The 56,992-nt window shown below is 48.9% G+C and carries 48 protein-coding genes and 2 other annotated features; of the genes, 8 read left to right on the forward strand and 40 right to left on the reverse strand.

All coding sequences use genetic code 11. The features are described 5' to 3' along the window. Positions 1 to 131: 131 nt before the first annotated feature. From alaS to ezrA, 29 genes are all read right to left on the reverse strand, one after another. Positions 132 to 2,786 (reverse strand): alanine--tRNA ligase, encoded by a 2,655-nt coding sequence (gene alaS, locus FD32_RS05355; RefSeq protein ID WP_047769734.1) that lies wholly within the window; start codon positions 2,784 to 2,786, stop codon positions 132 to 134. A 257-nt stretch (positions 2,787 to 3,043) separates the two neighbouring features. Beyond that, positions 3,044 to 4,417 carry a DEAD/DEAH box helicase gene (locus tag FD32_RS05360; protein WP_056962131.1) on the reverse strand — a complete coding sequence of 458 codons (1,374 nt, stop codon included), beginning with the start codon at positions 4,415 to 4,417 and terminating at the stop codon, positions 3,044 to 3,046. A 13-nt stretch (positions 4,418 to 4,430) separates the two neighbouring features. Continuing rightward, positions 4,431 to 5,381: a DHH family phosphoesterase gene (locus FD32_RS05365; RefSeq protein ID WP_047769738.1), complete on the reverse strand. Its 951-nt coding sequence runs from the start codon at positions 5,379 to 5,381 to the stop codon at positions 4,431 to 4,433. 163 nt (positions 5,382 to 5,544) lie between these two features. Then, entirely contained in the window at positions 5,545 to 6,444 is a 900-nt protein-coding gene (gene gnd, locus FD32_RS05370; protein ID WP_047769740.1) for a phosphogluconate dehydrogenase (NAD(+)-dependent, decarboxylating), read from the reverse strand. A gap of 145 nt (positions 6,445 to 6,589) precedes the next feature. Next, complete coding sequence (gene yajC, locus FD32_RS05375; RefSeq protein WP_047769742.1) at positions 6,590 to 7,042, reverse strand: preprotein translocase subunit YajC; 453 nt, start codon at positions 7,040 to 7,042, stop codon at positions 6,590 to 6,592. Positions 7,043 to 7,092: 50 nt separating this feature from the next. Continuing rightward, positions 7,093 to 8,169 (reverse strand): tRNA-guanine transglycosylase, encoded by a 1,077-nt coding sequence (locus FD32_RS05380; protein ID WP_053003076.1) that lies wholly within the window; start codon positions 8,167 to 8,169, stop codon positions 7,093 to 7,095. Positions 8,170 to 8,171: 2 nt separating this feature from the next. Beyond that, a complete protein-coding gene (ruvB, locus tag FD32_RS05385; RefSeq protein ID WP_082126080.1) occupies positions 8,172 to 9,197 on the reverse strand; it encodes a Holliday junction branch migration DNA helicase RuvB in 1,026 nt (341 codons plus the stop codon). A 12-nt stretch (positions 9,198 to 9,209) separates the two neighbouring features. Next, entirely contained in the window at positions 9,210 to 9,806 is a 597-nt protein-coding gene (ruvA, locus tag FD32_RS05390) for a Holliday junction branch migration protein RuvA (protein ID WP_047769746.1), read from the reverse strand. Positions 9,807 to 9,825: 19 nt separating this feature from the next. After that, positions 9,826 to 11,856 (reverse strand): DNA mismatch repair endonuclease MutL, encoded by a 2,031-nt coding sequence (mutL, locus tag FD32_RS05395; RefSeq protein ID WP_047769748.1) that lies wholly within the window; start codon positions 11,854 to 11,856, stop codon positions 9,826 to 9,828. A gap of 10 nt (positions 11,857 to 11,866) precedes the next feature. Continuing rightward, positions 11,867 to 14,464: a DNA mismatch repair protein MutS gene (gene mutS, locus FD32_RS05400; protein WP_420323857.1), complete on the reverse strand. Its 2,598-nt coding sequence runs from the start codon at positions 14,462 to 14,464 to the stop codon at positions 11,867 to 11,869. A 199-nt stretch (positions 14,465 to 14,663) separates the two neighbouring features. After that, complete coding sequence (gene rny, locus FD32_RS05410; protein WP_235803775.1) at positions 14,664 to 16,187, reverse strand: ribonuclease Y; 1,524 nt, start codon at positions 16,185 to 16,187, stop codon at positions 14,664 to 14,666. Positions 16,188 to 16,582: 395 nt separating this feature from the next. Continuing rightward, positions 16,583 to 17,653, reverse strand: coding sequence for a recombinase RecA (recA, locus tag FD32_RS05415; RefSeq protein WP_047769753.1), 1,071 nt, complete (start codon positions 17,651 to 17,653; stop codon positions 16,583 to 16,585). Positions 17,654 to 17,743: 90 nt separating this feature from the next. After that, positions 17,744 to 18,991: a competence/damage-inducible protein A gene (locus tag FD32_RS05420; RefSeq protein ID WP_047769756.1), complete on the reverse strand. Its 1,248-nt coding sequence runs from the start codon at positions 18,989 to 18,991 to the stop codon at positions 17,744 to 17,746. A gap of 121 nt (positions 18,992 to 19,112) precedes the next feature. Beyond that, a complete protein-coding gene (pgsA, locus tag FD32_RS05425) occupies positions 19,113 to 19,697 on the reverse strand; it encodes a CDP-diacylglycerol--glycerol-3-phosphate 3-phosphatidyltransferase (RefSeq protein WP_047769758.1) in 585 nt (194 codons plus the stop codon). An 18-nt stretch (positions 19,698 to 19,715) separates the two neighbouring features. Further along, positions 19,716 to 20,807 carry a helix-turn-helix domain-containing protein gene (locus FD32_RS05430; RefSeq protein ID WP_047769760.1) on the reverse strand — a complete coding sequence of 364 codons (1,092 nt, stop codon included), beginning with the start codon at positions 20,805 to 20,807 and terminating at the stop codon, positions 19,716 to 19,718. A gap of 85 nt (positions 20,808 to 20,892) precedes the next feature. Beyond that, entirely contained in the window at positions 20,893 to 22,191 is a 1,299-nt protein-coding gene (gene yfmH, locus FD32_RS05435) for an EF-P 5-aminopentanol modification-associated protein YfmH (protein ID WP_047769762.1), read from the reverse strand. Between the two features lie 5 nt (positions 22,192 to 22,196). Continuing rightward, positions 22,197 to 23,444: an EF-P 5-aminopentanol modification-associated protein YfmF gene (gene yfmF / locus FD32_RS05440; RefSeq protein WP_047769764.1), complete on the reverse strand. Its 1,248-nt coding sequence runs from the start codon at positions 23,442 to 23,444 to the stop codon at positions 22,197 to 22,199. 142 nt (positions 23,445 to 23,586) lie between these two features. Continuing rightward, positions 23,587 to 24,441, reverse strand: a complete 855-nt coding sequence (locus FD32_RS05445) for an amino acid ABC transporter substrate-binding protein (protein WP_047769766.1) — start codon at positions 24,439 to 24,441, stop codon at positions 23,587 to 23,589. A 21-nt stretch (positions 24,442 to 24,462) separates the two neighbouring features. Next, positions 24,463 to 25,140, reverse strand: a complete 678-nt coding sequence (locus FD32_RS05450; protein ID WP_047769768.1) for an amino acid ABC transporter ATP-binding protein — start codon at positions 25,138 to 25,140, stop codon at positions 24,463 to 24,465. A gap of 12 nt (positions 25,141 to 25,152) precedes the next feature. Next, positions 25,153 to 25,800 (reverse strand): amino acid ABC transporter permease, encoded by a 648-nt coding sequence (locus FD32_RS05455; RefSeq protein WP_047769770.1) that lies wholly within the window; start codon positions 25,798 to 25,800, stop codon positions 25,153 to 25,155. A 75-nt stretch (positions 25,801 to 25,875) separates the two neighbouring features. Next, positions 25,876 to 26,225 (reverse strand) — a binding site (T-box leader). Between the two features lie 52 nt (positions 26,226 to 26,277). Next, entirely contained in the window at positions 26,278 to 26,814 is a 537-nt protein-coding gene (gene mreD / locus FD32_RS05460) for a rod shape-determining protein MreD (protein ID WP_056962133.1), read from the reverse strand. 6 nt (positions 26,815 to 26,820) lie between these two features. Beyond that, entirely contained in the window at positions 26,821 to 27,678 is an 858-nt protein-coding gene (mreC, locus tag FD32_RS05465; protein ID WP_047769774.1) for a rod shape-determining protein MreC, read from the reverse strand. Between the two features lie 146 nt (positions 27,679 to 27,824). Then, positions 27,825 to 28,829 (reverse strand): rod shape-determining protein, encoded by a 1,005-nt coding sequence (locus tag FD32_RS05470; RefSeq protein WP_047769776.1) that lies wholly within the window; start codon positions 28,827 to 28,829, stop codon positions 27,825 to 27,827. Positions 28,830 to 28,981: 152 nt separating this feature from the next. Continuing rightward, positions 28,982 to 29,608, reverse strand: coding sequence for a JAB domain-containing protein (locus FD32_RS05475; RefSeq protein WP_047769778.1), 627 nt, complete (start codon positions 29,606 to 29,608; stop codon positions 28,982 to 28,984). Between the two features lie 48 nt (positions 29,609 to 29,656). Beyond that, complete coding sequence (locus tag FD32_RS05480) at positions 29,657 to 30,973, reverse strand: bifunctional folylpolyglutamate synthase/dihydrofolate synthase (protein ID WP_047769780.1); 1,317 nt, start codon at positions 30,971 to 30,973, stop codon at positions 29,657 to 29,659. Between the two features lie 79 nt (positions 30,974 to 31,052). Then, the gene (locus FD32_RS05485) at positions 31,053 to 33,710 is read right to left on the reverse strand and encodes a valine--tRNA ligase (protein ID WP_152666540.1); all 2,658 of its coding nucleotides are present in this window, start codon (positions 33,708 to 33,710) and stop codon (positions 31,053 to 31,055) included. A 76-nt stretch (positions 33,711 to 33,786) separates the two neighbouring features. Next, positions 33,787 to 34,002, reverse strand: a binding site (T-box leader). Positions 34,003 to 34,046: 44 nt separating this feature from the next. Next, the gene (thiI, locus tag FD32_RS05490; RefSeq protein ID WP_056962134.1) at positions 34,047 to 35,267 is read right to left on the reverse strand and encodes a tRNA uracil 4-sulfurtransferase ThiI; all 1,221 of its coding nucleotides are present in this window, start codon (positions 35,265 to 35,267) and stop codon (positions 34,047 to 34,049) included. Between the two features lie 18 nt (positions 35,268 to 35,285). After that, the gene (locus FD32_RS05495) at positions 35,286 to 36,434 is read right to left on the reverse strand and encodes a cysteine desulfurase family protein (protein ID WP_047769784.1); all 1,149 of its coding nucleotides are present in this window, start codon (positions 36,432 to 36,434) and stop codon (positions 35,286 to 35,288) included. Between the two features lie 140 nt (positions 36,435 to 36,574). Beyond that, entirely contained in the window at positions 36,575 to 38,269 is a 1,695-nt protein-coding gene (ezrA, locus tag FD32_RS05500) for a septation ring formation regulator EzrA (protein ID WP_235803774.1), read from the reverse strand. A 125-nt stretch (positions 38,270 to 38,394) separates the two neighbouring features. Here ezrA and FD32_RS05505 point away from each other — a divergent pair, with 125 nt between their 5' ends. Then, positions 38,395 to 38,850, forward strand: a complete 456-nt coding sequence (locus FD32_RS05505; protein WP_047769787.1) for a GAF domain-containing protein — start codon at positions 38,395 to 38,397, stop codon at positions 38,848 to 38,850. A 197-nt stretch (positions 38,851 to 39,047) separates the two neighbouring features. Then, on the forward strand, positions 39,048 to 39,653 hold the full coding sequence (rpsD, locus tag FD32_RS05510) for a 30S ribosomal protein S4 (RefSeq protein ID WP_047769789.1): 606 nt from the start codon (positions 39,048 to 39,050) through the stop codon (positions 39,651 to 39,653). A gap of 162 nt (positions 39,654 to 39,815) precedes the next feature. On the opposite strand, the gene FD32_RS05515 is transcribed toward rpsD, so the two are convergent. The 4 genes from FD32_RS05515 to yaaA form a co-directional block, all read right to left on the reverse strand. Beyond that, the gene (locus tag FD32_RS05515) at positions 39,816 to 41,231 is read right to left on the reverse strand and encodes an NAD(P)(+) transhydrogenase (Re/Si-specific) subunit beta (protein ID WP_047769791.1); all 1,416 of its coding nucleotides are present in this window, start codon (positions 41,229 to 41,231) and stop codon (positions 39,816 to 39,818) included. After that, complete coding sequence (locus FD32_RS05520; protein ID WP_047769794.1) at positions 41,231 to 41,563, reverse strand: NAD(P) transhydrogenase subunit alpha part 2; 333 nt, start codon at positions 41,561 to 41,563, stop codon at positions 41,231 to 41,233. Before FD32_RS05520 ends, FD32_RS05515 begins: the two co-directional genes overlap by 1 nt. A gap of 17 nt (positions 41,564 to 41,580) precedes the next feature. Beyond that, complete coding sequence (locus FD32_RS05525; protein WP_047769796.1) at positions 41,581 to 42,786, reverse strand: NAD(P) transhydrogenase subunit alpha; 1,206 nt, start codon at positions 42,784 to 42,786, stop codon at positions 41,581 to 41,583. A gap of 163 nt (positions 42,787 to 42,949) precedes the next feature. Then, on the reverse strand, positions 42,950 to 43,699 hold the full coding sequence (yaaA, locus tag FD32_RS05530; RefSeq protein ID WP_047769799.1) for a peroxide stress protein YaaA: 750 nt from the start codon (positions 43,697 to 43,699) through the stop codon (positions 42,950 to 42,952). 87 nt (positions 43,700 to 43,786) lie between these two features. On the opposite strand from yaaA, the gene FD32_RS05535 reads away from it, so the two are divergent. From FD32_RS05535 to FD32_RS05560, 6 genes are all read left to right on the forward strand, one after another. Continuing rightward, positions 43,787 to 44,263 carry a YueI family protein gene (locus FD32_RS05535; RefSeq protein ID WP_047769801.1) on the forward strand — a complete coding sequence of 159 codons (477 nt, stop codon included), beginning with the start codon at positions 43,787 to 43,789 and terminating at the stop codon, positions 44,261 to 44,263. Beyond that, positions 44,264 to 45,565 (forward strand): replication-associated recombination protein A, encoded by a 1,302-nt coding sequence (locus FD32_RS05540; protein ID WP_047769803.1) that lies wholly within the window; start codon positions 44,264 to 44,266, stop codon positions 45,563 to 45,565. A 319-nt stretch (positions 45,566 to 45,884) separates the two neighbouring features. Next, positions 45,885 to 46,178 carry a hypothetical protein gene (locus FD32_RS05545; RefSeq protein ID WP_047769805.1) on the forward strand — a complete coding sequence of 98 codons (294 nt, stop codon included), beginning with the start codon at positions 45,885 to 45,887 and terminating at the stop codon, positions 46,176 to 46,178. A gap of 65 nt (positions 46,179 to 46,243) precedes the next feature. Next, complete coding sequence (locus FD32_RS05550; protein ID WP_047769807.1) at positions 46,244 to 46,735, forward strand: universal stress protein; 492 nt, start codon at positions 46,244 to 46,246, stop codon at positions 46,733 to 46,735. A gap of 92 nt (positions 46,736 to 46,827) precedes the next feature. Then, complete coding sequence (locus FD32_RS05555) at positions 46,828 to 47,913, forward strand: GntR family transcriptional regulator (RefSeq protein WP_047769809.1); 1,086 nt, start codon at positions 46,828 to 46,830, stop codon at positions 47,911 to 47,913. Between the two features lie 2 nt (positions 47,914 to 47,915). After that, positions 47,916 to 48,758, forward strand: a complete 843-nt coding sequence (locus FD32_RS05560) for an aldo/keto reductase (protein ID WP_047769811.1) — start codon at positions 47,916 to 47,918, stop codon at positions 48,756 to 48,758. A gap of 51 nt (positions 48,759 to 48,809) precedes the next feature. On the opposite strand, the gene FD32_RS05565 is transcribed toward FD32_RS05560, so the two are convergent. The 7 genes from FD32_RS05565 to FD32_RS05595 all read right to left on the reverse strand — a co-directional run bounded on the left by FD32_RS05565 (position 48,810) and on the right by FD32_RS05595 (position 56,770). After that, entirely contained in the window at positions 48,810 to 49,379 is a 570-nt protein-coding gene (locus FD32_RS05565) for a sugar O-acetyltransferase (protein WP_047769812.1), read from the reverse strand. Between the two features lie 49 nt (positions 49,380 to 49,428). Next, on the reverse strand, positions 49,429 to 49,755 hold the full coding sequence (locus FD32_RS05570) for a hypothetical protein (protein WP_047769814.1): 327 nt from the start codon (positions 49,753 to 49,755) through the stop codon (positions 49,429 to 49,431). A gap of 167 nt (positions 49,756 to 49,922) precedes the next feature. Next, positions 49,923 to 51,347, reverse strand: a complete 1,425-nt coding sequence (gene araA / locus FD32_RS05575; protein ID WP_047769816.1) for an L-arabinose isomerase — start codon at positions 51,345 to 51,347, stop codon at positions 49,923 to 49,925. Positions 51,348 to 51,535: 188 nt separating this feature from the next. Further along, the gene (locus tag FD32_RS05580) at positions 51,536 to 52,894 is read right to left on the reverse strand and encodes a sugar porter family MFS transporter (RefSeq protein WP_047769818.1); all 1,359 of its coding nucleotides are present in this window, start codon (positions 52,892 to 52,894) and stop codon (positions 51,536 to 51,538) included. Positions 52,895 to 53,204: 310 nt separating this feature from the next. After that, on the reverse strand, positions 53,205 to 54,284 hold the full coding sequence (locus FD32_RS05585) for a GntR family transcriptional regulator (RefSeq protein ID WP_047769820.1): 1,080 nt from the start codon (positions 54,282 to 54,284) through the stop codon (positions 53,205 to 53,207). A gap of 136 nt (positions 54,285 to 54,420) precedes the next feature. Next, a complete protein-coding gene (locus tag FD32_RS05590) occupies positions 54,421 to 55,152 on the reverse strand; it encodes an L-ribulose-5-phosphate 4-epimerase (RefSeq protein ID WP_047769822.1) in 732 nt (243 codons plus the stop codon). 13 nt (positions 55,153 to 55,165) lie between these two features. After that, the gene (locus FD32_RS05595; protein ID WP_047769824.1) at positions 55,166 to 56,770 is read right to left on the reverse strand and encodes a xylulokinase; all 1,605 of its coding nucleotides are present in this window, start codon (positions 56,768 to 56,770) and stop codon (positions 55,166 to 55,168) included. Between the last annotated feature and the right edge of the window lie 222 nt (positions 56,771 to 56,992).

The following is a 56,992-nucleotide window of genomic DNA, read 5'->3' on the forward strand; positions in this document are numbered from 1 at the left end:
ATTTTTGTCAAATTCCGAATGGAGCTTCTGATTCAGAGGCTTTTTGTCACAACCCCCATTTGCGTACCGCGCTGTTCGTATTTGAACTTAGTAAAAGTACTTATGTCACAGCCCCTTTCGTATACTATGGTTTACTTATTCAAATATTCCTTAGCTAGCTTGAGGGCGTCTTGGATTCCTTCTGGCTTCTTACCACCGGCTTGGGCGAGGTTTGGCCGACCACCGCCGCCACCGTTAATTGCTTTGGCGATGGCTTTGATCAGGTCACCGGCTTTTAAGCCATCCTTAACTTTATCATCACTAACCGCAACCAGCAGGTTAGCCTTACCGTCGTTCGCAGTCCCTAAGACAAGGACGTCGGAAAGTTTCTTTGCCCGCCAGGAATCAGCCAGTTGCCGCAGCTGACCCATTCCAGCAACCTTGACTTCAGCAGCAATCAGTTTACCACCCTTCGTTTCCTCAACGTTATCAAAGACGCTGTTGGCTTGTTGGGCAGCGATCTTGGCTTGCAGTGCCTCGACCTGCTTATTTGCCTGCTTTAACTCGTCCTGGAGGCTAGCAACTTGGTGAGGAACTTCCTTAATTTGGGCCACCTTCAGATCACTAGCAACTTCTTCCAGCATTGCGTTCCGCTTCTGCAGGAAGTCATAGGCATCACTCGAGGTGACCGCTTCAATCCGCCGAATGCCAGCACCAACGCCTCCTTCAGAAATAATCTTAAAGAGACCCAGTTCGTTAGTATTCTTGACGTGGTCACCACCACAGAATTCGGTGTTGTAATCACCAATCTTAACAACCCGGACCTTATCACCGTACTTGTCGGAGAAGAGGGCGATGGCACCCATTTCCTTAGCAGAGTCAATATCAGTTTCAATGGTCTTAACCGGAATCTCCTTAAAGATCTGTTCGTTAACCATCTTTTCAACCGCCGCTAAGTCCTTGGCCGTAACCTGGCCAAAGTGGTTGAAGTCAAAACGGAGGTAGTGTTCTTCAACTAAGGACCCGGCCTGTTGGGTGTGACCACCGAGGACATTCCGCAGTGCTTGGTCCAGCAGGTGGGTTGCCGTGTGGTTCTTTTCAATCTTTAAGTGACGAAGACGGTCCACAACCAGCTTGTAGCGGGCCCCCTTCTTCAGTGGGGACTTTAGTTCAACCCGGTGCAGGTTTTGTTGGTTTGGTGCGTGCTGAACATCGACAACCCGACCAACCGTGTTGCCATAGTTATCAATAATGTCACCAGTATCAGCAACCTGGCCCCCCATTTCGGCGTAGAATGGGGTCTTGTCGAAGATAACCTCGACATCATCGTCTCCTGGCTGGGCGATGTCGGCCTGCTTGCCGTCATGGGCCAAGCCGATTACCTTGGCGTCATTAACCGTCAAGTCAGTGTAACCAACGTATTCGCTAGGGTCCTTAAATTCAGTCCACAGGTCGGTCTGAACACCCATCCCGTTATCCATGTCCCGAGCATTCCGGGCCCGGTTTTGCTGTTCAGTCATTGCGGCTTCGAAGCCCTTTTGGTCAACGGTGAGTCCTTCGTCGGTAGCGTATTCCTTCGTCAACTCAATTGGGAAGCCATATGTGTCGTAGAGCTTGAAGGCGGTCCGCCCATCGATTTCGTTCGTCCCATCCTTCTTGGCCTGTTCAATAACGTTATTCAACAGGTTAAGTCCACCATTCAGGGTCGCACTGAAGCGGTCTTCCTCGGACTTGATGACGGAGGAAATGTAGTCGGCGTTCTTCAAGACTTCTGGGTAGTAGTCCTGCATGATCTTACCAACGGTTGGGACCATCTTAGCCAAGAATGGCTTATCGATGCCCAGCTTCTTGCCGGCAACAACTGCCCGCCGTAACAACCGTCGGATGACGTAACCCCGTCCCATGTTGGATGGCAGGGCACCATCACCAATTGCAAAGGTGATTGTCCGAATGTGGTCCGCAATGATCTTGAACTGGATATCGTCAGCCTTGTTGGCCCCGTACTTCTTACCAGCGGAGAAGTCTTCCGTCTGCTTGATCAGCGGCATGAACAGGTCGGTCTCAAAGTTAGTTGGGGCGTTTTCAAAGATTGAAACGACCCGTTCCAGCCCCATCCCGGTATCAATGTTCTTGTGCGGCAGTGGTTCGTAAGTGTTTTCTGGTGTGTGGTTGAACTGACTGAAAACGATGTTCCAGATTTCCAGGTAGCGTTCGTTTTCACCACCAGGATAGTTTTCGGGATCGTCATCTGCCAGGTTATTAAATTCCTGGCCACGGTCGTAGAAAATTTCCGTATCTGGACCAGAAGGGCCCTGACCGATGTCCCAGAAGTTATCTTCGTCCGGAATCAGGTGGTCCTTAGCAACCCCAACTTCACGCCACTTATTGTAAGCATCGTGATCCTTTGGGTAGTAAGTAATGTAAAGACGTTCGGGGTCAAAGCCAAACCACTTGTCACTGGTCAGCAGTTCCCAGGCCCAGGGAATAACTTCATTCTTGAAGTAATCCCCGACTGAGAAATTCCCCAGCATTTCAAACATGGTGTGGTGCCGCGCCGTCTTACCCACGTTTTCAATATCGTTAGTCCGAATACTCTTTTGCGAAGACGTCATCCGCGGATTTTCCGGAACAACCTTCCCATCAAAGTACTTCTTCATTGTGGCGACCCCGGAGTTGATCCATAGCAAGGTCGGGTCATTGACTGGCACCAAGGATTGACTTGGCATAATCTTGTGACCGTGTTCCTTAAAGAATTCCAGGTACATGCGCCGTACTTGCGCACTGTTAAGCTTCTTTAGCTCTTTCACTGTCCTCTTCCTTTCTAAAAACAAAATCCACCCTTGCTAACAGAGACGCCCAACTGACGCGGTACCACTCTGCTTGCAACGATGGATTTCGTTTACCTCTTTAATCCCAGTTAAACCGGGTTGTATTCAGATTAGTAAGAATGGGGAGCACCACCACAATACCCTCGACTGTCACAGCACCCCAGCCGTTTCTGAAAGTAGTATTTATAATGGCATATCCCAAACGAACCATATTATAGCGGACCCGTCAGAAAAAATCAACGGGCGTTTCGCTCCCGGCGGTGTTGACGTTGACGCTGCCGTTTAGCCTTCCGCATCTTGTGACGCATCTCGAGCTTCCGCTTTTGCTGTTCATCCTCCTTGATTGCCCGCTTGATCCGTTTCTTGTAGCCCGGCTTAACCTTCCGCTTGGTCTTTTTGACATAGCCCTTCATGGACGGATCAAGTTCTTCTTTCCGGTGCTTAAACTTTTTGCGCCGGTTCCGGTCGTGGGTCGTGACAATGCGGCCACCCTTTAACTCCTTAGGGACAAAGGTGATTCCCCGGTCTTCCAGCTTAGCAATCAGGTCGTCTTCGGCGGGCTCGTAAAGGGTAATTGCGGTTCCCTTCATCCCGTTGCGGCCCGTCCGACCAACCCGGTGGACAAAGTACTCGAGGTCAGTCGGTAAGTCGTCATTGATCACCAAGGAGACCCCGTCAATGTCGATTCCACGAGCCGCCAGGTCGGTTGCCACGACATACTGGAAGTCGAGTTTACGAATCTGGCGCATTGTCCGCTTCCGCCGCCGGGGTTCAAGGCCCCCATGGATCATTGCCACCTTTAAGCCCTGTTCACTCAGGTACCGGGTCAGTTCTCCCGCCCGTTCCTTGGTATTAGCAAACACCAGTGCCAGGTAGGGTTCACCAAGGGTCAAGAGACGGTAGATCAGCTGGTTCTTATCCTTCCCCTTGGTAGACATTAACCAGTTCTCAACATCGGGATTGATGACCGTCGCGGTCGGAATTTCTTCCATCACTGGATTCTTCATGTACTTCTTCAAAAATGGCCGTAGTTTTTGGGGAATCGTTGCCGAGAAGACCATCATCTGGAGGTCTTCCGGAAAGTGGCTGGCAATCTGGTCAACCTGCTCCAAGAACCCCATATCAAGGGTCATATCAGCCTCATCAACTACAAACATCGTTGCCGTGTGAATGTCGAGAAATTGGGACTTAATCAGGTCCAGCACCCGACCGGGGGTCCCAATTACAATTTGGGGCTGCTTACGTTCCAGTTGGTCAATCTGGTGTTGTTTGTCCGTACCGCCGACATAGTTGTGAATTGTCAACGGCTGGTCAGCAAACTTATTCAGCTGCTTAGCGGCATTGTAAATCTGGTAAGCCAGCTCACGACTAGGGGTGGTGATCACCGCCTGGACACTTTGGTCATCTTCTTGAATCCGGGAAAAGATTGGCAAGAGAAAAGCGTGGGTTTTCCCGCTCCCGGTCGCCGATTGACCAACGACACTCTGCCCCTTCATAACTTCCGGGATTACCCGTTCCTGAACAGGTGTTGGGGTACGGAAGTTAATGGCCGTGACGGCCTTAACCAGGTAGGGTTTTAAATTAAAGTCGTTAAATGTTTCGTTTGACATTGTGATCCTCTCCTTACTTTTGGGTTTGGGCCAATTGGGCCAGTTCCGCAATTACCTGCTTAATCTCTGTCTCATCCTTGGCCTTGGCCCCACTAGCAAGTGGGTGACCACCACCATCATGATGCTTTGCCAGCTCGTTGATGAATGGTCCCTTTGACCGCAGGCGGATCCGGTAGTGACCGTCCTCTTGTTGAACAAAGATTGCCCAGGCACTAACGTTTTTAATCCGGCCTGGTAACGAAACCACTGCCGACGTTCCCGCCTCGGTCAAACCAAACTTCTTCAAGATTTCATCCGTCAAGACAACGTAAGCCGCCCCGTGGTCGAGGATTGTTAAGTGCTCGTAAACGTATGCCGATAAACGGGCAACTGGCAGACTAATCTCGTCTTCGCGCCGGCTGATCGCCGCTGCATCAGCTCCTGCAGCCATCAGGGCACCAGCAACTAACATTGTCCGCGGGGTCGTTGCCGGGTATAAAAAGCGGCCGGTATCACCGATGATCCCCGCGTACAAGGCGTGAGCCGCCTTCTTCGGTAGGGTCAATTCGTCAGCAAAGTGCTGGTAAAAGTCGTAAATCATCTCTGAGCAACTGGATGCTGACGGCTGGACCCACATTAAGTCACCGAATGGTTCATCATTTGGGTGGTGGTCAATCTTGATCAACTTGTCCCCATTGTTAAAGCGGCGGTCATCGATTCGCGGAGCGTTAGCGGTATCCGTGACAATCACCAAGGCGTCATCAAAGGTGGCACTACTGATATCGTCCATCGTCCCAATCCAGTCAAATCCTGGAATGTGTTTACCAACCAGGTAAATTTGCTTGTAGGGAAACGATGCTTTGAGGATTTCTCCCAAGCCTACCTGGGAGCCAATTGCGTCCGGGTCGGGGCGCTGGTGACGGTGAATAATGATTTTGTTGTACTTCTTGATCTGCTTAAAGATTTCGCCAAGTTGATCAGCCATGATTATTTCTGCTCCTTAATTTTGAAATGTCTAATAATTAAGTATACCAAAAAAAGGCTTTTAACCAAAGTTTGATGATGCAAAGCAAAACCCGCTTCATTCGGATCAACCAAACAAAGCGGGTTATTTACGTTAAGCACTAGTGCTTAACAATATTGAATTATTACTTCTTGTCAACAGCGTGACCACCGAAGCCGTTCCGCAGTGCGGCAACGACCTTACCATCAAAGGTGTCTTCTTGCATTGACTTGAAACGAGCACAGAGGGCTTCGTAGATAACTGGTGTTGGAACGCTGTGGTCCATGGCGTCGGCAATTGTCCAGTGTGCCTCACCTGAACTGTGCATCCGACCTTGGATCTTGTCCAGGTGGGGATCCTTTTCAAAGGCGTCTTCGGCCAGTTCCATCAGCCATGAACGAATTACGGAACCGTGGTTCCAAAGCTTAGCAACGGCAGCGTTGTCGTAGTTGAAGTCAGAAGCTTCCAGAACTTCGAAACCTTCACCAATGGCTTCCATCATCCCGTATTCAACACCGTTGTGGACCATCTTCAGGTAGTGACCAGAACCGGCCTTACCAGTGTAAAGATAACCGTCCTTTTGAGAAATACCTTCAAAGAGTGGGCGAATCCGTTCGAAGACATCCTTGTCATCGCCACCAATCATGAAGTTACCACCTTCAAGGGCACCACACCAGCCACCTGAAGAACCACAGTCAAAGTAGTGGATTCCCTTTTCCGTCAGCATCCGGTTGTGCTTTAAGGAGTCCTTCCAGAAAGTGTTCCCACCGTCGATAACAACGTCGTCAGCAGAAAGCTTAGCGGCAAGTTGTTCCATCGTTGCATCAGTTGGCTTACCAGCTGGAACCATTACCCAGATTGTCCGTGGAGTAGCTAACTTTTCAACCATTTCATCAAGGGTGAAGGCAGTTTGGGCCCCGTAAGAACCGGCTTCCTTAACTGCATCCTTGTTGAGGTCAAAAGCAACGACATCGTTGTCATTACGCAACATATTTTGAGCAAGGTGAATACCCATCTTACCCAAACCAATCAATCCAATTTGCATCTAAAATTCCCTCCTGTGATTTAACAGTCTTGTCAAAGAAATGCTGGCCTTGACAAGTGTAAAGAAACTAAAGGGCTTTCAAAAGAAAAACCCTTAACTAATCAACAGTTAAGAGTTTCGCACGTTTTCACAAATTAGTCAATTATTATTTTGCTTGCTCACCAGCATCGCTGTCGTCAGCCGGCTTGCTGTCGGCTTTTTCTTCCTCAGCAGGTTTTTCTGCAGGCCTTTCTGCAGCAGAATCTTCACTTGCCGTCTTCTTTTCAGCGGGCGCAGCAGTTGAGCTCTTTACTACCCGGGCAATTGCAACCATGTCGAAGGTCAAGTAAATTCCTTCACAATCTAAGGTGACTGTACGGTCTTCCTTGTTGATGCTGTCAATCTTACCGTGGAGACGGCCGATGGTAACAACTTCATCCCCCTTGTGCATGTCGTTCATCATCTCTTGGTGTTGCTTCCGTTGCTTCTGCTGTGGCCGAATCATGAAGAAGTACATTAAAGCAATCATCAGGATGATCAGGATAAAGCTGGAGAAGGTAGCACTAGAAGAAGATGCCCCCAACGTTAAGAAGTCTAAAATGTTCACGATTATTTCCATTCCCTTCAAAAATTTTCATATTCAACTTTAACAAACTTTCAGTAAAAAAGCTACTCTAGCTCGTCAATCGCCCATTCAGCAGCTAGGTTGTGAACCACGCCGGCGTTAATTGCCTGGCGAGCTGTTTCCGCAAGTTGGTTCAAGGTATAGAGGTTATGGACGATCAAGAGGTCGTCGCCAAGAGCGGCCCCCTGTTCACATAGCTGGTGAAGGTAGGACCGGCTATACCCTGCCTGACAAACCGGGCACTGACAATTGGCATCAATTGGTCGCTGGTCGCTAACAAAGTGCTGCTTGTCAAGATGGAGCCGGTTAGTCTGCACAAAGGCAACGTGGTGGTGGGCTTCCACTACGGCACAGTCACTATCAACCAGGTCGTAACCCGCCAGCATCGCGAGCAGGGTCCCCTCCAACGAGTTGCTCCCGGTCAAGTAATGAAGGCCCTTCTCCGGCAGCATGGTCAACACTTCCCGCATCAGGCGTGCCTGTTCGCGTAGTTTCACGTTATTGCCAATTCCTTTCACGGCGTATCCAGCAAACGACTGGCAACTAGCTGCCTGGGCACTGATCATCCGGACACGCTTTAACCCACCGCCGACAACCGACGCCAGAAGGCCATCTGATGGTGTCCCCAGCCAGGAGGCCGTCTGCGTTGCTGCCGCTTTTAAATCGTCCACCGGTGCGTAGTAGTCACTCCAGCGGTCAAAGCTTGTCACAAAGTCGCACCCCACCTTTTCTTGCCATTCCATTGCCTCTTCAGGAGTATAGAACTTTAACTGTCCGGTTTGGGGGTCGTGAAAACGCACCCCATCCTTCTTCCGGCCCCGTGGTTTGGCCCACTGGTAGGCCCGGCTGGTGCCCGGATCACCGACGATTAATCCCGACCAGTGTAAACGCTGGTGAAGGTCACCAAACTCAGCGGCCTTCGTCTCACTTAACCAGTAGTCAAAGACCTCCTGCTTAATTGCCTGACCACCGAGTTTGGCAATCTCTTTGGCCGGGAGGCTTTGCACCGTCAGCCCCGCATGAACCACCAGCGGTGTCTGCAGGACCTGTCCTTTAACCTGCAGCTGCCCTGTACGGCTCATTTTGGCCTGGTGCTTAATCGTAAAATTGACCTTTTCCATCATCATTCCCCCTTTGAATCAGGGTAATTGATTCCCAAGTGCGCGTAAGCCGCCGGCGTGACCATCCGCCCCCGTGGTGTGCGACTGATAAAGCCAATTTGCAGGAGGTATGGTTCATACATCTCCTCGATGGTGCTCGTCTCTTCACCAATGTTCGCCGCAATCGTCTTCAGGCCGACCGGTCCCCCGTGGTAGTAGTTAATCATTGTCAACAGCATTTTGCGGTCAACCTCGTCCAAGCCATGGCTATCAACCTGCAGTAAGTCAAGGGCCTGTTTAACCGTTGCCGAATCAATACTGGGCTTTTTGGCTACTTGGGCGAAGTCACGAACCCGTTTTAAAAGGCGGTTAGCAATCCGGGGCGTCCCCCGTGACCGCAGGGCCAACTCGTGGGCGCCGGCCTCTTCAATCTTGCTATTAAAGATCTTGGCAGACCGGAAAATAATCTGTTTCAGCTCGTCCTGGTTGTAATAATTCATGTGTTCAACAATTCCAAAACGGTCACGCAGCGGCGCGGACAACATCCCCGCCCTGGTGGTCGCCCCAATCAGGGTAAACGGTGGCAGAGGAAAGTGCACTGGATGGGCGGTTGGTCCTTCGCCAACCACAATGTCAATGTAGTAGTCCTCCATTGCCGAATAGAGCATTTCCTCTACTACCTTGGGAAGGCGATGAATTTCGTCAATAAAGAGGACATCCCCCGGTTGTAATTCGTTAAGCAGGGCGACCAGGTCCCCCGGCTTTTCAATCGCCGGGCCACTGGTGGTCTTGATGTTGACGTGCATCTCATGGGCAATTACCATCGCCAGCGTCGTTTTCCCTAAGCCGGGAGGACCGTATAGCAAGACATGGTCAAGTGCCTCTTCCCGCTCCCGGGCGGCTTCAATGTATACCCGGAGCTTTCCCTTCACCTTCTCTTGGCCAATATAGTCATCCAGGGTTTGGGGACGGAGGGTCAATTCCATCTGCTCCTCGGCCTCGTCTTGAGCATGGTCGGATAAAACTTTATTTTCATTATCTTCGCTCACAGCAAAACCTCCTTAGTTGAGTAATCGTAAGGCACTCCGTAAGTACTCATCCGTCGTTTTCTGCTTACCTTGCAGGTGTTTTTTAACTTTCTTTACATCCCGTTCCTTGTAGCCCAGTGCCTTTAAGGCAGCTAAGGCATCGGTAAGGGCAGGATTTTCTCCGGCCGTTTCCTCATCGGCACTTGCAAAGAGCGGCCCGGTAGTCGTCACCGCCGTGATCTTGTCCTTCAGGTCGAGGACAATCTGGGAGGCCGTCTTCTTCCCGATTCCCGGGAACTTGGTCAAGTAGCCGACGTTGTTATTAGCAATAGCGTCAATCAGCCCCTGGTGGTCCGGATTGGCCAGAATCGCGAGGGCACTCTTGGGGCCAATTCCAGAAACGTTAATTAGCTGCATAAACAGTTGCTTTTCGTCCTGGTCATTAAAGCCAAAGAGGGAGATATCATCGTCGCGGACAGCCTGATAAACAAAAACCCGCACCTGCTTTTGAGGGTCTTCTTTAAATCGATAAGGGTTGGCAACAAGCAGCTTGTACCCTACCCCGTTAACGTCAATGACGATGTACTGGGGGGCGACGATACTAATCACCCCGGTTAAATATTCATACACTGAAACTATTCTCCTTTAGTTAAAAGTCGTGATCATCAAAATCATCCGCATACGGAACGTGTGATTCCTGAATCCGTTTAAACATCTTCTCCAAGTCCCGGTCATTAAAGTGGACCGTCACTGGCCGACCGTGGGGACAGTTGAAAGGATTCTCGCACTGGGGTAAGCGTCTTAATAGGGCCCGCGCTTCCCGGTCATCCAAGTGGTGGTTAGCCTTAATGGCTCGCTTACAGCTCATCATGATTGCTGTCTTCATACGAAATTGACGAACTGTTAACTTGCCATCCTTGAGCAGCCAGTCAATCATTTCCTTGACCGTATCCTCTTCTTGCCCCTCCTTAAACCAGGTTGGGTGGGAACGGAGAAGGAAACTGTTCTGACCAAAGGATTCCAGGTGGAGGCCGACGCTGGCCAAGAGGTCGATGTGGTTGTTGATGTTCATCGCATCGACTGTTGAGTAGTTCAAGACCAGGGGAACCAGGAACGTCTGCTGGTCCGGACTCACCTGACCAATTTCTTTTCGGTACCGCTCGTAGTTAATCCGTTCCTGGGCCGCGTGCTGGTCCACAATGTAGAGGCCGTCACTAGCCTGGGCTAATAGAAAGGTCCCCTGGAGCTGACCAATATACTGGAGGTCGGGGAAGCGTCCCTGTGCCTGGTCACTCTTGTCATGCACATCCAGTTCCATATTTTCGGTCTTGGTGGGCGTGGTCGGTTGGGTCTGCGGGTCCTTTTCTCCAAACGGAGCAACCGTGCCTTCGTTTTGGTAACGCGCATCAAACTCCCTCATTGGGCCGGAACTTAACTCGCTAGCCTTATGGATGATCACCGGAGCGCTAACTTCGCCATCGGTATTTTCAGCGTGGGCCACCGCAGCCTTACGATCTTCTTTGCTGGGGGCATCTTCACCGGGAGCCGGTTGCGAAGCAGTAGCCGCGCTTGCCGGCTGCGGTTGGGCAACGTTATAGGGATGGGCGGCCTCTTTTAGGCGCCGCTGCAAATCACTAACCACGTCTGCGGACGGCGGTGTAAAAGCTTGCGCATCAACATCCGGAATCAGGTTCTCGGTTGCAATCCGATTACGGATTGTCTGTGAAATCAGCTTGGTGAGCTGGGGCTCCTTACTAAGACGTACCTCTCGTTTAGCAGGGTGGACATTAACATCGACCAAAACTGGGTCCAGGTCAATGTTGACCACCGCAATTGGGTAGCGCCCCACCATTAACTTCGATTCGTAACCCTGGATAATTGCCTTGGTAAGTTCAAAGTTCCGGATATAACGGTGATTGATCGTAATGGTGATGTACTGGCGCGAAGCCCGGGTCAGCTCTGGTAAGGAGACGTAGCCCGTCACTTTAAAGTCATCATCTTCCCCGCTGATTGGCAGCATTTTCCTCCCGGCCTGGATACCATAGATTGCGGCAACCACCTGCTGAAGGTTACCGTTACCGGCAGAACGGAAGATTTCCTTCCCGTTATGGGTAAAGCTGAAGGCCACGCTAGGGTTTGCCAGTGCCAGCCGGTTGATGATGTCTGTAATCCGGGCCAGCTCGGTGTGGGGTGACTTCAGGTACTTCAGACGGGCCGGTGTGTTGTAAAAGAGGTCGGTAACCCGAACGTCTGTCCCCCGCCGAGCAGGGGCCGGTTTATTGGCGAGGGTTTCCCCACCACGGAGGTGGATCATCGTCCCTGCGGCTTTTTCTTCCTGGGCGGTGGTAAGTTCAACGTCTGCTACTGAGGCAATACTGGGTAACGCCTCACCACGAAAGCCCATCGTCTGTACCCGAAAGAGGTCCTTACGGCTGCTGATTTTACTGGTGGCGTGCCGCCGAAAGGCCAGCGGCACGTCATCCGCTGCAATTCCAATTCCGTCATCGATCACCCGGATACTATCAAGGCCGGCATTTTCAACGATGATATCGACCCGTTTGCTGTCGGCATCCAGTGAGTTTTCGACTAGCTCCTTAACAATGGAGGCCGGTCGTTCAATGACCTCCCCGGCGGCAATCTGGTCCGCTAAGACATTGTTTAATTCGTGAATTTGCCCCATTCTGTCCACCTCACTTTAGCTTTTGCTGCCATTCATAGAGCTGGTTCATAACTTCCATCGGCGTCATCCCCATCAGGTTCAATTCCTTTAACTGGTGAAGGATCTTTTGGCCCTTGCTAGTACTCTTACGGCTTGGTTGCGGTTGAAACAACTCCAGCTGACCATTAGCTTCCACCGCCGGTGCTGCGGGCTTTTCTTGGGATTGAGCTTCCTTGACCTGGTCTTTGTGATCGGCCTTTTTAACCGTCAGCTGAACATCCTGGTGTTCCAGTCCCTTCAAAATCTCATCGGCCCGGTTCAGCAGGGTTGTCGGCATACCCGCGAGTTTGGCAACGTGGATCCCGTATGATTTATCGGCCGGGCCTGCACTAACCTTGTGTAGGAAGACCAACTCACCGTTTTTCTCGGTTGCCCCCACATGGACGTTCTTTAACCGGGGTAAGGTCTTTTCCAGGCTAGTCAATTCGTGGTAGTGGGTCGAAAAAAGGGTTTTTGCGCGGACGTGCTCATGAAGGTACTCAATGATTGCCTGGGCCAGGGCCATCCCATCATAGGTGGCGGTACCCCGGCCAATCTCATCAAAGAGGATCAGGCTGCGGTCGGTCGCGTGACTGAGGGCGTTATTGGCCTCCATCATTTCCACCATGAAGGTACTTTCCCCGGAAATCAGGTCATCAGCCGCCCCAATCCGGGTGAAAATCTGGTCAAAGATTGGCAATTCTGCCCGGCTAGCGGGTACAAAGCAGCCGATCTGGGCCATTACCGCGGTTAAAGCCAACTGCCGCATGTAGGTACTCTTCCCGGACATGTTCGGACCCGTAATGAGTAAAATATCCGTGTTATCACCCATTTTGACGTCATTGGGGACGTACTCCTGGTGGCCCATAAACTTTTCAACGACCGGGTGGCGGCCATCCTTAATCTGTAAGTTATGGCCAGTGTTCATTTGTGGCCGGACAAAGTGGTAGTCTTCACTGACCACCGCGAAGCTCTGCAAGACATCCAACTCAGAAAGGGCCTTCGCAAGTTTTTGGAGCCGTTTAATCTGTCCCTTCACCTGTTCACGAATTTTGACAAAGAGGTCGTATTCCAGGGCTACCGACTTCTCTTGGGCCCCCAGGATGAGGGCCTCCTTTTCCTTTAGTTCTGGGGTAGAGAACCGTTCAGCATTAACCAGGGTCTGCTTACGTTCGTAACGGTCTCGGGGAATCTTGTCGAGGTTAACCTTGGAGACCTCAATATAGTAGCCAAAGACGTGGTTATAACCAATCTTCAGGTTATTAATCCCGGTAACCTGCCGTTCCTGGGTCTGCAGGTCGGCAATCCACTGCTTACCGTTGTTCATGGCGTCCCGGTATTTATCAAGTTGGTCATTGTAGCCATCCTTGATCACCCCACCGTCAGTGACCGCAATTGGGGGTTCTTCCACAATTGCCTGGTCAATCAGGCCCGCAATGTCACTCAAGGGGTCTAGACGGGTGGTTAGGTTTTCAAAGACCGGTGAATCAAGAGTCTCAAGGACGTACTTAATCTTGGGAACCTGCTGCAGGGAGGTCTTTAGCTGGATCAAGTCGCGACCATTGACACTCCCGTAAGCGACCCGGCCAGCGAGCCGCTCAAGATCGTAAACCTTGATCAGCTCCTGCTGGATATTACTCCGCTCAAAGTAGTGGTTTAACAATTCCTCAACCTTATCCTGTCGTTCAGCAATTGCCTGGGGGTCAATCAACGGACGGTCAATCCACTGTTTCAAAAGGCGGCTCCCCATGGCAGTCTTCGTTTCGTCAAGCAGCCAGGACAGGGTCCCTTGGCGCTTCCCGCTACGCATGTTCGTCATTAATTCCAGGTTAGTTTTGGAATAGTGATCAATCTTCATGAAGGCGTTAGCGCGGTAATAAATGGCCCGCTGCATGTGCGCAAGTGACCGCTTCTGGGTCGTCAACAGGTAAGAGACCAGGAGGCTGACAACGTACTTTTGCCCATCATCTTCGAGGTCCTGGGTCAGGTAACTAATCTCCGCTTGCTTGAGGATCTTTTCCTGCTTGGACAAAAGAATATGCCGCTTCTTGAAGGCTGTCAACAGTTCGTCCGGCAGGTCGCCAGCACTGACAACTTCCTTACTCTGCAAGTTGATCAACTCATTTAAGACCCCGTTGACACTATCAAAGGTGGTGGTCTTTAACTCCCCGGTCGAGAGGTCCGTGTAGGCCAGGTTAAACAGGCCACTTTTTTCACTAATTGCCGTCAGGTAGTTATTGTTACGGGCCTGGTCGCCGTTTAAATCCATCTGGGTTCCGGGGGTCACCAGTCGAGTTACCGCCCGCTTTACCATCCCCTTGGCCTTCTTGGGGTCCTCCATTTGCTCGCAGATAGCAACCTTATACCCCTTATCAATTAAGATATCAACGTAACTATCAACCGCCCGGTGTGGGACCCCACACATGGGAATCGGGTTCTTTGCACTGTGGTTTCGGGTAGTCAGCGTCAGTTCCAACAGCTGGGCCCCCTTGACCGCATCATCATTAAAAAGCTCATAAAAGTCCCCGAGACGGTAAAAAAGGAAGGCGTCCGGGTACTGGTCCTTCACTTTTTGGTACTGCTCCATCATCGGTGTTAATTTTTTGGCCACAAAGGTTCACCTCATTAATAAATAAATTTCACTCATACGTCCATATTCACACAGTCTAATTATATTTTTTGCCCCTGACCAGTGCAAGCTTCCGGGGACAAACTGTCTTTGCTTTAAACTCAAAAGAGGCTGGGGAAAGTCCACAACCTCTTTTTCAGTCTGCATAACGGGTACAGCCCTATTTAGCATAATCAATTGCCCGTACTTCACGAATAACAGTCACCTTGATATGACCAGGATATTCCAGTTGCTGTTCAATTTTCTGCTTAATATCATGAGCCAAAGTCGTTGCCTGAAGGTCCGAAATCTTCTTTGGCTTAACAATTACCCGTAATTCGCGACCAGCTTGAATTGCAAAACTATGGTCGACACCATCATAACTATTAGCTATGCCTTCCAGCTTCTTCAACCGCTGGATGTATTGTTCCAAGGACTCACTTCTGGCCCCTGGCCGGGCACCAGAAATGGCGTCGGCGGCTTGAACAAGGACCGCAATTACTGAACCCGCTGGAACGTCACCGTGGTGGGATGCAATTGTATTGACGACAACCTTGTTTTCCTTGTACTTCCGGGCTAATTCAACCCCCAACTCAACGTGGGAACCATCGACTTCGTGGTCAATTGCCTTCCCAATATCATGAAGGAGTCCGGCCCGCTTGGCAAGGGCAACATCCTCCCCAAGCTCGCTTGCCATTATTCCCGCAAGTTTGGCAACTTCTATCGAGTGGTCCAGGACGTTTTGACCGTAACTAGTCCGGTACTTCATCCGGCCAACCGTCTTAATTAGGTCCGGGTGCATCGAGTGGATTCCAAGGTCAAAGAGGGCCTGTTCACCGGTCTCCCTGAGCTGACTATCCATCTGCTTCCGCGCCTTTTCAACGGCTTCTTCAATCCGCGCTGGATGAATCCGGCCATCCTGAATTAGTTTCTCCAATGCAATTTTGGCAATCTCACGCCGGACAGGATCAAAACCACTTAAGACCACTGCTTCCGGAGTATCATCAATGATCAGGTCAATCCCGGTCAAGGTTTCCAGGGTTCGGATGTTCCGGCCTTCCCGACCGATAATACGGCCCTTCATGTCGTCATTTGGCAAGTTGACAACTGAAACCGTTGCCTCCGAGACAACATCCGCGGCACTCCGCTGAATTGCTTCCACAATCAGTTCCTTAGCGTTCCGGTCAGCAGTCATCTCTGCCTGTTGTTCACTGTCCCTGATCATGACTTCACGTTCAGTCTTCAGCTTATCCTTCATCTCATCCAAGAGTTGTTGCTTGGCATCATCATGAGACATTTGCGCAACCTTTTCCAATTCCGCCTGCCGTTGATCGACTAAATCGTCGGCGGCCTGCTGCTGACGGTGAAGTTTTTCCGTCAGCTGGTCAACCTTATGTTCTCGGTTGCCAAGTGCGGTCTCCCGCTTTTCCAAGGCGGTATCCTTGTGGTCAAGACTGGTCTCACGCTGGAGCAAGCGGTCTTCTTGCCGCTGGATTTCGTTCCGTCGTTGCTTTAGTTCATTTTCAACGCTTTCACGGTAGCGGTGACTCTCGTCCTTTGCTTCCAGGATTGATTCCTTTTTCGCCGTTTCCGCTTTCGTCTTGGCTGTTGAAATGATTTCCTCAGCAGTCTGGTGTGCTGCCGCCAGTTTCTTTTCGTAACTGGCTTTGCGAACAATATAGCCAATAATAAGACCGACAACCATAGAAAGCGCGGCGAAAATTAATAACTGCACTATTTCACCCCCGCTTCAACTATTTTGTTGTTGGTTGGTTAATTAATTTCACCGTGTCGTGCAAAAATTACACCACACAGAATAAATTTTAAGCTTGCAGAAGAGTAATTGTCAACTACTTAACATTAATAAGCCGTCAAAAAATAAGTTTCATGCCAGCCGGGATGCCAAACTTAAAACGCTGATTGACACCGAAAGTAGCAGTCGTAGTTCGTATTCAGCCAACTTACTACATGACATACATTTCCCCGTAACCAGGTTGCATTCTCTAGAAAGCAAAAGTGGCTAGCGAAAAAATATCGTTTTCTCTCAGCCACTTAAATTCGCGCGTTCTAACTAGTTTGCCAACTGCTTACTGGTCCTAGTTAGTTTTTACTGGCTTTTTCAATTGTTTCCTGCTGGTTAGAGCCCTTAGTATCCTCACCATCAGTATTCTGATCATCCAGTGGCTTCATCCCGTAAGCAACCCGGACCTTATTCATAAGTTTATTCATACTTTCTGGGTGGTCTGCTAGCCACTTTTTGGCGTTTTCACGTCCCTGACCAATCCGCTCGTTGCCGTATGAGTACCATGCACCACTCTTGTTGACAAGGTCCTTTTCTACGGCCATGTCGAGGAGTTCCCCGGTCTTGGAAATCCCTTCACCGTACATAATATCAACTTCGCACCGCTTGAACGGGGGCGCAACCTTGTTCTTAACGATCTTTACTCGGGCTTTGTTACCAATAACGTCTGTCCCGTTCTTAATCTGTTCGGCACGCCGAATCTCCATCCGGATGGTGGAGTAGAACTTCAGGGCCCGTCCACCAGTTGTCGTTTCCGGATTACCAAACATTACGCCGACCTTTTCACGGATTTGGTTGATGAAGATTGCAATTGTCTTCGTCTTGTTAATCTCACCCGACAGTTTCCGCAGGGCTTGTGACATTAACCGTGCCTGCAAGCCGACATGGGCATCTCCCATATCACCGTCAATTTCAGCCTGGGGAACAAGGGCCGCAACCGAGTCAATAACGACCAAGTCAACCGCCCCACTGGCAATCAGAGCATCCGCAATTGCTAACCCCTCTTCACCGGTATCTGGTTGTGACAATAATAGGTTATCTACATCAACACCCAATGCTTCGGCGTATTGTGGGTCAAGGGCATTCTCGGCATCAATGTAAGCTGCCGTGCCCCCCTGCCGCTGGACTTCCGCCACCGCGTGCAGAGCAACCGTTGTCTTCCCCGAACTTTCGGGACCGTAGATTTCAACAATTCGACCACGGGGGTAACCACCAACACCAAGGGCCTTATCAATGGCTAAAGAGCCACTAGAGATTGTGGCAATCTTCATATCGGCGGCATCACCCATGCGCATGATTGAACCTTTTCCAAAGTTCTTTTCAATTTTTTTCAGTGCAACATCCAATGCTGCCTTACGCTGGTCTGCCAAATTAAATTCCTCCTTTACAAGGTCTTATCCGTCAATTAACAATACCAGTTTTTGGGCTAAAAAACAAGAAAAATGCGAACAGCGGTTCGATTATTCTCGTAACTGTTGGTAAATCATCTGTAGTCCGTACTGGACGCTGAGGTTCCGAATCTCCTGCCGGCCACTGTATTCTGCCAGGTGCAAAAGCTTGGTCTGCGTTTGTTGTCCCCGAATGGCCAGGCCGAGCCAAACTGTCCCCGCCACTTGGCCTTCAAGCGCATCGGGACCGGCAACTCCCGTAAAGGCCAGGCCAAAGTCGGCATCAAGTTTCTCCCGGCTTTTTTCGGCCATCGCCCGGGCCGTTTCAGCGCTAACGACCCCGTGTTGATCAATGACTTCTGGTGCGATGCCAAGCAGCTTCTCCTTAGCACCAGCTGCATAGGTAACGAAGCCCCCGTTAAAGACATTCGATGCCCCGGGAACAGAGCAGATTGTGCTTTGGAACATCCCCCCAGTCAGACTCTCCGCCCCCGTAATCGTTTTCCCCTGTTTTTTGAGGAGACTGACAACTTGGTTGACCAACGAACAATTATCACCAAAGCCGAAGAAGTATTGGCGATCAACTTTCAGGATAGCGTCCGCCGTTGCCCCCAACACCCGCTCGGCTTTACTGGCAGATAAATCAGGAACTGTCAATCGGACCTGAATCCGACTCGGCTGGACATAGGAAGTCACGGTAACCTGGCTAAACTTCTTTGTTGCTTCGCCAATTTCTTCCATCAGTGTCGATTCCGGCCGACCAAGAAAATTCATCGTCCGGCTAGCAATCCGCTGACCGCTACCAAAGGTTGCAACCAGGCGCGGTTCAACGCTCTTTTCCAGCATCGCCTTAAACTCTGCCGGTGGCCCGGGCAAAACTACCACGACACGGCCATCAGTTGAGTACCAGCTACCTAACGCTAGACCAGCAGGATTTGCCAGCGGCTGGCCACCGGTTAAGTAACGGGCTTGCTGAATATTTTCATTAAGCAACTTAATCTGCCGTCTCTTAAAGACCTGCTTAATCCACTGCCAGTGTTTTTGATCCGTCGTCAGACTCGTATTAAGGGCAGCTGCAGTACTTTTTAGCGTCACATCGTCAGCCGTTGGTCCTAGGCCCCCACATACAAAGATCAAGTCGGCCCGACGCCAGGCCGCCTCAATTGCGTCTTCAATTTGCTGGCGCTCATCCTTGATTGTCACCTGGTATGGAGCAGCAATATCAAGTTTTGCCAGTGTCTTAGCTAATAGGGGGACATTTGTGTTGACAACTTGTCCCAGCACCAGTTCTGTTCCCACAGAAATAATCTCGGCATTCATTTTTTAACCTCCTAAATATTAAATACGCAAACAGGTTGTTTTCCCATCAACAATTGTATAACGGCTCAATTAAAAAGGGACCGGGGAAAAATTATTTCCCCAGTCACCGCCAAAAATACGTTTATTTAAATCCATCAGAAAAGACATCCCGGCCCTGAATAAAGTAATCAACGCCTGAGTAAATGGTAAAGAACAGGCAGATGTAGAGCATGATTTGGCCAAACGGAATGTTCCAAATGGCAAAGATCACGTTGTTTAAGAGCAGGAAGATGATTGCAATAAACTGTGTGGTCGTCTTGATTTTTCCCGGCATCTTGGCGGCCAGGACAATTCCATCCTGTTCAACCAATAGCAGACGGAGCCCCGTAACCGCAAGTTCACGCCAGATAATAATTGACGTTACCCAGGCAGGGACAACATGGTTCCCCGTCAAAACGATAAAAGCAGTCATTACTAGGAGTTTGTCGGCCAAAGGGTCGGTAAACTTCCCGAAGTTAGTAACCAGGCGGTTCTTCCGGGCAATCCGGCCGTCCAGGTTATCAGTGATGGTCGCCGCAATAAAGAGGATTGCCGCAATCAGTTGGGCCAACGGAATTGTTGCTCCCCAAAAGGTGACACTCCCCCAGGAAAGGGGCAGAACCATCAGCAACAGGAAAAACGGGATAATTATTAAACGGACAACAGTTAACTTATTAGGTAAATTCAATTTTATTCCTCCATAGTTTTAACGCGTGGTCGTTGTCGTAGTGGCTGCCGGCTGCTGGGTCTGAGTAGTTGTGGTCGTCGACCGGGTCGTTGCTGGCGTAGTCGTGGTTGTCTGCTGTTGACGGTTACCAGTGTTGACCGATGAGGTACCCGTGTTGGTCGTGTTCGTCGTCCGGTTGTTTGTTACCGTACTGCTGGTCCGGCTAGCCGTGCTTGACGAACTACTACTGCTGCTCGTTGACTGCTTACCAAAGTTGATCGTAATTGTCCGCACGTTTTGGTTACGACCATTGTTGGTAAAGTTGATTGTCTGATTGCCAATCTTAATCTTGGTAGCTGCGGGGTTAGTAACGGTAATTACCAAGGAGTTCGTGTCGCGGTTAACGACAACGCTTGCCTTCCCGTTAGTATTCAGTGTCCGGTTCAAAACGGTATTGTTATTATCCAAAACCCGGACGACAGAACTGGCGCTGGTCTGGAACTGCAGGTTAGTCTTGCTCTTCAGCTTATTGGCGTTGTAAACAACACTCGTTGCGGTCCGACTAGTTTCCTTAAGCTTAATCGTCGTACTGGTCTTCTTTGGTGCCGCCTTCTTCTTAACGGAAGATGAGTGTTTCTTGCTTTCGCCGGAAACGGAAACGGAGCTGTTGTCAATCCGCGTTGAGTTATCACGGTGACTACGAGCAATTGCGGTTACCCAAATTGCCGCGAGGACAACAATAATCACACAGGCAATGATGACGGTCGGTAGATACTGGCGCGCCTTGCTGACACCGTTACTAACGGTCTTACGCTGGCTAGCCCGCGTTTCGACGGCTTGCGAAATGTGGTCAGAATATTCGGCCGTCTTGGTCTTTGGCAAGTCATCGTCGTATTCACGAAGCAATTCTTCGCCGTTTAAACCCACGGTATTAGCATACTGCTTAATGAATGCACGGACGTAGAAGTCGCCTGGCAGTTCATCAAATTTTTCGTCTTCAATCGCAATTAAGTACCGCTTTTGAATTTTGGTAATTTGCTGCAGGTCATCTAGTGTATAGCCCTTAGCCTGACGAGCACTCTGCAGCTTTTTACCAATTTTTACTTGTTGTTCGCTGTCATTTTCACTCATTATCTTATCTCCAATTAAAAATCAGTTTCTATCTCATTGGACATTATATCATGATGGTCCAAATGTAAAAGTTAAGAAAAATATATTATTGGTGCTGGGGCACGATTTGGTAAACCGACATGCCATCCGGATTGATGAAGTCGGCAGCAGCCGCCTTCAAATCATCAAGGGTGATTGTCCGCATCATCCGGACCTCATCCATCAGGTTGGCCCCATCAAATAGCTGGCCGGCATAACGGTTGCCAATTGTCTCCGGTGAGTTGAGCAGGCCAATCAGCCGTCCCAATTCACCGCGTTTAACCCCTTCAAAACGCGCTGCCGCCTGGTCAATCTGCTGGTCGGCGTCCTCTAGAATTCGCATGACCTCATCAGCAAACTTCTCCGTCTGGTCCGTATTCGTGCTGAAGTACGCGAAGTAAAACGCCCTTTGCATGTCCAGGTTATAGCTAAACGAGTCGTCAATAACCCCTTCATCATAGAGGCGCAAATAGTTATCGGACGTGTCATCCAGCAGGACATCCAAAAGTAGGTCAACCGCCAGCTTATACTTTAACCGGGCCCGCCCATCGTCAAAGGATTTCAGCCCGCGAATGCCGACCATCACCTTAGGCCGGTTAACATTCATCGTTAAGGAACGAAAGGGAATTACATCCTTACCGGTCGGGTCGTTGAGTTTAAACCGACGGTCCGGCTTTTCCTGGGGAGCAAAGTCCTTTTTCTCCTGGTTAGCCACTACCCACTTAATCGTCTCCTCCGGATCTAAGTTACCAACCAGTAGTAAGGTCATGTTGCTGGGCTGGTAGAAAGTCCGGTAATTCTCCATCAAGATTTCCGGTGTAATTTTACTAATGGACTCCACGGTCCCGGCAATGTCAATGTGCATCGGGTCATGGGGGTAAAGGTTGCCCAACATCCCCAGGTAAAGTCGCCAGTTTGGATCATCATCATACATCTGAATCTCCTGGCCGATAATCCCCTGCTCTTTTTGGACCGTCTGGGCAGTAAAGTAGGGCTGCTGAACAAAGTCGAGGAGAATATCAATGTTTTCATGGAGGTGGCTAGTCGTGGAGAATAGGTAACTAGTCTGGGTAAAGCTCGTAAAAGCGTTCGAGTCCGCGCCGAGTTTGCCGAACAGGTCAAAGGCGTCGTAATCCTTCTTTTCAAAAAGCTTATGTTCAAGAAAATGTGCCACCCCATCGGGAACGTGGATGGGTTCCTGACCACTATAAGGGACAAAACAGTTATCAATTGAGCCGAAGTTGGTCGTCATCATTGCGTAGGTTTTGTTAAAACCAGGCATCGGCATTAGGACAACGTTTAACCCGTTTGCTAACTGCTGGTGGTAGGTTGACCGATTAAAGTCTTGATAAAAATACTTTTCCATATAACTTAATTTTCACCACTTAATAAATATACTGCTTGTTGCTTCAGTGACCGGGCGACCCGTTGGATTTCTGCCCGGGTAACGGCGTTAAACGCTGCCGGAATATCGGCCTGCTGAACACCCAGGAGGTTGCGAACTAGTTGGCGCTCCAGGAGGTTACCGGCAAGGTCATTACCGGAACGGTACTGGTTGATGAGCCCCGCTTTAACTTCGTTGAGTCGTTGGTCACTATAATTATCTTCTTGAACCTCTTTGAGTTGCGCATTGATCAGTTCCTCAACCCGGCGGGCGTCGCTAGACTTAATCCCCGTTTGTACCGTCAGTAAACCATTGAAAGGCATCAACCGACTTGAGGCATAGTAAGCAAGACTTGCCTTTTCACGAACATTTGTAAACAACTTTGAGTACGGGCTGCCCCCGAAAAGGCCGTTAAATACCAGGCCGGCGTAATACAGGGCGTGCCCATAATGAATCGGTAGCTGGTAACCAAGATTTAGCTTGGCCTGGCTCAGCTGCTGATACTCAACCTGACGCTGGATTTGGCGATAAGGACGCTGGTCATAAATAATCTGACCGAGGTCAATTTGACGATCGTTAAATGGCAGCTGCTGGATGGCCCTGATAACCTCCTGTTCGTCAAGGTCCCCAATGATCAAGATATCAACCCGGTCATCCTCAATCATTGACTGGTAAACCGGGTAGAGGTTTTGCGCCGTCAGCCCAGCAATCTCACTAGCCTTACCGAAACTCGGTGTTTGCATTACCGAATCATCGGCGTAGTAAAGGTCCAGCAAGCGACGGGCTGCCCAAAATTGCTTGTCATCATAGTAGCTGTTGATGGTGGCACCCAGGTTATGGGCCTGCCGCGCAAAGGTTGCTTGGTCAAAGGCCCCATCGGATGCCAGGGGGTTAAATAAAATTTCACGGATTAGGGCGATCACCTGGTCGAACAGGTTAGTGTGGGCCAACTGGTCATTAATAAAGCCGGCCTTCAAGCGAACCGTGTGAAGTAGGCCAACCCGGCCAACCCCCATGCTGATGTATGTCCCATACTGTTGGGCGAGGCGACGGGCAAGGGCCGTCTGAGTCGGGTACTTCTTGCTACTTGTCTCCAGCACGTTGGCCACGAGGTTACGGGCGGTGGCATTAGTGTGCGTCTGGGGCGTCGTAAAATTAATGAGAATCTGATTTGCCTTAAACTGTTTCGTCGGGATAACGTCAAGGTTAACCCCACGAGCGAGATTATAATGCACGAGTATCGTTCCCCCTTTATTAAAGCTCGTTTGCATACTGAATAATGATACGTTAAATGGCCACAAATTACAAACGAAGTCAGCACTAATAAAAAAAGGCCCCCGCACAAGATGAATCACCTTGTGCCAAGCGCCGATTTCGTTACTGCCGATAATTGTCTGGCCCTAAGAAATTACTGTCTCGTCCAAACCACTTTTCATTAATCTTCCGTAACTGGCCATCCTTTTGCAGGTTTCCCAGCCCCCGGTTGATCTTATTACGGAGGGTCTTGTCACCCTTCCGCATCCCAACGCCGAAGTATTCTACCGGCAACTTCTTGCTGACGTATACCTTGTAGGCGTTCTTGTTCTTTTGGTGTTGAACATAGTAGTCTGCGTAAACCTCATCCATGAGGATTCCTTGAATTCGGTTGGCGTTCAGGTCAATGAAGGCGTCCGGGAAAGTATCGTACAGGACCGCACTCTTCCCCTTTATCTTATCCTTTAACAGCCGTGGCTTCTCATCCAAAACCGCCGCCCCGGTTGAACCATTCTGGACACCGAGGGCCTTATCGGTCATTCCGCTCAGGCCATTGATGTGACTACCACGCTTGGTAACCAGGACCTGGCGGTTAGCAAGGTACGGGCGACTAAATGCAACCTTCTTTTCTCGGCTGGAATTAATCGAATAGCCGTTCCATAAAAGATCGATGGTACCGTTCTTCAACTCGGTCTCTTTCATTGACCAGTCAATCGTCTGAAAGTCTGCCTTAATTCCGTACTGCTTAAATACCGCCTTAGCAAGGTCAATATCATAGCCAACCAGCTTACCGTTCTTTTGCCGGTAACCCATCGGGACAAAGCTATCGTCTAGCCCAATGACAACCCTTTTTCGTCGCTGGATTCGTGACCAGGTGTCCTGCGTATTGGCCCGTGTTGTTACACTTTCACAACCGCCGAGAAGAAACAGCGGAACAATGAGAAGCATCAGCAACCAGATTGTTTTAACCTTCTTCATATGCTTCTTCCTCTCTATTTCCTAATTCTTTTCCTGGTCAAGGTCTTGCACCTGCTTGAATGAGTCATCCAAGGCCTTTACTTTCAAAATGTCATCGGCAATCTTATTGGCAAAGTCAAAATCGTGGGTAACAACCAATTGGGTCATCCCGTCCTTTTTCAGGCCTAGGATAATCTTCGCAACTTCTTGCCGCATCGTCGGGTCCAAAGCGGAGGTTGGTTCATCATAGCAGAGGATTTTCGGCTTCATCGCCAGGGCCCGGGCAATTGCCACCCGTTGCTTTTGTCCCCCGGATAGCTGGTAGGGGTAAAGGTCGCCCTTATCGTCCAAGCCCAGCTCATCTAACAAATTCTTAGCAATCTTTTGTGCAGTCGCCTTATCCTTCTTCAGGACCATCACCGGCGCCAGGGTAATATTTTCCATCACGGACAAGTTAGGAAACAGGTTATAGTCTTGGAAGACAACGCCAATCACCCGGTCTGATTCCGCCGTTCCCTGGGGGTCAAATGGCTGCCCATCGATTAGGAACTGGCCACTATCCGCCGTTTCCAAACCGGTAATGCATCGGAGCAGGGTTGTTTTCCCCGCCCCAGAGGGACCAACAATACTTAAGATCTCGCCATCCTTAACTGTCAGGTTGACGTTGTCGAGAATTACCCGACTGCCAAAACTCTTTCGTAAATTTTTAACTTCTAACATATTCGACCCCTCCTACTTGAAGTATGCGTATCGCTGTTCAACTTTCCGCAATACCAACGTGCAAATGCCAACTAAAATCAGGTAAATCAGACCAACCAGCAATAGTGGGACAAGGGTGACGTCCCGTGACGTTGCAACGTTTCCGGCCCGTAGTAAGTCGCCAAGCCCGATGACGTAAACTAATGAAGAATCCTTAACCAGGTTGATGACTTCGTTCCCAATTGATGGGATAACGATCTTGACCACTTGGGGGATTACAATCTTACGAAGGGTCTGCCAGTAACTTAACCGCAGCACCCGGGCAGCTTCAAACTGACCCTCGTCAATTGCTTGAAAACCACCGCGAAAGATTTCTGCAAAGTAGGCCGCGTAGTTAAGGATGAAGGCAACCAGGGCCGCGTCATAACGTTGGAAGACGATCCCAATGATTGGTAAACCGTAGAAAACAAAGATCAACTGTAGCAGCAGTGGTGTCCCCCGCATCAGCCAAACGTAAATTTCCAGAATCCATTTCAAAGGCTTGATTTTGGAGATCAGCCCCAAACTAACTAGGATTCCCAGTGGTAACGAACCAATTAGCGTCCAAAAGAAGATCTGGAGGGTTAACGACGCCCCCTGGAATAGTGATGGTAAAATTTCTGAAACGTAGTGCAAAGACATATTATAATTCCTCCTTCTCCACTGTCGCGAACGGCACTAAACAAAAAATCCTCTAGAACTACCAAGCAGGTAATTCTAGAGGACGAATCATTCGTGGTGCCACCTCATTTCGTAGTTGCCTCACAGCAACTACCTCACTAAGTTCATTTGTTGAACCCCGCTAAACAAAAAACACCCCCGAGCCATAATGGCTACGAGGGCGTTTCCGCGGTTCCACCTCATCTTACCAACTTTCTCGCAAAAGCTGGCCTCAGTGAGTTCAATAAATAAACTCTGTGCTGTAACGGGCGACCCCGGACCTTCCTACTTTGGTTTCAGAAGGTCAACTCACAGATGTGATTCAAGTATTTTAATAGGTTCCTTCCCATCAACCGGAACTCGCTTAGCTATTAAAGATGCTTTACTAGTCTGTTCATTGTCATTCGCTTGATTGATTGTTAGTATACTACAATCACTTTTCTCCTTTGTCAAGGGTAATTAAACTTTATTTTCAGTCGTTGCCCAATTGAATAAGGACTGAATCGGCCAGTATAAAACCACAAAGTAAACCAGGTTGAGGGCCAGTGTAGGCGCCAAAGAAAAGGCCAAGAAGTCACCAAAATTAGTATTTGTGACTCCTACCATGTAGTAGGCCCAGTAGTTAATCGTAGCAAACGCAACGACGTCAACAAAGAAAATCATAATCATTGATAAAAATGACCCACTGAAATACTTTGCCAGAAGCTGGGTCAAAGCGACAATGCATGGATAAAGAACCATGTATAAGCCTAAGATCCCAGAAGAGTACATATCGGCAACTACTCCCGCCGCAATGGCAAAAGGAATTAGCGGAATATCAATCCCATTTTCAAAGAAATAGGCCAATACTAACCACAGCAAAGCCAACTCACTCATCATCGAATATGGGTACCGGAAAAACAGGGGCGCCCAGACGTGACTCAAAGCCCCATCAAGAAAGAGACTTACAAATAGGCCGAGCGGGAAAACGTATTTTAATCGTGATAATCGATACATAAACGGTCACTCCTGAGAAGCACTCTCTGCAACCGTAACAATGTTAATGTCGTTAAAGTTAGCTGCAGGGGTAATGTAAACCTTTTGCGCCAGGCCATAATCGTCTTTGCCAATCCGTGATACCTTACCAACATAGAGACCCTTGGGGGTGATACCACCCATTCCGCTGGTAATCACTTTGGTACCGACCTTGATTTTTGCCTTTGAGCTGACCTGTCCCATTATTATTTCATTGCGGTTTGCGTTATAGCCGGTAACGATTCCATTGACAACTTGGTCCCCCTTATTGCCAATGGAAATGGCAAACCGGCTGGAAGCCTCATTGGTATCACTCAGCAACTCAACTTTGCTGTTGGTCTTATTAACTTCAATGATCCGACCAATTAAGCCCCCGTCACTCATTACCGGCATGTTCTTTTTAATTCCACTTGACTGTCCCTTGTTGATAACTAACTGTTGCTGCCAAGAAGATGGTGTCCGCATCAAAACGGCGGCCGTGACCGTATCATAATCCGTCATTGATTTACCAAGTTTCAATTCCTGTTTTAACTGTTTGTTCTCGTGAGCAAGGGTTTGGTCCCGCACCTTTGTCTGGGCCAGTTCGGTCACTTGTTGTTTTAACTCCCGATTTTCCGAATAAGTATTCATCAAGTCATTAACGGAACTGAAACTGGTCTGCAACCAATTAACCGGCAAGGCGACTGCACTATCTGCGAAGCCAACAATGTCATTACCGAATTGTTGAATCAACGGTGGCGTGTTCCGCCGATTCCGCAATGAAATCGACCCTGCCATCAAGCCAAAGCAAACGACCAGAATTATCACAATGATAACCAACCGGCGATTGGAAAAAAACTTGTGCATGATAATCCTCCATTATAGGCAAGATAATAAAAGGGGGCTAGACAAAACAAATCGTTTTGCGACCAGCCCCGCCTATCACTAGCCAATTCTAATGATACGTATTTTCCGCTGCAATATGCAGCTAGTCAATACTCATTTCTCTTTTCTTACTTTTTCTTCATAATATCGATACTCTTCAAGGACTCCCCTGTCCCGATAGCTACACAGTCTAACGGGTCATTGGCAATAAATACTGGTACTTTAGTAGCATCAGCAATTACGTCTGGCAAGTTCTTCAGAAGGGCACCACCACCGGTTAAGACAATCCCGTGGTCGATAACATCAGCAGCAATTTCTGGTGATGTTTCTTCCAGGGTCCCCTTAATAGCGTTGATGATGTTTTCAACAACGTCTTGCAAGGCGGTCGAAACATCCTTAGCAGAAACCTGCATCGTCTTTGGCAACCCGGTTACCAGGTCCCGACCACGAACATCGGTCGTTCCCATTTCTTCAGCTGCTGTAACGGAGGCAGAACCAACATCCCACTTAAGTTTTTCTGCTGTTCTTTCCCCAATCAAGAGGTTCATATTTTGCCGTACGTATTGGACGATGGCATCATTCATCTTGTCACCAGCCATCCGGATGGAACGACTTGAGACAATGCCTCCTAAGGAAATGGTAGCAACATCTGTGGTTCCCCCACCAATGTCAACAACCATACTCCCGGTAGGATCCATGACCGGCAGGCCCGCACCAATTGCGGCCGCAAATGGTTCTTCGATGACATAAGCATCCCGGGCACCAGCAACACGGGTAGCGTCAATAACCGCCCGCTTTTCAACTTCAGTGATACCACTTGGAACACATACCATGACGTAAGGTTTGCCGTTACTGTTCCCCAGCGCCTTGTTGATGTAGTACTTCATCATTGCCACGGTCGTGTCGTAGTCAGCAATTACACCGTCCTTCATTGGACGAATAGCAACGATACTCTCTGGCGTCCGGCCAATCATGTCCCGTGCGTCGCTACCAACTGAAATCACTTCGTTTGTTTTAGCATTCCGAGCGACAACTGATGGTTCACGGAGAACGATGCCCTTACCTTCGAGGTAGACAATCGTGTTGGCGGTTCCCAGATCGATTCCAAGATTTTTGGTTCCGATTCCTAGCAATCTGCTTCTTCCCTTCGTTTTTAGACTAATAATCAATTTTAATCAATATCGTGGATATTATACCATAGCCACGCGTCACATACGAACTTTAATATACATTATTAGCCTTCCCGGGCACAATTTTAGTTCACATATTTACCTTTTCTTTACTTTTAGGGATGAACCTGCTGCTTTTCCCGCCAACTGTAGTAACGGTCCCGTCCAACAATTATGAAGTCAAGCAGACGGAGTCCTAACAAGCGGCTCCCCCGGTCAAGCCGTTTTGCAAATGCTAGGTCCTGTGCGGACGGGTGCACATCCCCAGACGGGTGGTTGTGGATCATGATAATTCCACTAGCCGACCGCCGTAGGGCATAGCTGAAGATCCGGTCGGGGTATAATACACACTCGCTCTGCCCACCGACAAAAAGGGTCTTCAAGTCAATGATCTCATTGTGGACATCAGTACACGCCAGAGTGACCCCTTCCTGGTCCTCACCCAAAAAGTAGTCAATCATTTCCCGTCCTAAAGCCATGCTGGAATAGGCGTGGCCCAAAATTTCACGGTGCCCTTTTAGTACCAGCTGACCAAGCTCCATCGCTGCAAGTAAGCATCGCATCTCTGGTCCCCAGGATAGGACCGCCCGCCGCTCATCATCAGTCATATTTTTGATGCTCGTTAACGTTGGAAACATCTCCCAAAACTTCATCACGAGTTCCTGATTGCGTTCCGGCGTATTGGCACAAATCCCCTTCGCCAACAGGTCTAAGTAATGGTCATTGTGTATTACTTCTAACATATCCACTCAGCTCCTTAAGTGTCTTACTGAATAAATACGGAAAGGGAACTAATTGTCACTAAATAAGTGCCGAACTTCAGAAATAAAGTAGAGCGACCCCGTAACAATCATCACGTCATCCTCACTGAGCCCTTGTGCGACCTGCTGAAAGGCAAGTGGCCACTCTTTGGTAACCTTAATTGGGTACCGGCTTTTAATCTTCTTCGCGACCGCCGCCAAGTCCGCACTCGGCCGCTTGGAACCGGGGCCCGCAAAGTTGGTGACGGTAATATGGACATTGCCGAGACTCGCTAACTCGCCCATCATCAGCTCGTACTGTTTGTCAGCTAAAATTGCGACCAAAAGGTAGACATCCCGACCGGCGAAGTCACCCTGGATTGTTTTAACTAGGGCCTGAATTCCGGGAAGGTTGTGGGCCCCATCCAAGAGGACCAGGGGCTGGGGATTAACTACCTCCAGTCTCCCCGGCCAGTTAACCGTTGTCAGTCCCTTAATGACGGCGGACCGGTCAAGCGGTGAGCCCTGCTCTTTCATGAAAAGTTGAAGAGCAGTAATAGCAATCGCGGCATTTTCTACCTGGTAGTCGCCCCCGAGACCGAGTTGACACTTAAGGTGGCGAAGCTGGAGTCCCTGGTAGTCAACCTTAGCAAAAAAGTGGTGGTCATCAGCCTTCTGGATAGTAAAGTCAGTTCCCAGCTTATAGAGGGGGGCCTTTTTACCAGCCGCATCCTCGATAATTGCCGCCTCCGCGCTTGATGGCAACTTCCCAATCACCACCGGAACATGGTCCTTGATGATTCCCGCCTTTTGCTGGGCAATCTCTTTAAGGGTGTTGCCGAGGTACTTCATATGGTCCCAGCCAACCGTAGTAATGACACTGACTGCCGGGACAATGACGTTTGTGGAATCAAACAGGCCGCCAATTCCGACCTCCAGCAAGACAACGTCCGGCTGCTTTTCTGCCATGTAGCAAAACATGATGGCAGTATCGATCTCAAACTCGGTTGGTCCCCCCATGGGAAGCTCCTGGTCCAACTTAGCGACAACCTTGCTGACCCGGTTGGTTAACCGGACTAAATCGGCGTCACTTATCTGCTGGGCGTTGTATTCGATGCGTTCATTGAACCGGGTGATGAACGGGGACGTAAAGCTGCCGACGCTCAGGCCACTCGCCAACAGCATCGACCGCAGCATTGCTACTGTCGACCCCTTACCATTGGTCCCCGTCACGTGAATATACTTCAGTCCTTTTTGGGGGTTACCAAGTTCATCGAGAAACCGACGCATTCGTTTTAGTGTCGGCACCTTTTTAAACTTGGTCCGCCCGTGAATGAAGTTCAGGGCCTCTTCATAAGTTGAAATCATCTTTTTATCCCCTTAACTAAATGAAGGGTCCCCGTGTCCGGCAATTCCGGATACTAAGGACCCTCCCTTCTAAATTACACTATGCATTTTCAAGGGAAGCAAGACGGTCCTTAGCGGCGGCAAGCTTTTGCTGCCACTCAACGGCCTTTTGCTTCTCAGCTTCAACAACCTTTTCAGGTGCGTTTTCAACAAACTTCTTATTACCAAGTTTCTTGGAAGAACGGTTGACTTCCTTCTCCAACTTAGTAATTTCTTTTTGCATCTTAGCCTTTTCCTCATCCAGGTCCACCAGTTCGGCCATTGGGATGAAGACTTCAGCGCCGGCGAGGATACTTGACATTGCCAGCTTTGGTGCAACCACATCGGCACCAATTTGCAATTCTGCTGGGTGACAGAAGCGGTCAATGTAGTCACGGTTATTCTCCAGCATCCCCTTCAGGTGATCGTTCTTGGTCTTAACCAGGATGTCCACCGGTTTAGACATTGGGGCGTTGGCCTCGTTTCTGATGCTCCGTACCGCCTTGATCATTTCAATCAAGCTGTCCATCTGTTCCGTGGCGTCCTCGTCGTCAAGGTCTGCGTTAACCGTTGGGTATGGTGCAACCATGATTGACTTACCCGTGTGCGGCATTGATAGCCAGAGTTTTTCGGTAACAAACGGCATGATTGGGTGCAAAAGCTTCAGGGTTTGGTCTAGGACGTATCCCAGGATATTCTTGGTATTCGTCTTTTCCTCGTCCGTGCCGTTATTTAACTTTTCCTTGGTCATTTCAATGTACCAATCACAGAAATCATTCCAGATAAAGTTGTAAAGAGCCCGGCCTACTTCACCGAATTCGAACTTTTCAGACATTTCGGTAACCTGTTTAACCGTTGCGTTTAACCGGCTTAAGATCCAGTGGTCGGCAAGGTCCCACTTATCCTGTGCGGGCAGGGCTGGGGCCGGCATTTCACCAAGGTTCATGATGACGTACCGACTGGCGTTCCAGATCTTGTTGATGAAGTTCCAGGCGGCGTCCATCTTGGTGTAGGAGAAACGAATATCTTGACCCGGTGTGGAACCATTGATGAGGAACCACCGTAAAGCATCGACCCCGTATTTCTTGATGACGTCCATTGGGTCAATCCCGTTCCCCAGGGACTTGCTCATCTTCCGCCCCTGTTCATCACGAATCAAACCGTGCAGCAGGACGTTCTTAAACGGTGCCCGACCAGTAAATTCAAGTGACTGGAAGATCATCCGGGAAACCCAGAAGAAGATGATGTCGTAACCGGTAACCAGAGTATTGGTTGGGAAGTAACGCTTAAAGTCCGGGGAATCAGTATCCGGCCAGCCCATTGTGGAGAATGGCCACAAAGCACTGGAGAACCAGGTGTCCAGGACATCCTTGTCTTGCTCCCAGTTTTCCGCATCCTTTGGCGCTTCCATTCCAACGTAGACTTCCCCGGTCTGCTTGTTGTACCAAGCAGGAATCCGGTGCCCCCACCAGAGTTGTCGGGAAATAACCCAGTCATGAATATTTTCCATCCACTGGGTGAAGGTGTGTTCGAACCGTTCCGGAATGAAGTTAACCCGGTCGGTTGTCTTTTGGTTCTTCAATGCCATTTCGGCTAGTGGCTTCATCTTAACAAACCACTGGGTTGAAAGCCGAGCCTCAACTTGGACACCGGTCCGTTCGGAGTGACCAACGGAGTGGACAATTGGAACCACCTTTAACATGTAGCCCTGGTCCTTTAAATCGGCAACAATGGCCTTCCGGGCCTCAAAACGGTCCATTCCCTTGTACTTACCGGCGTTCTCGTTCATCGAGGCGTCTTCGTTCATGGTGTTTAATTCTGGCAAGTTGTGCCGCTTACCAACCTTGAAGTCGTTCGGGTCATGAGCTGGGGTAATCTTAACCATCCCAGTTCCGAAGTCTGGTGTTACGTAGTCATCGGCAATGATCTCGATTTCCCGGTTAACGAGCGGTACCATGACCTTCTTGCCAACCAATTTCTTGTAACGTTCGTCATTTGGATTAACGGCAACCGCTTCATCGCCAAACATGGTTTCTGGCCGGGTAGTGGCAATTTCAATGTAATTCTTGCCGTTAAAGGTGGTGCCGTCAGTAAATGGGTACTTAACGTGGTAGAAGGCACCCTTATCGTCCTTGTGAATAACTTCAATATCAGAAAGGGCTGTCCGTGCTTGTGGGTCCCAGTTGATAATGTAGGTCCCCCGGTAAATAAGGCCCTTCTTGTAGAGGTCAACGAAGACCTTCCGCACCGCCTTATTCAGCCCCTTATCCAGGGTGAAGCGTTCCCGGTCATAGTCGACAGAGATTCCCATCTTTGCCCACTGCTTGTGAATAATGTCGGCGTATTCGTCCTTCCAGTCCCAAACCTGTTGCACGAACTTTTCCCGACCAAGGTCATAACGAGAAATTCCCTGTTTCCGCAGCCGGGCTTCAACTTTTGCCTGGGTAGCAATCCCGGCATGGTCCATCCCCGGGATCCATAGGACATCGTAACCCTGCATCCGCTTTTGCCGAATAAGGATATCCTGCAGGGTCGTATCCCAGGCGTGGCCCAGGTGCAGTTTACCAGTTACGTTCGGCGGCGGAATAACAATTGAATATGGGTGGGCCTTCTTATCACCACTCGGTTTGAACAGGCCCTGATCAATCCACCATTGGTAGCGGCCTTCTTCGACCGCTGCGGGATCATACTTTGTCGACATCTCTTTTTCAGTGCTCATCGTATAATCGCTCCCTTCATGCTTCATCAAATAAAATTAATTAAACTGACCTAAATAAAAAATCGCCCTATCAAACAGATAGGACGATTAGCTCGCGGTACCACCTAAATTGAACAGTTCACTCGACTGCTCCACTCAACATTAGGTAACGGTAATGAACCGGATACGCTTACTATCAGTTCAGCGCATCAGCTCCCGAGCTACATTCGTGAACCGGTGACCAGGCCTTCACACCTCTGGGCCCTCGCTGGTGGTCCGCCGCGTTTACTACTATTTCGGTCAATGCTTATTATGCTTGTATCATAGCTAAATAATTCCCGGCCGTCAAGGACTGTTTTACAGTAATTCGGCAAAGACGTCTTCGTTTTGGTTCAAGAAGTCCTCACCAGGATGGATATCAGTGATTTTTACCCCATCTAGTGACCGTTGAATCAAGCCATCAATGTCTAAGTGCTGCTCGTACTTGCGGGCCTTCTTAACACTCGGCTTCGTTTTGGGCGACGGCGGTGTGAAGACGGTACAGCAGTCTTCATACGGCAAGATTGACAGGTCATAGGTGTCGATATCTTCAGCAATCTTGATAATCTCAGCCTTATCAAAAGACAGGACCGGCCGCAATACTGGATAGTTCGTCACGTCCTCAATTGCCAGCATACTCTCCATTGTCTGAGAGGCCACCTGCCCTAACGACTCACCGTTAAAGATTGCCAGGCCGTGCCGCTTCTCCATCAAGGCCGTTGCCAGGCGAAGCATCATCCGCCGTTGGATGGTCATCAGGTAACCCTCCGGCACCTTCTCCTTGACCGTTTCCTGGATCTCAGTAAACGGTACCTGGATAAACTTGATGTGGCCACAATACTTAGCCAGTTTTTCCGTTAGCTGCTTGGCCTTAGCCAGGGCTTGGGGACTGGTATACGGCGGACTGAAGAAGTGGACCATCTCCATCGAAACGCCCCGCTTCATGCCGAGGTAGGCCGCAACTGGGGAGTCAATCCCGCCGGAAAGCATCATCATACCCTTTCCGGCCGTGCCAACGGGCAAGCCACCAGCCCCCTTGATAGTTTCACTAGATAGGAAAATACCGTTCAAGCGGATCTCGACACGGATGGTGAGGTCCGGGTGGTGGACATCAACCTTCAGCTTGTCGGGGAACTTATGCAAGAGGTCCCCACCAAGCTTATCGTTCATTTCAAAGGTATCGATTGGGAAGTGGTGGTCAGACCGCCGGGTTTCAATCTTAAAGGTGATTGGGTGGTCAACCTGCTCTTCTACCATCTCCTCAGCGGCTTTGGCAACCGCGGCAAAGTCCTTTGCCACCTTGATTGATGGGGAGAAGGTTTGGATACCGAAAACATTCTTTAACTGCTTCATTACCTGGTCATAGTCGGCCCCATTCAGTTGAACGTGCAAGCGATCTTGCTGAGCGTGAACCTTGACCTGGTCAAATTGGTGGAGGGCATGACGAACGTTCGTCCCGAGACGGTCAATAAAGGACTTTTTGTTGCGTCCCTTGGTGGACAGTTCCCCATACCGAACCATAATTTCTGTGTACTGCACTTAATCTCCTCCTTCCTACTAGTCAATAATCTTCTTGAAGCCGGCATAAAGGTTGTCAAAGACCTGGTTGAACTTGTCAGCTTCTTCGATGGTATTTTGGTCACCAAGACTGATGCGGACCGCACTCGTTGCCTCGTTTTCCGGCGCCTTCATTGCGGCTAGTGTCCCCGCCTCTGCATGCTTCTTGGAAGAACAAGCGCTGGTCGTGGAAATGTAGATACCTTGTTCCTCAAAGGCGTGAACAATCGTTTCTCCCCGGACACCGACAATCGCAAAGCAGAGAATGTGGGGGGCAAAGCCCTGGTCACGGCCAGAAAAAATCTTAACATGATCAAACTTCTTCAGGTGGTCGTAGATCCGCTCTTTGATTGCCTGCTCTTGCTGAACCGCCCGTTGCTCGTTTTCCTTTACAAGACGGATGGCCCGGGCCATTGCAACGTCACCCGGGGTATTCTCTGTTCCACTCCGTAGGGTCCGTTCCTGGCCCCCACCGGAGATCAACGGCGCAATTTTTCGGCCACTCTTCATGTAAACAAAGCCAGTGCCCCGGGGCGCATGGAACTTATGCCCGGAGAAGGTGGCAAAGTCCACCCGGTCACTGAAAATCGCACTGTCGAGGCCCTTGCCGATTGCCTGCACCGCATCAACCATGTAGTGGACGTTAGGATAGTCCTTCAGAATCTCACCAACTTCTTTAATTGGCTGAACCGTCCCAATCTCATTGTTGACGGCCATGATTGATACTAGGATTGTATCTGGACGAAGGGCGGCCTTCACATCTGCCGGATTAATCCGTCCTTCACTATCAACTGGCAAGTAGGTCACATTGAAGCCCAGCTCTTCTAATTGGGCCATTGAGTTCCGCACAGCAGCGTGTTCCACTGCCGTCGTGATTATATGCTTACCAAAACGGCGCTTGGCAAAGGCGGTCCCCTTAATCACCCAGTTGTCACCCTCAGAGCCACCACTGGTAAAAATAATTTCACTTGCTTTGACACCAAAGAGTTTGGCAACTTGCTGACGGGCTTGTTCAAGCAGGTTCCAGGCCTCTTCACCAAAATTATGCAAACTGCTTGGGTTTCCCCAAATCTTTTGACTAACTGTATCGTACGTTGCTAAGACTTCCGGAGAAATCTTCGTCGTCGCACTATTATCGAAATAGATCATCACTCTGCTCCTCTGACAATATAATCTGATGGTCAGTAGCCAGCAAATCATCGCTGGCAGGTTGGTTCGACACTTTCTTAAAGCAACTTTATATTATAGCAAAAAAGGACCAGAGGCAAAATCTTTTGTCCCTGGTCCAATTAATTATTTTCACTGTAATAGCTGTCCTCAATCCGCTTGAACGAACCCGGCTCAACCTTCTCCAGGGCCGTACCAATGGCCTCAAGGCTCTTGGTATATTCATACTTGCTAAAGAGCTTTCGTGATTTTTCCGCTGCCTTTTCAATCTCCTCATTGTCGGAGAAGCGGTTAGCGTATTGAAGCAGCCGTTCCGTCAACTCTGCACTATCGCGCAAATCATTGGTCTTCACCTGAAGGCTTTCCAGATCGGACTCAACCATGATCAGCTGCTTGGTGACATCGTCCATGTTGATCTTGTACTCATGCAATTCAGCGTTTAGTTTCTTAACCTCATTGCTAACACCCATGAAGTAGTCCACGTAGTCTTGGGAAACGCCGGGCAGGTTAAGTTGCTCAACCTGGCGCTTAATTGTCCGCAGGTCGACTGAATATTTCTGCAACATCTTGCGTGCCCGCTGTTCATCAGTTTGCAGTTTGGCAACCTCGTCATTGATCTTTTCCTGCTTCTCTTCAACCGCCGTGAGCTCCTTTTGGTTAGCCTTTTGCCGGTCAACAACCTGACTATAAATCACGGTCTGATCAGCAAAAGCCTTCTGGTCCTCTTGGAACTGCTTGTTGATGGTCTTAATCTGCTCATTTAATTGCCGGGCCGCTTCAATCTCATTGTTGTTAAAAGTATAACTGAGGTTTAACCGCCGCAGCTCAGCAATTAATTCTTCATTCTGGTGTTGAGCATGGGGGATAAATTGGCCCATCACATCCATCAGGTGCTTGGCTTCCGGCTGAGTATCAATTTCCTTTTGCATTACCCCATAGAGATTATCAATTTCATCAGCCAAGTCCTTGTTGGACTGGACAACGATATCAATTTCCAAATCGTTTAACTGGGCAACCGTCTGCTTTAACTTTTCCTGTAACTGTTCAATCTTAACGTCCAGTTTTTGTTCGGTGAAGTTGAAGTGGTCCTTCTTTAAGGTAGCGTAACCCTTTTGCAATTCATCCAGTTGGTCTGGAAATTCGGTAACCAACGGCTTGTACAGCTTTGGAACCGTCTTTAAGAGGTGATCAAACTTTTGGTTATCGTTTTGTAATTCAGAGAGAATTTCCTGGGCCGCTTCCAAGTCTCCTTTATTAGTAAGATCAACAAACTTCGCAAACCGTTGTTCCAGGTCATTAAGTTGCTGGCTCAGTTTCTTAATGGTATCCCCGTATTCAAAGTTCTTTTCATCCAGTTGCTGGTGAAAATGACGGTACTGCCGACGCAGGTGATCAATTGCCTGGTGGTGCCGCTGTTCTTGTTGTTGAAGGTCCTGTAAGGTCTTTTGAATTTTTTGTGCTTCATTACTGGTCCGGCCAACCAGGGTCCGGTAATCGTTGATTGCTGAATTGATGGTAAGCAGTTGGCTGGTCTTAACCGCAGCCTGTAATTCCTTGCCGCGTGTCTCTACCTGCTTAAGCTGTGGGATCAGCTCCTCTTGGTACTTTTTCTCTAGCCTATTAAAGGTTTCCTTAGCATCACCAATCAGTTGCATCTTTTTTCCCTGCGCCAATTGACTAGCAAGGTCTTCCTTCTTCAAGTGGTCACCAACGGCCTGCAACTCCTTGATTTGGCTAATTGCCCGGTGTTGGAACCAACTAATTCCGACCAATAATAATAAGATTACAACTAAAACTGCGATTAAAATTTGAAACATCAATTTCCCCACCTAATTATTTGGTCAAAATTGACAAATCCGCCATTTTGACCATAAACTTCTAGCTAAAATTATACCATAATCACTATTGATTGCTGGCAGTAATTACAAAGGAGTTATAAGCATTGACAGATTTTAAACTAATTTTGCAACAATTATCAGCCCTGTTAGCTGGTGAACACCAGTCAATCACTATCATGGCCAATACCAGCGCCCTGGTTAACCAAGTAGTTTCCCAGCTTAACTGGGTGGGATTCTACCTTTACGACCATGATAAAGATGACCTCTTTCTCGGACCGTTTCAGGGTAACGTTGCTTGCATGCACATTAAGCCGGGCCATGGGGTATGCGGAACCGCTGCTCAGCATCGCCACATGGTTAACGTTGAAGACGTCAGTAGGTTTCCTGGTTACATCTCTTGTGATGCCGATGCGCAGTCTGAACTCGTTGTTCCCCTCGTCAAGGATGGTAAACTGATTGGTGTCTTTGACATTGATGCCCCGGTCAAGGGCCGTTTTGATGACGACCTGACCAAATTTCTTATTGATGTAGCCGCAATTGTGGTCAAAAGCATTGACTAGCGGTGGTCAGACATGGTAAACTATTTTTTGTGTAAAATAATGCAGCAGTGAGGGGCAAGCTCGTCAACAGACTGGTGCCCAACGGCGTTTTTAGTAACCCAGCTGCAAGGGTGAAAAATTCAAATCAGTCTGCACGAATGTCAAGCTCACAATCGGATTATTTTACTCCAAGAAAATTTATTTGGAGGAATTTATTTATGTCTCGTTATACTGGTCCAAGTTGGCGTGTATCACGTCGCCTTGGCGTTTCACTTTCAGGTACTGGTAAGGAATTAGCTCGTCGTCCATACGCTCCTGGCGACCACGGTCGTGACCGTCACGGTAAGCTTTCTGAATATGGTACGCAACTTCGTGAAAAGCAAAAGCTGCGTTTCATGTACGGAATGACTGAACGTCAATTCTACAACCTCTTCTTACGTGCCGGTAAGATCAAGGAAGGTACCCACGGTGCTAACTTCATGGCACTGCTGGAACGTCGTCTTGACAACATGGTTTACCGTCTCGGCTTGGCTACTACCCGTCGTCAAGCTCGTCAATTGGTTAACCACGGTCACATCACTGTTGATGGCAAGCGGGTTGACATTCCTTCTTACGAAGTTGACGTTAACCAAGTAATCGCCGTTCGTGAAAAGTCCAAGAACTTGGACATCATCAAGAACGCGGTTGATGCGGTTGTTTCTCGTCCTTCTTATGTTGACTTTGACGCCGACAAGCTGGAAGGTAAGTTAAACCGGATCCCTGCCCGTGAAGATATGGATGCTGATATCGACGAAGCCCTTATCGTTGAATTCTACAACAAGTAATCTTTAATGGTTACTAACGCAAAAAAGCACTGCCTTAGCGGTGCTTTTTGTTTGCATTATACAGAAAAGCGGTTGGTGAGAAAACAAGATTTCCTCACCAACCGCTTTTTCGTGCAAAAAAATGAAGCTATCCAACAGATAGCTTCATTTTATCCTTGTCAACTATTCATCCAAGTACTGCTTGGTAGCTGCAATGATGTCCTTCAACCCCTTCTTAGCATCGGAGAAGAACATGTGGGTCTGGTCGGCACTAAACAGTGGGTTTGCAATCCCGGCATAACCAGGGTGCATGGACCGCTTAATGACAACGACGGACTTCGACTTATCAACGTCGAGAATCGGCATCCCAGAAATGGCGTTACCAGACTTCCGGGCCATTGGGTTGGTAACATCGTTAGCACCAATAACCAATGAAACATCAGTGTTTTCAAACATTGAGTTAGCTTCATCCATTTGTTTCATTTGTTCATAAGGAACGTTAACATCAGCCAGCAAAACGTTCATGTGACCAGGCATCCGTCCGGCAACCGGGTGGATAGCGTAGTTAACGTTAATTCCATGGTCAGTAAGGAGCTTAGCCAGTTCAGCAACTTCATGCTGGGCCTGGGCAGCAGCCAAACCATAACCAGGAACAATCATAACATTATGGGCATAAGCTAATTGCAGACCAACATCATCAGCAGAGGTTTCCTTAACATTAACCGGAATGTCATCAGAAGCGCCAGAATCGCTGGCACCACCACCGAAGCCACCGGCAAGAATGTTAGCAACAGACCGGTTCATTGCTTCGGCCATTTGCAGGGTTAAAATCGTCCCGGCAGAACCAACAAGGGCACCGGCGATAATTAGGACTTGGTTATCAATAACGAACCCGGCAAAGGCAACCGCCAAACCGGTGAAGGCGTTCAAAAGAGAAACAACAACTGGCATGTCGGCACCACCAATTGGCAAGGTCATTAACAGACCGAATACCAAAGCAGCAACTAATTCCAGAACAAGTGCCCAGTAGTTTTGTGGGTAACCGATCATCCAAACGGCACCAACAATCATGGCAATAATTGCCAGGCCATTGCAAAGCCGACTGCCAGGGAAGGTAATTGGCTTACCAGGAACGTGACCAGCCAGCTTACCAGCGGCAATCAAAGAACCTGAGAAAGTCGTACCCCCAATGATAACGTCGAGGACAACTGGAATTGACAAGATCAGTTGAAGACGCGTGCCTGCAGCAACTTGTAAGTAGTCAAAGACACCAATCGTTGCGGCGGCACCACCACCAACAGCGTTAAACAGCGATACCAGTTGTGGTACGTCGGTCATCTTAACCTTACGACCCTTAACGACCCCGTAGCAAATCCCGATTGCCAGACCAGCAACCAAGGCAATCCAACCAGCAGCGTCGATCTTACCACCAACGATAATCGTGATGATAATCATAATTACAGCAAGCGCCATCCCGACACAGGAGAGACCATTACCTTTCCGGGCGGTCTTTGGTGACCGCATCAGGTGAACACCGACAACGTAGCAGATCGCTGAAATCAGGTAAATCAAAGAAGAACATGTTTGTAAGGCACTCATTATTGTTCGCCTCCATCCTGCTTATTATCTTTTGCAGGTGCTTTACCACCCTTAGGACGGTCAAACATCCCCAGCATCCGGTCAGTTACGGTGTAGCCACCGGCAACGTTAACTGCGGCAAAGAAGGCACACAGGAATGCCAGGATATAAAATCCCCAGTTATTAGCTTCTGCGGCAACAACAAAGGCACCAACGACAACAACACCGTGAATGGCGTTAGCACCAGACATCATTGGAGTTTGCAGGGTTGCTGGAATCTTGCTCATAACTTCAAAGCCAACGAGGAGACTTAAAACAAAAATTGCTAAATTAGAATATAATTGTTGACTCATATGATCGCTCCCCTTCTCTACTTTTGCGCCTTAGCATCAGGTTTGGCAGCTTCTTCATTCTTTTGTGGTTCTGGCTTTTTAATCTCAGGCAGACCCATTTGTGAACGAAGCCGACCAGAAATAATCTTGCCTTGGTAAGTAGCAACCAATTCTGACATAACATCGTCAGTCGTGTCAATCTTAATGTTGCCATCCTTATCGAGGAGGGCCTTAATAACCGCTTGAATGTTCTTCGAATACATTTCAGAAGCACTCGTGGCTAGTTCACTTGGCAGGTTATCGGCCCCGACAATCTTAGCGCCATTATCAGTCGTAACGACTTCACCCGGCTTAGAACCGGCAACGTTACCACCTAGTTCACTAGCCGCAATATCGATAAAGATCGAACCGGGCTTAGCGTTTTGAACTGACTTTTCGGTTACTAGCATTGGTGGCTTCTTACCAGGAACCCGAGCCGTTGTGATCACAATGTCACTGTCAGCAATAAAGCCGGCAAGTTCATCTTGCTGCTTTTGCTGTTCTTCCTTCGTCAGTTGACGAGCATAACCACCCTTACCGGCAGCAGATACAGAACTCGTCAGGAACTTAGCACCCAAGGATTCAACTTCACCCCGTGATGCTGGACGAACATCATAACCAGAAACGATCGCACCAAGCCGCTTGGCAGTACCAATGGCTTGCAGGCCGGCAACCCCAGTCCCAAGGACAAGCACCTTGGCTGGCTTAGCGGTCCCGTCCGCCGTGATCATCATTGGGAAGTAACGCATGAAGTGGTCGGCAGCAACCAATGCCGCCTTGTAACCAGAAACAGAAGACTGTGAACTCAAGGCATCCATTGTCTGGGCCCGAGAAACGGTCCGCGGCAGTAATTCAAATGATAGTGCCGTAACCTTGGCATCAGCTAACTTTTTTGCAACATCATGATCAACTGACAAGGACAAGAGTCCCAAAAGCATTTGGTCAGCCTTCAGCTTACCCAAGGTTTCATCGTCCGGACGGTTAACAACCGTAACGATGTTCGCCTGATCAATTGCTGCTTGCCGGTCAACGACCTGTGCCCCAGCATCAACATACTGCTGGTCAGCGAAGTTGGCTTTTGCACCGGCGCCTTTTTCAATTAAGACCTTATTGCCTTGCTTGACAAGTCTCTTAACGACACTCGGTACCAAAGAAACCCGGTGTTCGCCATCGGCCTCCTTTAGCGCTGCAATTACAATAGCCATAATTATTCCTCCTTACTATTCACTTAACCGCTTTCACCCTTTATCATAGTCTAATTTGTGTTTTAAATCACATTTTTTTGGACATTTTTTCGAAATTGAATCTTTTTGGTCCGCAGAAATAAGCATTAACCACTACTCTGCTAAGCTTTCGGGCCCCCGTAAATTATTTTTCACGAGCAAAAGCGAGGACTTCATCACTAGACAATTCTGGGCAGTAGTGGAAGCCGCCGACCCGGAATCGTTTGACACCCGCTAAATCAATAACTTGATTTTCAGCAATGTAGCGGACCATCGTTCCCCGGGCCATCTTCACCTGAGTAGTCTTCTGCTTAATTCGACCATCGACAACTTCGCCAAAGCGGCACTTAACGAAGTGGCGGTTATTATTTAAATACGGTAAAATAGCCTTCTCGTATTCTGCTGAGGCCAAATCTAAAACCAAATCATCGTTTTCAAACAGGTCGTCAGCAAGCGTCCTCCCCCAAAACTGGTAAAGGTTCTTGGTCCCCGCCACGTGGGCGCGGTCACCCATCCCCAACCGGTAGGGCACAATCCCGTCAAACGGCCGGAGCAGACCATAAAAGCCCGATAAGATTCGCAGGTGTTGCTGAATATATTGCAAACCGGCATCGGTAAAAACGTCTGGTGCCATATGCTGGTACTGCAGCCCCGTAAAGGCAATAATGGCCGGGGTAAGGTGTTCTCTTAGGTTCATTTCCTGGAGCCACCGGTAGTTCTTATCCGCCAAACGGGTACTACAGTTCCACCACAGCTGGTGAAGTTGGTCATAGCTCAAGCCCCGCATCCAATCAAGAATCTTCCTTGTTTTTGCCAGGTACTTTGGCAGGTTCTGGTAGGGAAAAGAATCCTCGTCGACGTTCATTGTTCGTGCTGGTGAAATTACAATTTGCATTTACATACCCTCCCTGACTCATTATTTAAGCTTCTCACTATGGTAATGGTACAATAATAACAATATTCTTTTTAAGGAGGAATTCTAGTGGTAAAAGAAAAGAAGTCCGCTGTCCAACAACGACTTGATAACGGCGTCTACGGGACCCCGAAAATCAAACCGGACGAACAGCGCAAGTACCTGGGCACCTTTCGTGAACGGGTCTGCTTAACCATTTCCGTTGCCGAACTCCACGAGAAGAATTGGCAACCTGAACTAGCGGCTGAACTGGCGAAGGGGATTGGCAAGCTCGTATTTGTCAACGGTAATCTCCCCCACGAGATGGTTCACGGCTACATTCAGACCGCTGCCAAAGCAGGGGCCGAATTTACGATGAAGACCGCCCCGGAATATAAAGTTCAGCCTGCATCCCTAGCGATTGTTGTTGCCGCCAAAAAGGCGGTTTACCAGTCACCCGTCGACGTCCAAAAGCGTTACCCCCAACAGGAAAATAATCAGCAGAAATCAAATAAGAAGGAGAACGGGGGCTTTTTACACCGTCTCTTTCACCGGGAGGGTCGTTAAATGCAACCACTAGCATACCGAATGCGCCCCCGAACGCTTGATGAAGTTGTGGGTCAACAACACCTTGTTGGCCCCGGCAAGATTATCTACCGGATGGTTAAGGCCAGGATGCTTTCGTCAATGATTCTCTATGGGCCACCGGGCACGGGAAAAACCAGCATTGCCAGTGCCATCGCCGGATCAACCAAGTACGCATTCCGCAAGCTAAACGCTGCCACTGATAGTAAGAAGGACCTTCAAATAGTCGCCGAGGAGGCCAAGATGAGTGGGACTGTCATCCTTTTGCTCGACGAAATCCACCGTCTTGACAAGGCGAAGCAAGACTTCCTGCTCCCTCATCTGGAAAACGGCCGAATCATCCTCATCGGGGCGACAACAGAAAATCCCTACATCAGTATTAACCCGGCCATCCGCAGTCGGGCCCAAATTTTCCCGGTCCACCCCCTGAGTCCTGACGACATCAAAGTAGCAATTGGCCGGGCCCTGACGGACAAGGAGCGGGGGCTTGGCAAAATGCCCATCGTCCTCGCAGCCAATGCAGAAGAGGAATTGTCTCAGGCAACTAATGGCGACTTACGAAGTGTCCTAAACGGCCTTGAACTTGCCGCCAACTCTACTGACCCGGGCCCTGATGGCAAAATTCACTTGACCCTGCCAATTATTGAAGAGAGTGTTCAGAAAAAGGCCCTCAGTGCGGATAAGAACGGTGATGGGCACTACGATGTTATCTCCGCTTTTCAGAAGTCCATTCGGGGGTCCGACGTCGATGCGGCCCTCCACTACCTGGCCCGCCTGATTGAGGCTGGTGATCTGACGTCCATTGTCCGGCGCTTAATGGTCACCGCCTATGAGGACATCGGCTTGGCCAACATGCCAGCGGTCCAGCGGGCGGTGACGGCTGCCCAGGTTGCCCAACAGGTTGGCCTTCCGGAAGCCCGGATTCCCCTCGCCGACGTGGTAATCGAGCTTTGCCTGTCACCAAAGTCGAATTCGGGAATTAATGCTATCGATGGCGCCCTCGCCCAGGTTAAGGAAGGCGGCTTTGGCGATATTCCCCCCTACCTCAAGGATGCCCATTACAAGGGCGCCGCAAATCTTGGTCACGGGGTCGATTACCAATTCCCCCATGACCATCCCCAAGACTGGGTTGCCCAACAGTACCTTCCTGACCGAATTAAGGGTGCCCAATACTACCAGCCAAAACAAAATGGCCGGTTCGAGCAGGCACTTGGTAACCAGTACTGGCAGCTGAAGCGCGCCCAGCGCCAAGGACTAAAAGGTCACCACCACCCCACGAACTGATTGCCTATTTGACCAAATGATGCTAAGATAATAGTGAAAATTCTGTAGTGTACGCGTTGTCTAAACGCAGGTTTGCCTTACAGTCTTTTTACTTTGGGACTAGTGTCTTGTCCTTTTTACAACATGCCTTTTCACTTGGTAGTTGGCGACTGGACAGCCATGCCCCACCTGTTTAACATACAGGTCAACACTGAATGACAATTAACGGCACCAACGGAGTTTTCGTACATAGTCAAAATTAGGGGCTAGGGAAAGTTATTTTCCCTAGCCCCTTCTAAGTTTTTCTAACAAATTCTACACTGATAAGGAGAATTTCATAATGCTTTTACCGCTTTTTGTGACCCTCTTTGGCCTGATTGCCCTCTTTGAAGGGGTCTTCTTTTTAACCCACCTTCATAAGCCCTTCATGATCTTCGACCCACTGAAGAGTAAGTTTGTCGCTAGTCAGCTTAAAATTTGGGGGATCATCATGACCATAATTGGTATTGTTACTATCGTGGCGGCTTGGACTAACAGTATCGCATTTATTGTCATAATGGTGGTGATTGGTTGCATTTTAGAGACCCAGATGGCCTTTTCAATCACCAGCGAATTCCGGGCAAAGTATCGCTAGATTGCTTTACCCCCCTAGTCTGAAAAGTGTATAATAAGGGTAAACAAGCTTAAGGAGGCACTATTATGGCACAAACATACAAACACATCTTGGTCCCAGTTGATGGATCTGCGGAAGCTGAATTAGCCTTCAAGAAGGCCGTTGCCGTTGCTAAGCGGAACGGGGAAGATGCCGAACTGCGTCTGCTGCACGTTGTTGACACCCGGGCCTTCCAAAACATTTCAAGCTTCGACACTTCAATGGTTGAACAGGTTACCGACACCGCCAAGAAGACCCTTGACCAATACATTGAATACGCCAAGAAGCAAGGTGTTAAGAACGTCAGCTACTCCATTGAATACGGTGCACCAAAGACCATCATTGCCCGTGATGTTCCAAAGGAAATGGGTGCTGACCTGATCATGATTGGGGCTACCGGTCTAAATGCGGTTGAACGGATTCTGATTGGTTCCGTTACCGAATACGTTACCCGGACTGCCCTCTGCGATGTCCTGGTTGTTCGGACTGACTTGGAAAACAAGCCCGTTGTCAACCCAAAGAAGCGGAACAAGCGTTAAAATAAACTTTATAACAAGTTAAAATGCTTCATAGCTGACCGTTGACGTCATTTATGAAGCATTTTTTCGTTTCTAGAAAGCGCGGTGTATACATGAAAGTCAAATATGAAATTGTTAAGCAAGCCCTCCGGAAGGAAATCATTGATGGTAAATACCAGATCAACCAGAAGCTCCCTACCGAAAGCGAGTTGATGAAGCGGTTCAACGTGTCCCGTTACACCATCCGGCGGGCGGTCGGTGACCTGGAAAATGAGCACTATATCTACCGGATCCAGGGTGGCGGGATGTTCGTCCAGGACTGGCAACGAGACTGGTCTGCCGACGACACCAATAAACTGATTGGGGTTATCAGTACCCACATGGCTGACTATATCTTTCCCCCAATCATTTCCGGAATCGATAGCGTTGTAACCGAGCAGGGTTACTCGATGATTGTTGGTAATACCCTTAATAACCACCATCGCGAGCGGCAGACCCTCCTTAACATGCTCGACCTTAAAATTGCCGGCCTGATCATTGAACCCACCCAAAGTGCCCTTCCGAATCCCAACCTCGACCTCTACCGGCAAATCAACGATTACCATATTCCGACGATCCTTTTTCACGCGACTTACCCGGAATTGGCCTTTCCGACCCTCCTTACCCAGGACCAACAAGCAGAAGAAGAACTAATCCACTACCTTTTTGACCTCGGCCATCAGAAGATCCTCGGCGTCTTTCAGATTGATGACCGGCAAGGCGTCAACCGGGAGGCGGGAATGATCAAGGCCTACCAGGATGCCGGAATTCCCGTAACCGACAGTGAGGTGATTATGTACCAGTCAAATAATGACCACGCTGCAATCCTGCAAAAGGTCGATAACCTTCTTAAGTCACCAGACCACCCGACGGCAATTGCCTGTTACAATGACCAATTGGCCACCCACATCATCGGTCACCTCCAACACCAGGGCGTCCGGGTACCGGAAGATATTTCCGTTGTTGGCTTTGATAATTACGACCTTGCTCAGACAATGACCCCGACATTAACAACGTCAAGCCACCCCAAACGGCAGCTAGGCAAGGACACCGGGAAGATGATTCTCGACATGATAAACGGTAAAGATGGTCACTCAATCACCTACCCTGTTCCTCTGGTCAAGGGAACATCAACGCAGCAAATTAAAGGAGGAGATTAAACTTGGACATTAAAACAAACTTACTGACCCTTGCTGATGGGCAAAAAATGCCGCAAGAGGGGTTCGGCCTCTACAAGGTAAGCGGCCAATCCACCATTTCTTCGGCAATTAATAGTGCCTACGATGCTGGCTACCGGCTTTTTGACACGGCCCAGCTATATAAAAACGAGGCGGAGGTTGGTCAGGCGCTGACCGATCTGAACGTTTCCCGTGAAGAGCTGTTTGTAACCACCAAGGTGGCGGAAGAAAATCAGGGTTACCAGAAAACAATTGCCGCGGTAAAAGACTCACTACACAAGTTGCAACTAGACTATGTCAACCTCTTGATGATTCATTGGCCAATCAAACGCGCCTTTTTTGACAGCTGGACAGCGCTGGAAGAGCTCAAAAAGGCTGGCCTGACAAAATCAATCGGCGTCAGCAACTACCAGGTTATCCACCTCCAGTATCTGGCCACCCAGGCCCATGAAATGCCCGTTGTCAACCAGGTTGAACGCCATCCCCGCCTCAACCAGGCTCCGCTGGTCAAGTTCGATACCGACCACCAAATTATCACCCAGGCGTGGAGTCCACTCGGTCGGGGAACCATCCTCAATGACCCCGTATTGATGGCAATTGGTGCCCATCATCATAAGTCGGCTGCCCAGGTTATCTTACGCTGGCAATTGCAAAGCGGAGTCGCCTTTATTCCCAAGTCGGTTCACAAATCCCGCATCCGGCAGAACACGGATATCTATGGCTTCTCCTTAAGTGACCATGAAATGGCCCAAATTAACCAGCTAAACGACTTCCATCGGACGGGAAAGGAACCCGCCCTGGTTTATGAATACAACAAAAAATGGTAAAGAGAGCCCAACGTCCCCTTAGCCGGGAAATCCGGTTAAAGGGACGTTTTTTCATTCACGATACGAATTTTTCTTGATGATCCGGGCAGGATTACCGGCAATGATCACGTTGTCCCCAAAAGACTTGGTGACAACACTTCCGGCACCAACGACCACGTTATCACCAAGGGTCACACCAGGACAGATAATACTCCCGCCCCCAACCCAAACGTCATTACCCAGGGTAATATCAAAGCTTTGCCCATAGGCCCCGTTCCGCCGCAAACGAGGGTCAAGGGGATGGTTAATGGTATACAGCTGGACCCGGGGACCAAGTAAGCAGTGGTCACCAATCCGAATTGGGCTGACATCCAACATCACACAGTCATAGTTAGCGAAGAAGTCATCACCAACTTCAATGTTGTAGCCGTAATCGCAACGAAAGTGCGGATGAACCTCGCAGCCATTACCAACGTGACCAAACAATTCCCTAATCAGGGCCCTACTTTTGGCCGGCTGGTCCTCGCCCAGCTCATTAAAGGATTGGACCAACCGACGGGCGTGCCCCCGTTCTACGACTAATGTGGAACCGTTAACCTTAAAGACTTCCCCACTGAGCATCTTTTCTTTTTCACTTTTCATCTTTTCCTCCCCCTCCATAAAAAAAGAGCCCCAATTGGCTCAAACTTGTTTACTGGTGACTAACCATCGCTTTGACCCGCCGTGGCTGATGTTGGTGCCAGTAGTCAATCCCGTGAACGTGCCGGTAGTGGTCCCACTCGTGCTTTTTAATTAACAGGCGCTTGTCCGGATGACCAACCGGCGAAACGTCCACCTTATCCATACAGTAGAGGTACATTGCCAGTAAAATTACGTCGGATACAATTCCAATCCCCGTAAACAGGAGAAGGACACCGACCACGGCAAACACCTTTTCAAACTTTGTCCACCGGCGGTAATAGACCGTGCCCTCTTGAAGGTGGTCCACCTTGACCGGGTTTAATTTATGAAGTTTCATCTTATATCCCCGCTTTTCTATTTTATCACTATTACCATTTTACACTTGTCCGGATAAATTAGCAACCGCTTTCAATTTATATAATAAAAGTGGCAGGATTTATTAATCCTGCCACTCGAGGTGTATCTATTATTTGGTTTGATTAAGGGATGGTTCCTTAAACTAACTTATTTAATATCAATTAACTTGATTCCAAACAAGTTTGCCAAGGTTTCCATTTGGTCCATCGTCAGGTTCATTGACAGAACGGTGTGGTGTCCACCACCATTACGCATCCAGCCAGTAGCACCCTTCTTCAGGCCGCACTTTGGCGTCCACATTTGCTTGGCAACTGGCAGATTTGGCATTTCCTTTTCTGGCTTTGCGCAGTCAACATCGTAGGCAATGAACTTGTAACCATCGTCGAAGTAGGAAAGGGTAATGTCAATCCCTTCACCTTCAGAACCGGTGAATACCAACCGTGCTGGATCAGCCTTGTCACCGATGTCTAGTGGGTGAACTTCAACCCGTGGCTTATCGGAAGCAAGGGTTGGGTCAACTTCCAACATGTGGGAGCCCATGATTGCTTGGTGACCCTTCCGCAGGTCAAGGGTGTAGTCTTCCATGAAGGCCGTTTGCTTGTTTTCAGCAATGATCTTCAGCAGACGGGACAGACCGGCTGACTTGAAGTCCCCTTCAGCACCGAAGCCGTAACCATCAATCATTAACAGTTGAACGGCTAAGCCAGGCAGTTGTTCCAACCCTTCAAGGTCTTGGAAGTTCGTAGTAAATGCGTCGTAACCCTTTTCGTCCAGGAAGTGCTTGATTCCCAAGTATTCACGAAGTTGGTAACGAACGGAGTGAACATACTTGTCATGGTCGTTGTCGCCTTCAACCATGTCGTAGTTTTCTTCCAGCCGCTTGTATTCTTTGTCAATGTCTTCTTCCTTAACTGCATTAACAGCCGCAACCAATTCTGGTACTGGCCAGTAATCAACAGTCCAGCCTAGCTTAATTTGGGCAGCAACCTTGTCACCTTCAGTAACGGCAACGTCACGCATGGTGTCACCGAAACGAGCGATCTTGATGTGGAAGCTTTCGTTGTAACCAACGGCAACCTTTTCCCAGTCGGCAATTTCTTCTTGAACTTCAGGGTCATTCCACCAACCATAAACGATCTTTTCTGGAACACCCATCCGCGCATTGATGTAGTCGTATTCACGGTCACCGTGAGCACTTTGGTTCAGGTTCATGTAATCAAAGTCAATTGTGTCAAATGGGATGTGGTCCAGCATTTGAGTAGCCAGGTGCAGGAGTGGCTTTTGCAGCAGTTCCGTCCCCCGGATCCAGTTCTTAGCTGGGGAGAAAGTGTGCATCCAGGTAATGACCCCGGCAACGTTGTCGTTGTAGTTAACTTCCTTCATGAACTTCGTGATGCTGTCAGCAGTGGTGGCTACTAACTTGAAGACGACCTTGTAAGGCAGCTTGCCACTGGCGTTTAAGCCATCAACTAACTTGCGGGCATCCTTTTCAACTTGTTGCAGTGCTTCTGGGCCGTACAGCGGCTGACTACCAACGGCGAACCAAAATTCATAATCAGGCTTTTTTAACATGATTGAATAATCTCCTTTTCCTTAAATGAAGTTGCGGTAACTTTGTATTAGTTATCGCTAAATCGCTTACATTTTTATTATATAGAATTCATCCGTATAAATCAATACAACTAGCGTAAATATTCGAATAAATTTAACAAAAAAGGCTGTTTTCCTTCTCGCTCTAAGGAAACAGCCTTTTTTACTCGCTAAGCATTCTTCTTAGCGGCAGTCATCTTACGCATTGAAGCTTCAATCTCTTCAAGCGACTTCCCACGAGTTTCGAGGAAGAACTTGTTGGTAAAGATGATACAAATAACACAGATAACACCGTAAATAATGAAGGTATTAGCAATGTCGAAGGCAGCTAACATTGATGGGAACGTCAAGGAAACTACCATATCGGCTAACCAGTTCGTAGCGGAGCAAAGTGATGTCCCTAAACCACGAATGTTCAGTGGGAAGACTTCACCGATGTAAACCCAGGTAATTGGGGCCCAAGTACATGCGTAAAAGGCAATGTAGACAGTTAAGGCAATCGCACTTACGTAGGCGGCAGCTTGTGATCCACTGTCCATCTTCAGGATAGCGGCCATAACGAACAGTGACAGACCCATGCCGGCAGCACCGATTGTCAGCATATTCTTCCGGTCAACGTGGTCCATCAAAAGCATTGCGACAACGGTAACAATAACGTTAACAATCCCAATCCCGATGTGGGCAAGTAGAGCAGCGGAAACACCCCAACCAACTTTAGTAAAGATCGTTGGTGCGTAGAAAATAACTGAGTTAGAACCAATAATTTGTTGGAAGATAGCGGCACCTAAACCGGTAACCAGAGCTGGCCGAACATCGGCACCGAATAATTCCTTCCAACCACCTTGCTTTTGGTTGGCGGAAACTTGAATTTCGTCCAGGGCGGTGTTAACAGCTTGTTCATCACCCTTGTTAGTGTTCATCAAAACGGCCCGTGCTTGCTCAACCTTACCGATCTTAACTAAGAAACGAGGACTTTCTGGCAGCAGCAGGGCACCGAAGAAAAGAATAATAGCTGGTAATGCGGCGAACCCTAACATCCAACGCCAACCGGTGTACATGCTTTGGAAGGTGTAGTTCAGGATGTAGGCAAGTAAAATACCAATCATGACCATCAACTGGAACATGGTAGCAACGGCACCGTGCATCCGCTTTGGTGCTAGTTCGTGCAGGTAGGCTGGAATCAATGCGGAAGTAATACCAACACCAATCCCCAAGATAACCCGGGTAACTAACAGGGTCCAGTATTCAGGAGCAAAACCAGAACCCAAGGCACCAATTGTAAAGATAATTGCGGCCCAAATTAACAACTTACGACGACCATACTTATCAAGGAACTTACTAGTACCCAGGGCACCAAGGATCGCACCAATCAAAACGGATGAAACGACCATCCCTTGTTCCCAAGAGTTAAGGCTTAATTGCTTCTGGATAAACAGGATGGCACCAGAAACGGACGCGATATCATATCCGAACAGTAAACCACCAAGTGCACCAAAAGTATAGATAAAACCGTTTGAAATCTTCTTCAACTTTGTTCACTCCTATACTTTGTAAAAATAACAACCTCAGAATCCTAATCACATGCGATTCGTAATTACATATCAAGCGCTTACAACGTAAGTATAAGATATTTGTCAGGACAAGTCAATAAAACGGTTACAATTTTATTCCTAAAATTGCGTATAAATTATTTATAGTCCGGATAAATGCTGTCCTGCCGGCCTTTGTTTCCCTGATTAATTTCTCCCAAATTTACAGATAAGTCCAAAAAGGTCCACGTACTTACTGCAATAATGCAGAAATACGTGGACCTGATGTTGTTATTCGTCCGGATATATATTAGTTTGTAATCTTCTTCACTGACTGACGGTGGATGATCTCGGGATGGTAAATGATCGGCTTGACTTTCTCTCCCTTGATCAGTTTTAAAATCATCTGTCCAGCATCGACCCCCATCTTATTCTTAGGGTGAACCGCGGTTGTAAGTCCCGGCATTACATAGTCGCTCAGGAGGTAGTCATCAAAGCCAATGATACTGACGTCCTCGGGTATTGCCATCCCCAGTGAGCGAATAACGTCCATCACCTGGATTGCCAGCTCATCGTTATAGCAGGCAATTGCGGTGGGTCGGTCATCAGACCGCATGTACTGGGCAATCTTATCAAAGATCTGGGCCACGTCATCCGTTGACTGGTACATGATCACGTTACTAAGAAGGGTGAAGTCAGGATGGGCCGTATAGGCATCCAAAAAGCCCTGCATCCGGCCAACCCCCTGCATATCGTCAATCTTAAAGACACCCAAAATCCGTTGGTGACCATTGTCAAAAAGGCTATTAACTAACTTCATCTCGGTTGCCCGGTCATCGATGTCGATGTAGGGTAACGAAGAATTATCATAGTGGGCATTGATAAAGATTGCTGGAATGTGAGAGTCCTCAATTTGTTGGTAGAGGTCCTGATTGGGGTTAGGCCGGGCACTTTGGGTTGGTTCCAAGATTAGCCCATCAACCTTGCTATTAAGCATTCTTTGTAGGCTAACTCGCTCCTGCTGTTGGTCGTTGTGGGTGTTGCTTAACAGGACCGAATAACCATGACTCGAGATTACTCGGTCAATCCCACTAATAATGCTCGGGAAAATGTAGTCCGCTAAATGAGTGGTCACGACCCCAATGACTTTGCGATTCACTGGCTTATCCGGTGTCGCCTGCCAGTCGTCGACGTACATTCCCCCACCTTGGATCCGGTAAATGTAGTGTTCGTTCTCTAGTTCACCCATCGCCCGCCGGATGGTGTAGCGGCTGACATTATACTCCGCCATCAAGGCTGATTCTGTCGGCAGTTGGGTACCCTTTTCGTAGTGCCCTGAATTAATTTTCTGTCGAATTTTCTCCTTTACGGTCTCATACTTGGTTGCCATTCTGTCCCCTCCCTGTTATGCGACTATTATACAGTAATCAGCAAAAAAAGCGCGCCCCAAACAAACTACGGACAACCATTGGTCTAATAATTGTCGGCAGTTAACCGTCCGGGGCGCATTAGCTTTTTAATTTAAATTAGTTTTCGCGTTTGGCATGGTCTTTACTGTGGGCGTTATTTTGGCCATAGTAAGCATTCTTCCCGTGCTTCCGGTAATAGTGCTTATCCAACAGGTATTGTGGCAGGTGGTTATCTGCCCGGGTCAATTGCAAAGTGTGGTAGTCTTCCTCGGCAACGACTTCCAGAACCTTAGCATTGTAAACCGCCTTGTCCGGAGTTGGTCCCCAGGCAAATGGACCGTGCTGCATAACGAGGGCTGCTGGGGTTGCTTCATAGTCTAAACCCCGCTCCTTAAAGCTGCGGACAATTACCTTCCCGGTGTTGCCTTCGTAGTCTTCTTCAATTTCTTCCTTGGTCAGGGCATCGGCAGCCGGCACATCGGTGTAGAAGGTGTCGGCATGGGTGGTGTTCATGGCCGGAATATCCATGTGGGCAGCGGCAAAGGAAACGGCCCATGGGGAGTGGGTGTGGACAATTCCACCAATCTTTGGGAAGTGGTTGTACAGGTAGGTATGAGTTGGGGTGTCACTGGACGGGTTCAGGTCCCCTTCAACGACCTCGCCCTTGAGGTTAACAACTACCATATCTGCCGGCTTCATTTCTTCATATGGAACACCAGATGGCTTGATGACAAAGAGTCCCTTATCGCGGTCAATTCCGGAGACATTCCCCCAAGTAAAGGTAACCAGGCCTAACTTAGGCAGTTTCATGTTGGCGTCGTATACTTCCTTCTTTAATTCTTCGAGCATTATTCTTCTCCTTTTAGTTTAATTTCATGTTCTTACCGGCTTCGATTTCGGCTGGCAATGCTTCCTTGTAGTTATCGATAAACTTCTCATAGCCTTGAACACTCTCTGGCTCTGGGAAGAGGGTTGAGCTTTCGGCGTCAACAAAGACCTCGTCGTCTAGGTAGTCAGCCAAGTTCTTACCCTTAGTATCACTGGCGTAGAGGGCCAGGACGGCCATCCCCCATGGACCACCTTCACCGGCATTACTCATTAAGGTAATCGGCGTATTCAAGGCATCGGCGAGGGCTTGTTGAGCAACGACTGGTGTCTTGAAGAGGCCACCTTGGGCAATCAGCACGTCGGTCCGGATGTGTTCTTCCCGCAGAAGGATATCCATCCCAATCTTCAGTTGGGCAAAGGCGGAGTAGAGTTGAACCTTAAAGATGTTGGCCAGGGTGAAGTGACTGTCCGGCTTGCGAACCATCATTGGCCGCCCGTCCTGAACCTTCGTAATGTTTTCACCGGAAAGGTAGCTAAAGTTAACCAGGCCACCAGCGTCCTGGTCCCCCTGTAAGGAGGAGTCAAAGAGCTTCTCGTATAGTTCGTTCGGTGACAGGTTGATTCCCAGAACCTTAGCGAACTGGTTGAAGACGCTGGCCCAAGCATTGATATCGGAGGAGCAGTTGTTGGTGTGAACCATTGCTACCGGTGCACCGTCGGGCGTCGTAACCATGTCGATGTCGCGGTGAACCTTATTTAGTTTTTGGTCAAGAACCACCATCGAAAAGGCAGACGTTCCGGCAGAAATATTCCCGGTCCGCTTTCGTACGGCGTTGGTAGCAACCATCCCTGTCCCGGCATCACCTTCCGATGGGGCAATCAAAGAACCCGCTTGCAGCTGGGAACTAGGGTCCAACAGCTTGGCACCCTCGGCAGTTAATTTACCAGCTGGGTGACCAGCCAGCAGAACCTCTGGCAGGATGTCCTTGATGTCCCAGTCAAACTTGGCCACTTCCGGCAGGCCAGCAAACTGTTCAAGCATCTTCTCATCATAGGTCTTCGTCTCCTCATCGATTGGGAACATCCCGGAGGCGTCGCCAATCCCGGTGTTCTTGTTTCCGGATAACTTCCAGGAAACGTAGCCGTCTAAAGTCGTGATGAAGTCGATGTCCTTAACGTGGTCTTCCTTGTTAAGAATTGCTTGGTAAAGGTGGGCCACACTCCACCGTTCCGGAATGTTGAAGTCAAACAGTTCCGTCAGCTTTTCAGCGGCCTCACCAGTAATGTTGTTCCGCCAGGTCCGGAATGGTACTAACAAATTACCGTCCTTATCGAAGGGCATGTAACCGTGCATCATCGCACTGATCCCGATCGAACCAATTTTGGTCAGGCGGACACCATACTGTTCGTTGACACTGGCCGCCATGTTAGCGTAACTGGTCTGGATTCCCTTCCATACCTTCTCAAGTGGGTAGGTCCAGATATTGTTCCGGAGTTCGTTTTCCCAAACAAAGTCTCCAGAAGCAACGACCTGGTAGTCGTCCGTTACCAAGACCGCCTTAATCCGCGTCGAGCCGAGCTCAATACCGAGCGCAGTGTTGGCGCTTTCAATTTTTGCTTTAATTTTGCTTTTATCCACAGGAATTGCCTCCCCCTACAAATTTATTGAACAACTTCATTGTAAAATATTTATACGTATAAATCAAATAAGCTTGTTACGAATAAGCATAATAAATATTACGTGAATTTCACAAATACCGCAATTCATCGGCAGATAATTAAATATTTATCATTATAAATTTGACCAATCGAGTAGGAGGTAATTGATTAGTTCAATTACCGACCTCTCACACCACCGTAC

It is taken from the genome of Limosilactobacillus panis DSM 6035 (assembly GCF_001435935.1).
GTDB classification, from domain to species: domain Bacteria; phylum Bacillota; class Bacilli; order Lactobacillales; family Lactobacillaceae; genus Limosilactobacillus; species Limosilactobacillus panis.

Bases quoted from the DNA above. Each gene is read 5' to 3' on its own strand.
- FD32_RS05445 (WP_047769766.1), bottom strand. From the start codon at position 24,441: ATGAAGAAGGTTAAAACAATCTGGTTGCTGATGCTTCTCATTGTTCCG.
- FD32_RS05540 (WP_047769803.1), top strand. From the start codon at position 44,264: ATGCAACCACTAGCATACCGAATGCGCCCCCGAACGCTTGATGAAGTT.
- FD32_RS05525 (WP_047769796.1), bottom strand. From the start codon at position 42,786: ATGGCTATTGTAATTGCAGCGCTAAAGGAGGCCGATGGCGAACACCGG.
- mutS (WP_420323857.1), bottom strand. From the start codon at position 14,464: ATGATGGAGCAGTACCAAAAAGTGAAGGACCAGTACCCGGACGCCTTC.
- FD32_RS05555 (WP_047769809.1), top strand. From the start codon at position 46,828: ATGAAAGTCAAATATGAAATTGTTAAGCAAGCCCTCCGGAAGGAAATC.
- FD32_RS05420 (WP_047769756.1), bottom strand. From the start codon at position 18,991: ATGAATGCCGAGATTATTTCTGTGGGAACAGAACTGGTGCTGGGACAA.
- FD32_RS05455 (WP_047769770.1), bottom strand. From the start codon at position 25,800: ATGTCTTTGCACTACGTTTCAGAAATTTTACCATCACTATTCCAGGGG.
- FD32_RS05480 (WP_047769780.1), bottom strand. From the start codon at position 30,973: ATGATTTCAACTTATGAAGAGGCCCTGAACTTCATTCACGGGCGGACC.
- FD32_RS05590 (WP_047769822.1), bottom strand. From the start codon at position 55,152: ATGCTCGAAGAATTAAAGAAGGAAGTATACGACGCCAACATGAAACTG.
- FD32_RS05565 (WP_047769812.1), bottom strand. From the start codon at position 49,379: ATGAAAAGTGAAAAAGAAAAGATGCTCAGTGGGGAAGTCTTTAAGGTT.
- yaaA (WP_047769799.1), bottom strand. From the start codon at position 43,699: ATGCAAATTGTAATTTCACCAGCACGAACAATGAACGTCGACGAGGAT.
- FD32_RS05485 (WP_152666540.1), bottom strand. From the start codon at position 33,710: ATGAGCACTGAAAAAGAGATGTCGACAAAGTATGATCCCGCAGCGGTC.
- gnd (WP_047769740.1), bottom strand. From the start codon at position 6,444: ATGCAAATTGGATTGATTGGTTTGGGTAAGATGGGTATTCACCTTGCT.
- FD32_RS05570 (WP_047769814.1), bottom strand. From the start codon at position 49,755: ATGAAACTTCATAAATTAAACCCGGTCAAGGTGGACCACCTTCAAGAG.
- FD32_RS05545 (WP_047769805.1), top strand. From the start codon at position 45,885: ATGCTTTTACCGCTTTTTGTGACCCTCTTTGGCCTGATTGCCCTCTTT.
- rpsD (WP_047769789.1), top strand. From the start codon at position 39,048: ATGTCTCGTTATACTGGTCCAAGTTGGCGTGTATCACGTCGCCTTGGC.
- FD32_RS05585 (WP_047769820.1), bottom strand. From the start codon at position 54,284: ATGGCAACCAAGTATGAGACCGTAAAGGAGAAAATTCGACAGAAAATT.
- FD32_RS05365 (WP_047769738.1), bottom strand. From the start codon at position 5,381: ATGGCTGATCAACTTGGCGAAATCTTTAAGCAGATCAAGAAGTACAAC.
- mutL (WP_047769748.1), bottom strand. From the start codon at position 11,856: ATGGGGCAAATTCACGAATTAAACAATGTCTTAGCGGACCAGATTGCC.
- mreC (WP_047769774.1), bottom strand. From the start codon at position 27,678: ATGCACAAGTTTTTTTCCAATCGCCGGTTGGTTATCATTGTGATAATT.
- FD32_RS05380 (WP_053003076.1), bottom strand. From the start codon at position 8,169: ATGGAAAAGGTCAATTTTACGATTAAGCACCAGGCCAAAATGAGCCGT.
- araA (WP_047769816.1), bottom strand. From the start codon at position 51,347: ATGTTAAAAAAGCCTGATTATGAATTTTGGTTCGCCGTTGGTAGTCAG.
- mreD (WP_056962133.1), bottom strand. From the start codon at position 26,814: ATGTATCGATTATCACGATTAAAATACGTTTTCCCGCTCGGCCTATTT.
- FD32_RS05550 (WP_047769807.1), top strand. From the start codon at position 46,244: ATGGCACAAACATACAAACACATCTTGGTCCCAGTTGATGGATCTGCG.
- FD32_RS05450 (WP_047769768.1), bottom strand. From the start codon at position 25,140: ATGTTAGAAGTTAAAAATTTACGAAAGAGTTTTGGCAGTCGGGTAATT.
- FD32_RS05495 (WP_047769784.1), bottom strand. From the start codon at position 36,434: ATGATCTATTTCGATAATAGTGCGACGACGAAGATTTCTCCGGAAGTC.
- FD32_RS05360 (WP_056962131.1), bottom strand. From the start codon at position 4,417: ATGTCAAACGAAACATTTAACGACTTTAATTTAAAACCCTACCTGGTT.
- FD32_RS05475 (WP_047769778.1), bottom strand. From the start codon at position 29,608: ATGTTAGAAGTAATACACAATGACCATTACTTAGACCTGTTGGCGAAG.
- yfmH (WP_047769762.1), bottom strand. From the start codon at position 22,191: ATGGAAAAGTATTTTTATCAAGACTTTAATCGGTCAACCTACCACCAG.
- ezrA (WP_235803774.1), bottom strand. From the start codon at position 38,269: ATGTTTCAAATTTTAATCGCAGTTTTAGTTGTAATCTTATTATTATTG.
- FD32_RS05520 (WP_047769794.1), bottom strand. From the start codon at position 41,563: ATGAGTCAACAATTATATTCTAATTTAGCAATTTTTGTTTTAAGTCTC.
- FD32_RS05515 (WP_047769791.1), bottom strand. From the start codon at position 41,231: ATGAGTGCCTTACAAACATGTTCTTCTTTGATTTACCTGATTTCAGCG.
- yajC (WP_047769742.1), bottom strand. From the start codon at position 7,042: ATGGAAATAATCGTGAACATTTTAGACTTCTTAACGTTGGGGGCATCT.
- rny (WP_235803775.1), bottom strand. From the start codon at position 16,187: ATGGTTGTCGGTCTTATTATTGGCTATATTGTTCGCAAAGCCAGTTAC.
- FD32_RS05430 (WP_047769760.1), bottom strand. From the start codon at position 20,807: ATGAGTGAAAATGACAGCGAACAACAAGTAAAAATTGGTAAAAAGCTG.